Here is a 55,883-nt window from a genome sequence, read left to right as displayed (position 1 = left end):
TCCGCGCCCTGGACGCGTTCCGCATCTTCGACAACATCTTCATCATGACCCAGGGGCAGTACGGCACCGAGACGCTGTCGCTGCTCGCCTACCGCACGTCCATCGGCCGACTGGAGATCGGACTCGGCTCCGCGATCTCCGTGATCCTGTTCGTCTGCGTGCTGCTGATCGCCTTCCTCGCCATCAAGGTGTTCAAGGTCGACCTCGCCGGCGCCGGGAAGGGAAGGTAACCGCCCATGTCCACCAAGCAGAAGGTCGGATGGGCCGTCGTGTCGGTCCTGGTCCTGATCTACGCCCTGTTCCCCGTGCTGTCGATCCTCATGACGTCCTTCAAGACGCCGGCGGACCTGACATCCGGGAGGTTCCTGCCCACGCAGTGGGTCGGGGAGAACTACTCGTCGATCTTCGTCGGCTCCGCGAGGGACCTGTTCCTCCCGTCGTTGCGCAACTCGATCGGCATCTGCCTGATCGCCACGGCCATCGCCGTGATCCTCGCCACGCTCTGCGCCTACGCGATCGCCCGCCTGGACTTCCCCGGCAAGAAGATGATCCTGACGGTCGCACTGGCCGTGTCCATGTTCCCCGTCGTCTCGATCGTGACCCCGCTGTTCAACCTGTGGCGCCAGATCGGGCTGTACGACACCTGGCCCGGCCTGATCATCCCCTACCTCTCGCTGACGCTGCCGATCTCCATCTGGACGCTGACGGCGTTCTTCCAGCAGATCCCGTGGGACCTCGAGCGGGCGGCCCAGGTGGACGGCGCCACCACCTGGCAGGCGTTCACCAAGGTCATCGTTCCGCTGGCCCTGCCCGGAGTGTTCACGACGGCGATCATCGCGTTCTTCATCGCGTGGAACGACTTCGTCTACGGCATCGGCCTCACCTCCACCGAGGCGGCCCGGCCCGTCCCGGCGGCGCTCGCGTTCTTCACCGGTGCCTCGCAGTTCGAGGACCCGGCGGGCGCGATCTCCGCGGCGGCCATCATCGTCACCATCCCGGTGGTGCTGCTGGTGCTGCTCTTCCAGCGCCAGATCGTCTCCGGCCTGACCCAGGGCGCGGTCAAGGGCTGAGCCCGCACCGCCCCTCAGCATTCCCAGACACGACCGAAGGACTGAGTCCCAGATGGCATCCATCACCCTCAACCACCTCGTCAAGAAGTACGACGACGGGTTCCCCGCCGTCAACGACGTCTCGATCGACATCGCCGACGGCGAGTTCCTGATCCTCGTGGGCCCCTCGGGCTGCGGCAAGTCCACCCTGCTGCGCATGATCGTGGGCCTCGAGGACATCACGTCCGGGGACCTGCTCATCGACGGGCAGCGGGTCAACGAGAAGGAGCCCCGCGAGCGCAACCTGTCGATGGTGTTCCAGAACTACGCGCTCTACCCGCACCTGACCGTGTACGAGAACATCGCGTTCCCGCTGCGGCTGTCCAAGGGGAAGTTCTCCGACGAGGAGATCGACCGCAAGGTGCGGGTCGCGTCGGACACCCTCGACCTCAACGACCACCTGGAGCGCAAGCCGGCCAACCTCTCGGGCGGCCAGCGCCAGCGGGTGGCGATGGGCCGGGCCATCGTGCGGGACGCCGACGCGTTCCTGTTCGACGAGCCCCTGTCCAACCTGGATGCGAAGCTGCGCGGCCAGATGCGCACCGAGATCGCCCAGCTCCAGCGCCGCATGGGCATCACCTCGGTCTACGTGACCCACGACCAGACGGAGGCCATGACCCTCGGCGACCGCGTGGCCGTGCTCAAGAAGGGCATTCTGCAGCAGATCGCCTCGCCCCGGGAGCTCTACGAGCAGCCGGCGAACCTGTTCGTGGCGGGGTTCATCGGCTCCCCGTCGATGAACTTCCTCCCGGCGCACGTGCAGGGGAACACGTTCGAGACCCCGCTGGGGCAGATCCCGGTGCCCGACCAGGCCACCGGCAAGCTGCCCGCGGACGGGTCGATCGTGCTCCTGGGCCTGCGTCCGGAGCACTTCGAGGACGCCAAGTTCGTGGACGAGGCGAAGGTCTCCCGCGGGACCGTCTTCGACGCCGAGCTGACCCACACGGAGTGGATGGGCAACGAGCAGTACGGCTACATCAACTACGAGCCGGACGCCACGGTCAAGGCGAAGCTGGACGAGCTGGCGCAGGATCTCGACGGGGACGAGATGCACCCGCAGATCGTCGTGTCCCTGGACGCCACCTCCCGCATCCGCGGGGGGACCCAGGGCAAGATCTGGGTGGACACCCGCCGGATGCACGTCTTCGACCCCGAGACGGGCGACAACCTGACCCGGGACGCCGAGGCGGGGGCCGAGCTGACCCGCGAGGCCGTCGAGGAGCGCAAGGCCGAGATCGCGCGCGCCCGCGAGCAGCTGGCCACCACCGGCTGAGCACGGCCCGCTGCACCGGTGCCCGAGGAGCCCGGTGCCCGAGGAGCCCGGTGCCCGAGGAGCCCGCCGCCCGTTCCCGGGGCGGCGGGCTCCTCGCACGCGTGTCCCTCAGCCCGTCCCGGGCAGGCCGAGCGCGAGCCACACGAGCAGGGCGAGGACGGCGAGCAGCCCCGCGGAGGACGCGACGGAGCGCAGCCGCGGGTGCCGGAGCCCCCACGGCACGAGCCGGGGCCACCGGGCGGCGGCCTCCCGCGCCGTCGTGCGCTCGACGTGGACGCGGGGCGCACCCAGCGCCACGGCGACGTCCTCGAGCGTGCGGGCGTCCCAGACCGGGCCCTCGAGCGCGAGGACGCGCCGGCCCGAGCGTCCCGCGGCCCACAGGTGCGGCCGTCCGGCCGTGCGCCGGGACCCGGGCGTGCGGCGCAGGTCCCCGACCGTCACCACGTGCTCCAGCTCCGCGAGCGGCGTCGCGGCGAAGCCCACGGTGCGCGAGCGCAGGACGTGGCTGTCCGTGCGGACCACCAGGGCGGGGCGCAGCCGGACCCAGCACGCCGCGGCGGCCAGGAGCACGAGCGCGAGCACCGCGAGCGCGACCCCGGGGGCCGGCCTCCGCGCCCAGAGGAACAGCAGGAGCACCGCGCCCACCAGCAGGGGGCCCAGGCACGAGAGCAGGCGCCGGCCGTAGGAGCCCAGCCGGGGCCGCAGGACGGCGCGGACGGGGCCGTACCGGGCGGGGACCTGCCGGACGGAGTCGGCCATGGGGAGTCAGCTCCAGACGGGGACGGGGACGGGGACGGCACGAGACGGGACGGGAGCGCGTGGAGAAGGGGTGCGGCACGTAGCGTACCCGTCCGGTGCGGCCCGTGCGTCCCGGACGTGCCCACCGGGCCCGGTGCACGCACCGGCCGGTGGACGATCGGCTAGCGTGAACGGATGGAGTCCAACGTCCGCGTGCTGAAGGCCCTCGGGGCCTGGCTGTTCCTCGTCCTGCTCGGGGTGGCGGCCGCCGCCGTGACCATCGCCCTGGTGAACAAGTACCTGTACGGCCCGGAGACGGACGTGCGGGCGTACTTCGAGGACGTGCGGGACGGCGACGGGGGCGAGGCCCTGGGGCTGCTCAACGCCCGCGTCCCGGACGTCAACGCGGCCATGCTCGACGGCGATCCGCTCGAGGCCGCGGCCGAGGACCTCGAGGGCCTCGAGGTGTTCACCGTCTCGGACGACGGCGAGCGGGCCGTGGTCCGCGCCGACTACACCCTCGGCGGCGAGCGGCGCAGCTCCGAGTTCAGCCTGCACCCCGTGGACACCCAGTGGGGCTTCTTCACCGTGTGGGCGTTCGACGAGACCCCGCTGCCCACGGTGACGGTCAGCCTGCCCGGGGCGACCTCGGTGGACGTGAACGGCATGTCGGTGGCCCTGCCGGAGTCCTCCGGGGAGTTCTCCGCGTTCTACCCGGGCGTCTACACGGCCTCCTACGCGTCCGAGCTCGTGGCGGCGGATCCGGTGAGCGCCGTGCTGACCGGCCCGGGCCAGCGGGCGGAGATCGTCCTGGAGGCCCGTCCGACCGAGGCCCTCGAGCAGGAGGTGGACCGGCAGCTGCGGGCCCACCTCGACGGCTGCGCCGAGCAGAGCACCCTCTTCCCGTCCGGCTGCCCGTTCTCGTTCGAGTTCGACGGGCGGGTCGCCGGGGACGTGGAGTGGACGATCGAGTCCTATCCGGAGCCGGAGGTCGTCATGGGCTCGCCGGACGGCGGAGGCTGGTCCCTGGAGCCCGCACGGGGCACGGCGCGGATCGCCTTCGACTCCCTCGACCTGTTCACCGGGGACGTCGAACGGCTCGAGCGGACCGTCCCGTTCGAGGTCGCGGCCGACCTCGCCGTCGACGGCTCGACGGTGCGGGTCGCCCCGCGCGGCTGAGCCCGCCGCGCGGGGCGCCTCCTCAGTTGACGCCGCGCAGGTCCAGGACCAGTTCGGCCTCCCCCTCGGCGTCCAGCACGAAGGGGATGCCCCAGTCCTGCTGGTACAGGTGGCAGGCCGCGTGGTCGGGGATCTCCCCGCCCGGTTCGCCGTCGCACGCCGCGGCGCGCGCGGTGATGTGCAGGACGCCCTCGGTGACGCCGTCGGCCAGCACGAGCTGCCGGCGCAGGCCCTGGGCCGTGCCCGCGCCCTCGACGAGCGCCTCCCCGGGCGAGGACGAGATCTTCAGCTGGGTCGGATCGCCCCACCGGTCGTCGAGCTTCTGCCCGGCCGGCGCCGCGAAGCGCACGTCGACCCCGAGCGCGCCCGGAGCCAGCCGCGTGCGCGCGCGCTGGGTCCGCGACGCCCCCTCGTCGACGCGCTGGGCGGCGGCCGGGATCGGCACGCGCACGAGGCGGTGGGCGTTGGCCTCGACGACGACGAGCAGCGGCTCCTCCCCCGAGACGTCCAGCAGCACGTCGGAGGGCTCGGCCAGACCGCGGGCCAGGGTGGCCACCTGACCGGTCCGGGGGTCGTAGTGGCGCACGGCGCCGTTGTAGGTGTCGGCCACGGCGACCGACCCGTCGGGCAGCTGCGCCACGCCCAGGCAGTGCTGCAGCCGCGCCCGGCCGGCGTCGCCGTCGCGGAAGCCGAAGTCGAACAGCCCCTCGCCCACGGCGGTCTCGACGGAGACGGCCCCGTCGTCGTCGAACCGGAGCACGCGCAGGGCGGAGGTCTCCGAGTCGGCGACCCACACGTTGCCCGCGGCGTCCTCCGCGAGCCCCGAGGACTGCGCGAACCACGCCTCGGCGGCGGGCCCGTCCAGGAGCCCCTCGTCCCCCGTGCCCGCGAGCACGGCGAGCCGTCCGGTCCGCGGGTCGAAGGAGAACAGCTGGTGGGTGCCCGCCATGGCCACCACGAGCCGGTCGGCCCGGGCGGACCAGACGACGTCCCACGGGGAGGAGAGGGCCACGTCCAGCGGGTCGGCGTCCGGGTCGATGTGGTTCGGCGCCACGCCGCGGGCGCGCTCCTCGTCGAGCAGCCGCTGCACGCCGCTGCCGGCCACCGTGCGCACCTCCCCGGTGGCGAGGTCCACGCCGCGGAGCCGGTGGTTGACGGAGTCGGCCACGACCACGTCGTAGCCCACTGCCGCGCGCACCTCCTCCGGCAGCAGCGTGAGCCCCTGCGGCTCGGTGAAGCGCGCGGTCCCCGCGTCCCCGTCCGTGTGGCCCTTGCCCGCACCGATCGTGCGCCGGACGGTCTCGAGGTCGTTGCCGAGCTGGACGAGGCGGTGGTGGCCCGTGTCCGAGACGAGGAACGAGCCGTCCGGCAGCGGGAGCACCTTGCCCGGGAACCGGAGGTCCCCCTCGGTCGCGGGCCGCGGCACGTACGGTCCGTCGCCGCGGTGCAGGGTGCCCCGGCTCTCGTGCTCGGCCACGATCTCCTCCACGAGGGGGACGAGACCCTGGACGTGGCCCTCCCCGGAGAGGTGCGCCACGATGTAGCCCTCCGGGTCCACGACCACCAGCGTGGGCCACGCGCGGGCCGTGTACGCGTCCCACGTGGTCAGCTCGGGGTCGTCGAGCACCGGGTGGTGGACCTCGTAGCGGTCCACGGCGGCGGCGAGCGCGTCCGGGTCGGCCTCGTGCTCGAACTTCGGGGAGTGCACGCCCACCGTGACGAGGACGTCCGAGAAGCGCTCCTCGAGGGGGCGCAGCTCGTCGAGCACGTGCAGGCAGTTGATGCAGCAGAACGACCAGAAGTCGAGGACCACGACCTTGCCGCGCAGGGCGGCGAGGTCGATGTCCTTGCCGCCGGTGTTGAGCCAGGCGCGGCCCTGCAGCTCGGAGGCGCGGACGCGGGAGGTGAGGCGCATGGGTGGGGGTCCTTCCGGGACGGTGCGTGGGGTGGTGGGGCGGGGCTCAGCGCCGGGCGGCGCGGTCGTCGCGCTCCGCGAGCCCGGCCATCATGTCGTTGTAGGCCTTGAGCTCGGCGTCGTCCGTGCGCTCGGCCCGGCGGTCCGAGCGGCGGTTCTCCCGGGTGCCCTCGATCGCCCACATGATCGCGACGACCACGGCGACGACGACGGTGGGGAACTCGCCGATCCCCCACATCAGGGCCCCGCCGAGCTGCTGGTCCTCGATCGCGCTGGGGCCCCAGTCGCGGCCCGTGTTGCCGAACCACGAGGCCTGCAGCAGCGTGTCGGAGCCCATGAGGGCCACGCCCACGAAGGCGTGGTAGACCATCGTGGCGAGCAGCAGGACGAGCCGCATCATGTGGCCGGGCCGGTACGGGATCGGGTCGGTGCCGATCAGCACGAGCATGAACAGGTACCCGGTGATCAGGAAGTGCACGACCATGAGCACGTGGCCCACGTGGTAGTGCAGCGTGAAGTGGAACAGCGGGGTGAAGTAGAAGACCACGATGGAGCCGGCGAAGTTCACGGCGGCGAAGATCGGGTGGGTCACGACCTTGCTGAACCCGGAGTGCACGAGGCGCAGGATCCACTCCCGGGGCCCGCGGGTGCCGTCCGGGCGGGACTCCAGGGCCTTGAGCAGCAGCGTGACCGGCGCGCCCAGGACCAGGAAGATGGGCACCACCATGGTCAGCACCATGTGCTCGACCATGTGCGCCGAGAACAGCACGCGGCCGTAGACGGCGAACCCGCCCGAGGTGATGTAGAACAGCACCCCGAGCCCGGTGAGCCACGACAGGGTGCGCAGCACGGACCAGGAGTCCCGGCGGCCGCGGACGCGCGCGAACGCCCACAGGTAGACGACGGCGAGGAACACGCAGACCGCGAGCCAGAGCCAGTCGATGCGCCACGTGGTGAACCAGGAGGTCGCCGTGGGCTCGGGCGGCAGCTCGTACCAGGTGAGGATCAGCGCCGGGGAGGCGTCCGGCGCCAGTTCCTCGGGCACCGGCGGGGCCGTCCGGGACAGGGCCACGGCGACGCCCATGACGGCGCCCATCACCAGGAGCTCGCCCAGGACCAGCTGCCACACCGCCCGGCGGGCCGTGAGCCGGCCGGCCTCGAGCGCGGGGACCAGCCATCCGCGGTGGGCCAGGCCCGCGAGGCCGAAGCCCAGCGTCAGACCGGCCTTGACCAGCACGAGCCACCCGTAGCCGCTGAACAGCTGGTCCCAGGAGCCGATGCGCACGGCGGCGTTGACCGTGCCGGAGAGGAGGACGAGGAGGAAGGCCCCGAGAGCGACCGCGGAGAACCGGCGCAGGACCACGGCCGCGAGCGGCACCCGCTGCCGCTCCCCGGACGACGGACGGCCCCGGGCGGCGCCCTCGGGCAGCGTGCCGGTGCCGGCGCCCGGGGCGCTCAGCAGGGGCGAGAGCCAGGCGAGCACCACGAGCCCGCCCGTCCACAGCCCCGCGCCGAGCAGGTGCAGGCCCAGCGAGTTCACGGCGCCCATGTGGTCGTCGCCGCCGGCGGAGTGCCCGTTGAGCGCCATGGCGACGAGGGCCGTGCAGGCCAGCGCCAGGGTCAGCAGCAGGCCGAGCAGCGCCCGCACCCCGAAGACGAGGGTCGTCACGACGGCGGCCACGACGACGATCGCCGTCTGCGCCTGTCCCGTGGGGATGTCCGTGGCGTAGTGCAGCAGCTGCTGGGTGTAGGTCCCGTCACCGCCCACCGGCACGCCGGCGACGTCGGAGTAGGACAGGACGAGCACGGCCACGGCCGCCACGGTCCACACCACGGCCGCGGCCTCGGCGAGGCGCAGCGTCGCGGTGAAGAGCGGGTGCTCCGGGAGCGGGGCACGGTCCCGGGGGCCCCGGCGGTGCCCGCCACGGGCGTTCGGGACGATCCCCACCGCGAACAGCAGGGCGCCCATCACCGCCACCAGCGCCCCGTTGTGCACGAGCTCGGCCGCGGGCAGTCCCCAGCGGACCAGGGCCCCGGGGTCGGCCGCGAGCCGGGCCGCACCGGACCCGGTCCACAGCATGGCCAGGACGAGCGCGCTGAGGGCCACCACGGGCACGGCCGCGAGCAGCCAGGGATCGATCCCCCGGCCGTCCTGCCGCGCGGCGGTCCCGCGGTCGGCGCGCTCTGCCGTCCTCGAACTCATGGTCTCGTCTCCTTACTCCCGCCCGTTGACGACGGTGCGGCCTTCCTCCATTGTCCCCCGCCGCGCGCACCCGTCCGTGCGCGTGTGCCGGATCCCACAGGGACTCCCCGTCCTCGGGGCGCACGCCCCTGCGCACCGGCTGTCGCCGCAGCGCCCCGGTGGGTCCGCCGCGGCAGGACCCGTGCGCGGGGGCGGTTCAGTCCCTGCGGCGCAGCCGCGGCACGAGGGCCACCAGTCCGAGCACGGCGAGGGCGACGGCTCCCCCGGCGACCGCGACGACCCAGAGCGGGACGTTCCCGGTCTCCGCGCGGTCCGCGGCGTCCTGGGCCTGCTCGGCGGGCTCCTCCGCCGGAGCGCTCGCGCCCGGGGTGGGCTCGGCGCCGGAGCCGACGTCGTACGTGAAGGTCCCCTCGATGGGGTGCCCGTCGCTGGAGACGACCCGCCAGACCACGCGGTAGGTCTCGTCCTCCGTCCCGGCCTCGGTCAGGGGCTGGACGATCCGGTTCCCCTCGGGCTCGAGCGGGCCGTCCGTCACGGAGCGGCCCTCCGAGTCGGTGACGCGCACCTGGTGCCCGATGTCCATGACCTCGCCGGAGAACGACAGCTCCACCTCCTCCGGCGCGGTGGTCAGGTCGGAGTCGGGCTCGGGCGACACGGCGGTGAGCTCGTCGTGGGCGGAGGCGGGCAGGGCGGGCCCGAAGGCCAGGGCGCCGGCCACCAGCAGGGCGGCGGTGCGGCGAGTGGTTCGTGGGGGCATGGGGGTCTCCTCGGGAGCCGATCAGGGCGGGGTGGGCCGGGGCCGCCGGACCGGGCCGGTCGGGCGGCGAGCGGGGGCCGTCGGGCGTCCTGCCGCGTCCGGTGTCCCGGAGGGCGCACCGCGACCGGCCGGCTCAGCCGGCCGGCGCCGCGGCGGGTCCCGGGGAGAGGGCCGGGAGCAGGAGGCGACGGACGGCTCGCGGCGGACCGCGGTGGGAGCGCACGGGCCGCAACAGCGACTGGTCGGTGAGCACGTGCGGGCGGCCGGCCCGCACCGCGCACGGCCGTCCCACGACGACGGGCGCCGACAGGACCTGCCAGAGGCGGCGCACCCGCAACCGCAGAGCCTCCAGGAGGACCACGGCCGCGACCTCGCCGTGGCGCATCAGCACGTAGCCGGCCACGGCGGCCAGGAGGTGGGAGACGACCATGGCCGCGCCACCGTGCCCGGCGTGGGGCTGGACCTGCAGCACCAGCGCGGGGCCGGTCCCGGCCGGGACGCCGGACACGCCGTGGTGGGCGGCGTGGACCACGGTGCTGACACCGCCCGAGGCCGCGAACATGCCGTGCAGGACGGCCTGGCTGAGCAGCACGCCCGCCAGCAACGACGCCCGGGAGAGCACCCTCCCGGCCAGGGCCGTGCACAGCGGTCCGGACAGTGCCAGGGACAGGAGCACGAGGAGCAGGGGCGGGAGAGGTCCGCCGGCAACCGCGTGGGAGACCACGGCGGCGGCGGTGGCGGCGGCGGCTCCGGCCCAGCCGCGGGCGAGGCGCCGTGCACGTGGGCTCACGCCTCCACCTCCCGTCGGATCACCGGCCGCTCGGCTCGGCAGTCCCATTATGCGCGGCGCCTCCGACGCCGAGCCACTCCACCGAGCCCATCGCACGGCGCCCATCGCACCGCGCCGCTCCCCCGCTCCCGACCGCGCCGCGCCGGTCCCGCGGTGCGACGTCGTACGGAGCGGCCACGGCGGAGGCAGCCGGCCGGTCGCCGCGCCGAGGTGTGCCGGAGACATCGAAGGGGCGGCCCCGGCGAGGGGGCCGCCCCTTCGGACGAAACCATGGGACGGGGTCCGGTTGCCGGACCCGCGGGTGTCCTTACTTCTTGGACACGGCCGCCTTGAGCTTGGAACCAGCGGTCAGCTTGACGCCGTGGCCGGCCGGGATCTCGATGGTCTCGCCGGTCTGGGGGTTGCGACCCGTGCGAGCGGCACGGTCGGTGCGCTCGACGGCCAGCCAGCCCGGGATGGTGATCTTCTCACCGGCGGAGACGGACTCCTCGAAGACCTGGAACATCGCGTCCAGGACACCGTTGACGGCGGCGTTGGTGGTACCGGCCTTCTCGGCGACCTCTGCGACGAGTTCACTGCGGTTCTTAGCCATGTTCATGTCCTCCTGGACTTGGGGTCGTGGGAAAGCGCGGCACCGGGGACCGATCGCGCTCCTGCGTCAGAAATTACCAGCTGGACTTGGTGATGCCGGGCAGTTCGCCGCGGTGGGCCATGTCGCGGAACCGGACGCGGGAGATGCCGAACTTCTGGAGGGTGCCGCGGGGGCGGCCGTCGATCTGGTCGCGGTTGCGCAGACGGACCGGGGAGGCGTCGCGGGGCAGCTTCTGCAGCCCCAGGCGGGCCTCCTCGCGGGCCTCGTCGGTGGCGTTCTCGTCGACGAGGGTCTTCTTGAGCTCGGCACGCTTCGCGGCGTAGCGCTCGACGACGACCTTGCGCTGCTCGTTCTTGGCGATCTTGGACTTCTTGGCCATGGATTCAGCGCTCCTCGCGGAAATCGACGTGCTTGCGGACGACCGGGTCGTACTTCTTGAGCACCATGCGGTCCGGGTCGTTGCGGCGGTTCTTGCGGGTCACGTAGGTGAAACCGGTGCCGGCGGTGGACTTCAGCTTGATGATGGGACGAACGTCCTTGTCCTTGGCCATGCTAGATCTTCTCCCCACGTGCGAGAATGCCGGTCACGACGGCGTCGATGCCGCGGGCGTCGATGACCTTGATGCCCTTGGCGCTGACGTTGAGCGTCACGCTGCGGCGCAGCGACGGCACCCAGTACCGCTTCTTCTGGATGTTCGGGTCGAACCGGCGCTTGGTACGGCGGTGCGAGTGCGAAATGCTGTGCCCAAAGCCCGGCTGAGCTCCGGTCACCTGGCAGTGCGCTGCCATAGTGTTCTCCTCCAATGTTGACGAAATGACGGCACGCAGTGGGTGCCGCAGATGATCACTCAGCTGCGGCAACGGGCGTCCCGCCACCTTCAGAATTGCCACCGTTCGCCAACCGGGCCCTCTCGTGAGGCCCGCGACCGGAACCGGCCAAGGCCTCGCCACGATGAAGACGGTGAAGATCAAGGTGCCGGAAGGTGGACTCCACCACACGACAGCCTTGAAGTCTAGGCCCGCACGGGCTTCCCCGCAACCTGACGTCAGGCGTGACCAGCTTGGGGTCAGTCTACCGGCTCCCCGGGACCCCGCAAACCCGGCGGGGCGCGGGTCCGGCGGGGACGACCGGGCGCGGGAGCAGCGTGGTGTACCCGGGGTGGCGTGCGGTGACGGTGTCGCCGGAGGAGGTCCCGCGCAGCCGCCGTCCGATCCACGGCAGCAGGTACTCCCGCGCCCAGTACAGGTCCTCCTTGAGCACCCCCGGGCTCCCGGTGACGGGCAGCCGGTCCGTGGACGGCAGCTCCAGGTCGTGCTCCACCCCCAGCAGCTCGAGCATCCGGGCGGCCACGTAGGTGTGCCCGGCGGTGGACATGTGCAGCCGGTCCACCGCCCAGTAGCGCCAGTCCTGCAGGTCGCGCATCCGCCAGTAGTCCAGGACCAGGCACCCGTGCCGGTCGGCGATCTCCCGGACGTGCTCGTTGTAGAGCGCCTGCCGGGGGCGGGTCCAGGACGTGGGGGCGTCCCGGCCGGGGTCGAAGGCCGTGAGGAGCACCACCTGGGCGCCGGAGGATCGCAGCCGGGCCACGGCCTGTTCGTGCACGCCCATGAGGGTGTCCACGTCCACCCGGGGGCGCAGCATGTCGTTGCCGCCCGCGTAGAGGCTCACCAGGGTCGGCTCCAGGGCCAGGCACGCGTCCAGCTGGCCCTCGACGATCCCGCGGAGCAGCCGTCCGCGGACCGCGAGGTTCGCGTAGCGGGTGTCCGGGTGGGCGGCGGTCAGCTGCTCGGCCACGAGGTCGGCCCAGCCGCGGACGCCGTTGGGTCGGGCGGGGTCGGGGTCGCCCACCCCCTCGGTCATGGAGTCGCCGAGCGCGACGTAGCGGATGGGCGGTGCGGGCGGCACGGGGCCGGGGCGGGGCGTCGTCGGCTCCGTCATGCGGTGTCCTCTCGGATCGGGGGGCGGGCGGAAGCGCCCGGGGCGGCTCAGGCCCCGGGGAGGATCAGGGCCGCGAGCGGGTCAGGTCGCCGTGGGGTCGGTCTGCTGGGGCTGCTCCGGCTCCCCCACCGGTCGGAGGCGGGTCCGGTTGCCGAGCGCCTCGTTGACGGCACGCACCAGGGAGTTCGCCCGGGCGTTGTCGGGCAGGTGCTCGAGCAGCACCGGGTTGCCGGCGTCGTCGGCCAGGGGGACGCGCCAGTTGGGGTACTCGTCGCCGGTGCCCGGCTGGTTCTGCAGCCGGCGCTCGCCGACCGCGTCCACCAGGTTGACGTTGTAGAGCAGCGCCGGGGCCTGGGCCAGGTAGCGGTGCAGCGCCTCGATCCGTCCCTGCTCGTCCGTGGACTCCCCCTCGGGGAGGAAACCGTCCGCGGCGACGGCCGCGAAGAAGGTGTCGAGCTGCCGGCGGGCCTCGGCCCGTTCCTCCTCCACGGGGCGGGCCAGCAGGCCGAGCTCCTGGCGCACGTCCACCTGCACGCCCTGCAGGAAGCCCGCGGTGGGCGGGAAGTCGTGCGTGCTGACGGAGGCCATGCTCAGCTCCCGGTACTGCGCCGGCGGGAGGGGCTGGTCCTCGTCCACCTCGAACCACAGGATCGACGTCCCGAGCACGCCGCGCTCGGCGAGGTACTCCCGCACCCACGGCTCGAGGGTGCCGAGGTCCTCCCCGACCACGACCGCGCCGGCGAGCTCCGCCTCGAGGGCCAGGATGCCGACCATCGCCTCGTGGTCGTAGTAGACGTACGCGCCGTCCGAGGCCTCGAGGCCGTCCGGGATCCACCAGAGGCGGAACAGCCCCAGCACGTGGTCCACCCGGATGCCGCCGGCGTGCCGGAAGATCGTGCGCAGCATGTCCCGCCAGGGCAGGTACCCGGCCTCGGCCAGGCGCTCGGGGTGCCACGGGGGCTGGGACCAGTTCTGCCCCTTCTGGTTGTACATGTCCGCGGGGGCGCCCACGCTCACCCCCGAGGCCAGCACGTCCTGCAGGGTCCACGCGTCGGCGCCCTGCTTGTGCACGCCGACGGCGAGGTCGTGGACCACGCCGATGTCCATCCCGGCCAGGTGCGCGGCGCGCTGGGCGGACTCGAGCTGTTCGTCCAGCAGCCACTGCATCCACACGTAGAAGTCGACCCGCCGCGACAGCCGGGTCCGTGCCTCCGCGGCGTACGGGGCGTCGGGGCCCGCCGCGACGTCGTCCCACTCGGGGGCGTCCTCGCCGAGCTCCTCCCGCAGGGCGCACCACAGGCCGAAGTCCTGCAGGCCCTGCCCGCCCTCGGCCACGAACCGTCGCAGCTGCTGCTGGCGGTGCGGGGAGCGGCGGACGGTGAACAGCAGCTCGAGGCTCTTCAGCTTGGCCGCGTACGCCTTGTCCCGGTCGATGGTGCTGGTGTCGAGGTTGTCCTTGCGCTGGATCGCGGCCAGCGTGTTGACGACCTCGAGGTCGGCCGGGCGCAGGTAGGCGTACTCGGGGACCTGGGCGATGCGCAGGTAGAGGGGGTTGAAGAACCGGCGGCTGGTGGGCAGGTACGGCGAGGGCTCCACCGGCGGGGTGGGCTCCGCCGCGTGCAGCGGGTTGATCAGCAGGTAGTCCGCCCCCTGCTCCCCCGAGATCGCGGCGAGGCTCGCCAGGTCCGAGATGTCGCCCACGCCCCACGACCGGCCCGAGGTCACCGAGTAGATCTGCGCCATGTAGCCCCAGCGGTGCCGGCCGTGCAGCCGGTCCGTGGTGGCCAGCTGCCGCGGGGTCACCGCGAGCGGTGCGGTGGCGGACCGTCCGCCGTCGGCCTCGGAGGACTCGGCACGGAGCTCGTACCACCCCACGGCGAGGCTCTCGGGCACCTCGAAGGTGGCCTGCCCGGTGAGGACGCCGTCCACGTCGCGCGGCGAACGCCAGTTGTCGACCTGGGGTGCCGTGGTGCGCGAGCCGTCCTCCGCCACGACGGTCACGCGCACCGGGGCGCCGTGCGGGACGTGCACCGCGAAGCGGGTCCGTCCCCCCTGGACGGCCACGACCACGGGGGGCAGCACCCGCCGCCAGGGCGCCAGCTCCCGCTGGGCGAGGCACGCCTCGACCGCGGCGTCGTCGCGGGCGTCCGCGCCCAGCGCGTCGAGCACGGCGCGCAGCGTCGCCTCCGGGACCTCCCGGTCCCGTCCGTCGAATCCGGAGTAGGTCGTGGAGACCCGGTAGGCCTCGGCGAGCCGGCGCAGCGCGCCGTCGGTGCTGGTGGTGTCGGACATGGACCCCACTCTATCCATCGGCGCGTCCCGGGCCGAAGGGTGCTGACGGTCCGCGGCTACCGCAGGGTGCGCGCGACGTCGATCACGAAGCGGTACCGCACGTCCGAGGCGACCACCCGGTCGTAGGCGGCGTCGACGTCGTCGGCGCCGATCAGCTCGATCTCCGCCTCCACGCCGTGCTCCGCGCAGAAGTCGAGCATCTCCTGGGTCTGCGGGATCCCTCCGACCATCGAGCCCGTGAGCACTCGCTGGCGTGCGGCGAGCGCCATGGCCCGCACGCTGTACGGCTCGGTGGGCAGCCCCACGGAGCACAGCACGCCGTCGACGCGCAGCAGGGAGAGGTACTCCTCGATGGGCAGGTCGGCGGAGACGGTGTTCAGGATCAGGTCGAAGCGGCCCTTGTTGCGCTCGAAGGTCTCGGGGTCCTTCGTGGCGAAGTAGTCGACGGCCCCGAACGCCAGCCCGTCCTCCTGCTTGGACAGGCTCTGGCTCAGGACGGTGACCTCGGCGCCCATGGCGGCGGCGATCTTCACGGCGACGTGCCCGAGCCCGCCCATGCCCAGGACGGCGACCCGCCGGCCGGGCCCCGCGCCCCAGCGCCGGAACGGGGCGTAGGTCGTGATCCCGGCGCACAGCAGCGGCGCGGCCCGCGCCGGGTCCAGGGCCTCGGGGACGCGCAGCACGAAGCGCTCGTCGACGACGACGGAGCCGCTGTAGCCGCCCCTGGTGGGGGTCCCGTCGGCCTGGGGGGTGTTGTAGGTGGCCGTCACCCCCTCGGTGCAGAACTGCTCCTGGCCGTCGGTGCAGTACTCGCACTGCCCGCAGGAGTCGACGAAGCAGCCGACGCCCACCGTGTCGCCGGGGGCGACGCCGGTCACGGCGTCCCCGACGGCGCTGACGCGGCCCACGATCTCGTGCCCCGGGGTGACGGGGAAGTGGGTGCCGCCCCACTCGTCGCGCGCGACGTGGATGTCGGAGTGGCAGATGCCGGCGTAGTCGATCTCGATGGCGACGTCCTGGGGACCGACCGGGCGGCGCTCGATCGTGGTGCGGCGGAAGCCGGAGTCGGAGGAGACGGCCTCGAGGGCGGGGGCGGTGGTCATGCGGTGCTCCTGTCGTGCGGTGGGCGTGGTGCAACGGGTGTCGTGCGGTCGATGGCGGGCGGTGCGAGGGCTCGGGGCATGCCGCGCGGCGGGTGCCGGGCGGTGGCAACGTGGTGAGGGGAACGGCGCCGGGCGTGCGGATGGGGCGGTGCGGGGGCGCTCACCAGGCCCGAGCCACGAGCTCCAGGGAGCGGGCCCGGACCTCCGGGTCGTGAGCATAGCTGTTGAGCATCAGCTCGTCGGCGCGGGTGAGCTCCACGATCTGCTCGAGCTCGGCGACCACCCGCCCGGGCGTGCCGATCGCCGAGACGGCCAGGTGCTCCTGCACCATGCCGGCCTCCGCCGCGGTCAGCTCGACGCGCTCGGCCGGCGGCTGGAGCGGCCGGCGGTCGTTGCGGGCGATCCCGCGCACCAGCAGCTGGTGGGTGGTGAACTGGCGCCGCGCCTCGTCGTCGGTGTCCGCGGCGAGGACGTTCGCGGCGACCAGCACGTGCGGGCGCTCGACCGTGGCGGTCGGGGCGTCGGCGTCGAAGCGCTGCCGGTACAGGGCGAGGGCGTCCATGATCCTGGCGGGGGCGAAGTGGGAGGCGAACGCGTAGGGCAGGCCGAGCCGCGCGGCGACCTCCGCCCCGCCCGTGGAGGAGCCGAGGATCCACAGCGGGACGTGGGTGTCCCGGGCCACGGACGCCCGCACGACCTCCTGCTCCTGGCCGCCGAACAGCCGGACCAACCGGCGCACGTCGGCCTCGAAGGTGTCGTGGCCGGCGTGGCCCCGCCGCAGCTCGAGGGCGGTGCGCATGTCGGTGCCGGGGGCACGGCCCAGGCCCAGCTCCACGCGGCCGGGGTAGAGGTTGGCGAGCGTGCCGAAGGCCTCGGCCACGGTCAGCGGCACGTGGTTCGGCAGCATGATCCCGCCCGAGCCCACGCGGATCCGCTCCGTCGCCGCGAGCGCCTGACCGATGAGCACGGCCGTGGCGGAGGACGCGAACGCCTCGGTGTTGTGGTGCTCGGCGTACCACAGGCGCCGGTAGCCGGAGGCGTCGAGCCGGCGGGCGAGCTCCACCGCCTCCCGGAGGGCGTCCGCGGTGGTCCGGCCCTCCGACAGGGGCACGAGGTCGAGGGCGGACAGCGGGACACGGGACGTGGCGGGCACGGGCAGGCTCTTCTTCCGTCGGGATGGCACGAGCTGGGGTGGCACGGGTCGGGATGTCGCGGGTCGTGATGTCGCGAAGGGGTTCGGTGGCGGCAACACCCCGGGCGGGGGCACTTATTCCGGGCGTTGTCCTGCTCACACCCCTGCGACGGCCCGGCCCGGGTGAGGCACGATGGGACCATGACGTCCTCCCCGACCCCCGCGCCGTCCAGCACCACACCCGTCCACGAGCTGCCCGCGCCCGCGCGCGGCTGGGTCCCGTCCTGCGTGGTGTTCGACTGCGACGGCATCCTCATGGACACGGAGGCCACCTGGGCGCAGGTCCAGCGGCTCGTCTCGGAGCGGCACGGCCTGGAGTACACCGCGGCACAGGAGCGGCGGATGATGGGCTGGTCCGCGGCGGACGTCGCCACGGCGATCGCGGAGGCCGCGCAGGCCGACCGCGCCGCGGTCTACGCCGACGTGCTGCGCACCGAGGAGCGGGCCCTGTGCGGGCAGATCGTGGCCCTGCCGGGGGCGCTGGAGACCGTGCGCACGTTCGCGGAGCGGCTCCCCGTGGCCGTGGCCAGCAACTCCACGAGCACCGTCCTGGGCCTGAAGCTCGAGCAGGCGGGCTTCGCCCCCCACCTCAGCACGTGGGTCTCGTCCGAGGACGTGCCCCGCGCCAAGCCGGCCCCGGACATCTACACCGAGGCCGTGCGGCGGCTGGGCTTCGCCCCGTCCGAGGCGCTGGCCGTGGAGGACTCCGTGGTGGGCGCGACCTCGGCCGTGGCGGCGGGGCTCGTGGTCGTGGCCGTGCCGTCGGTCCCGGACGGGGACCCCGTGCCCGCGCACCACCGCGCCACGGCGCTGACGGCCCCCGCCTTCCGGGAGCTCATGGCCGGCTGGCTGGGCTGAGCCGGCCGGCCCGGTCGTTCAGCGGTTCCAGAGACCGTAGGTCTGGGCCAGGTCCGAGACCTTGCGGGCCCGGGCCAGCCGGGGCAGATAGCTGCCGTCGCCCACGACGTGCCCGGAGTCGTGCTGCGTGATGAGCTCGCGGGCCCAGGTGATCTCCTGCTCGCTCGGGGCGAGGTTGCGGTTGATCCCGTCCGTCTGCTGCGGATCCAGGCACAGCTTGCCCGTCATGCCCATGGACTGCGTCACGGCGCACGCGTCGGCGAGCTCCTCGTCCGCGGCCCCCACGGACGGCCCGTCGATCGGGCCCGGCAGCTCGCCCACGCGGGAGGCCACCACGAGGCTCGAGCGCGCGAACGCCAGCGCCATGGGGTCGGCGCTGACGCCGGTGTCCCGCCGGAAGTCCCCGACCCCGAAGGCGAGCCGGAACACCCCCGGGGCACGGGCGATGTCGTTGGCGTTCATGATCCCCACCGCCGACTCGATGAGCGCCACGACCGGGGTGCCGGCGGGCGCCATCATGGCCGTCTTGGTGATGTGGTCGGGGTGCTCCGTCTTGGCGAGCATGATCCCGCGCAGGTGGCCCACGCGGCTCAGGGCGGCGAGGTCCTGCTCCCAGTAGGGGGTGGTGATGTCGTTGATCCGCACCCACGCGCTGGCGCCGGCCTCGAAGGCCTCGACGACGTTGCGCCGCGCCTGTTCCTTGCCCTCGGCGGGGATCGCGTCCTCGATGTCGAACACGACGGAGTCGGCCTCGGACGCGAGCGCCGGCGGGAAGACGGAGGGGTCGGCGGCCGAGGTGAGCAGCCACGAGCGGGACAGCCGTGCGGGCAGCGCGGCGGCGCGCTGGTTGCGGTAGGGGGCCACGGGAGGGGTCCTTTCCGGGAGAGACGGATGGAGTCGGAGGGCCCCGGAGGTGCACGCGCTCGCGGGCGGGCCTGGGCCGCAGGAGCTGTCCAGTCTAGGCCCGGCGCCGTCCCGCGGGAACGCTCAGACGGTCAGGGGCGTGTGACGTCGGTCAACCCGCTCCTCGGGGCGGACCGGCCCCGGGGCGCTCCCCCGGCCGAACGGGGAGCCGCCGAGGGCCTCCCGGCCGTGCGCGGAGACCCAGTTGCGCAGGTCGGGGCCCACCGGCACGATCCCGGACGGGTTGATGTCCTCGTGGACCACGAAGTAGTGCAGCTTGATCTGCTCGAAGTCCACGGTGTCGCCGAAGCCGGGCGTCTGGAAGAGGTCCCGGACGTAGCCCCACAGGTGCGGCATCTCGGTGAGCTTGTTGCGCGAGCACTTGAAGTGGGAGTGGTAGACCGGGTCGAAGCGCACCAGGGTGGTGAACAGTCGCACGTCCGCCTCGGTGATGTGCTCGCCCATGAGGTAGCGGCGGGTCGAGAGCCGGTCCTCGAGCCAGTCCATGGCGACCCACAGCCGCTCGTAGGCCTCCTCGTAGGCCTGCTGGGAGCCGGCGAAGCCGCACCGGTAGACCCCGTTGTTGACCTCCGTGTAGACGCGCTGCATGACCTCCCGCATCTCGTCCTCGAGCTCCGCCGGCCACAGGTCGGGGGCGCCCTCGCGGTGGTGCGCGGTCCACTCCTTGGCGAGGTCCTCCGTGATCTGCGGGAAGTCGTTCGTCACCACCTTGCCGCTCGCGACCTCCACGACCGCGGGAACGGTGATGCCCCGCGGGTAGTCCGGGTAGCGGGCGAAGTACGCCTCCTGGAGCCGCTCGATGCCCAGCACCGGGTCCCTGCCGTCCGGGTCGAGGTCGAAGGTCCACGACCGGGCGTCGTGCACGGGACCCGGCAGACCCACCGGCAGCGCGTCCTCGAGCCCCAGGAGCCGCCGCACGATGAGCGTGCGGTTGGCCCAGGGACAGGCCCGCGCGGCGACGAGCCGGTAGCGACCGGTCTCGACGGGCCAGGCCTGCGCCCCCTCGGGCACGGCGGCGCGGGCCGGATCGCGGACGATCCGGTCCTCGATGTAGGAGGTGTCCCGGGTGAACTCCTCACCGGCGTGCACGTAGGCACCGGCGGTGCTGTGCTCGGACTGCTGGGCGCTGCGCTGCGACATGTGGCTCCTCGGGAGTGCTGCTGGACGGCGCGCCGCCGGGCGGGACGACGGTCGGCGGCGGGACGGCTGCACCTCCCGCCGGTCTGCTTTGATGATATGTCAATCTCAGCCGGGGCACCAGGGGAGGTTCCGTCGGGGGCGAGGTCTACAGTAGAGGCGTCCAGCACCCTTCCACCACGGAACGCCGCTCATGAGCACCCACGGCAACGACCCCGAGTACGGACAGCGCCTGCCCCTGCCGCACGTCCCGCCCCGAGCCGCGCCGGCACCCCCGGTCTCCCCGCGGGCCGCCCGGCGGATGGCACGCGGACTCTCCTTCACGCTCGTCCTGCTGGGGCTGCTGCTGGGCGGCGGACTGGCCGCCCTGGGCCGACCGTGGGGCTGGGCCCTGGGGGCGGCGCTCGCCCTGCCGGGCCTCGTGGGGTTCGTCGGCGTCCAGGCCCAGCTGCACCCCGCCCTGCGCGACGCCTCGGTGCCTCCGCTGCGGAGCCGCTCGAGACTGTGGCTCATCCCCACGGGCCTGTTGCTGCTCGGCACGATCCCCCTCGCCGGGGTGTTCGCGGTCCAGCCCCTGCTGGCGGGCACTGCACGCGCCGACCTGATCGGGGAGTACGTCAGCGTCCTGGTCGTCTCGGGCATGACCCTGGTGGTCGCCTCGGGGCTGGGGTTCGGCCTCGTGGCGATGACGTCCTTCACCCCGCTGGACGACGACGACTCCCCCCTGCGCCCCACCGGCTACGCGGAACGGCTCCGGACAGCCAGGGGCGGCTCCGGCGACCACTACGACTCCGAGTGGATCCACCGCCGTCCGCCGACGCGCTACGGCACCGGCACCGAGGACCCCGGGCCCCGGGGATCGCCGGCGGGTGACGTGCCGCAGGATTGACATTTGTTGACATGTCAAGACAAACTGGGGCACCTACCGCACCACGAGAGGACCGCCGCATGAGCCATCCGGAGACCGACGAGGTCAACTGGCTGTCGGACGAGGAGCAGCGCGTCTGGCGCAGCTTCCTGGCCCTGAGCCGCGGCATGCAGACCGCCATGGACCGGCAGCTGTCCCGGGACAGCGCGCTGTCCGGCTCCGAGTACGAGGTCCTCGTCCAGCTGTCGGAGAGCAGCACCGGCGTGGTCCGCTCCCGGGATCTCCTCCACCAGCTCGGCTGGGAGCGCAGCCGACTGTCCCACCTGCTCTCCCGCATGGCCAGGCGCGGCCTGCTCGAGCGGCTGCCGTGCGACAGCGACGCGCGCGGTCTCGACGTGCGGATCACCCCGGAAGGTCGCCGTGCCATCGAGGCGGCCGCCCCCGGCCACCTCCAGGTGGTGCGGGCGGCCCTCATCGACCACCTGACACGGGAGGAGATGGACGCGATGCTCTCCGTCTCCGGCAAGGTCGTCCCGCGGCTCGAGGCCATGGGGCTGGACTGACGGCCGACCGCTGATCCGCCCCCGCCGGAGCGGTGGCGGCACCCGGACATGCGACAGACCCTGCCGCATGGGGGGATCGGCAGGGCCTGTCAGGCGTCCCGATCGGGGGAATGGGACACCAGCCGTCGGCAGGAACCATCCGGAGGCAGATGGGGGGATCGCATCCGGGCCATCGCCGACGACAAATTCACTTTAGACCCAGTGATCTGCATGAGCAAGCCGCCGTGCGCTTTTTGTCACCGAAGCTCCGGGCGGGACTGCGGGGCCTCCTCCGCGGCGGGCTCGCCGCACGTCCGGACGACCGCGCGGCGGCGGCCGGGTCGTCGTCGGCCGCCGTCCCGCGAGAGCGGGGGCGCGCAGCCTTCCCGTCCTACTTCACGTCCGAGGGGTGCTTGGCGAGCGGCACCACGGTGATGTCCATGTAGGGGAACAGCGGCAGGTTCTGCAGGATGTCGTGCAGCTCGTCGTGGGACTCGACGTCGAAGAGCGAGTAGTTGGCGTACTCTCCCACGACGCGCCAGATCTCCGGCCACTTCCCGGAGCGCTGCAGCTCCTGGGAGTAGGCCTTCTCGGTGGCCTTGATCTCCGCGGCCTCCGCGGCGGGCATGTCGACGGGCAGGTCGACGTCCATGTGGACCAGGTACTTCACGGTGCGTCCTTCTGTTGCAGTGGATGGTGCTCGGGGCAGGGGTCAGCGGTCGCTGCGGCACCTCCGCAGCTTCTGCTCGCCCACGGCGGTGCCCGTGCCGGACGCCTCCGGAGCACGGACCCGTCCGCCGAGGCGACGTGCGGGGGGCGGACGCAGGGGACCGACCAGCGGACGGTCTGGGTCTCCGCGGTTCTCATGAGCGGGTGGGGCCTCTCGTGGGCGGTACGGCGGGACGACCCTGCTACCGGACGGCCCCGGGCCCGGCCTGGGCGTCGACGACGAGGTCGACGAAGTTGTGCAGCAGCGCGGACCGGTCGTCGCGCCGCCAGGCGACGGCGAGCTCGATCTGCGGGGAGTGCTCGACGTCGCGGTAGACGACGCCCTCGAGCTGGAAGGCGCGGACACCGGCCGGCACCACGGCCACCCCGCCGCCGGCGGCCACGAAGGACAGCAGGGTGGCCGTGGTGCCGGCGATCCGGGCGACGCGGGGCTGGAAGCCGGCCTGGCGGCAGAGGTCCGCGGCGGTCCGGAAGAGCACGGACTCGGGCGGGTAGGTGACGAACTCCTGGTCCTGCAGCTCGTGCACGGCCACGGGCAGGTCCACCGCGAGAGGACTGCAGGACGGCAGCGCCACCACCAGGGGCTCCCGCGCGACGACCCGGTGGTCGATGTCCGGGGAGGCCACGGGCGGGCGCAGCAGAGCGGCGTCGAGGGCGTGGCCCCGGAGCCCCTTCTCCATGGCGGGGGTCAGCATCTCGCCGTGCAGCTCCAGGGACAGCCCCGGCATGGTCTCCTTCGCCCGCCGGACCACGCCCGGCATCACCCCGTAGGTGGCCGAGCCGGAGAACCCGACCCGCAGCACGCCCGTGCTGCCCTGGCCCACCTGGTAGACGGCGGCCTCGAGGTCCTCGATCTCGTCGATGATGCGCCGACCGCGGTCCAGGAGCACCTGGCCCGCCGCGGTGAGGTCCACCCGCCGCGTGGTCCGGTCCAGCAGGCGCACCCCGAGCTGCTCCTCGAACTGGCGGATCTGCTGGGACAGCGGCGGCTGGGCCATGTGCAGGCGCTTGGCGGCGCGGCCGAAGTGGCGCTCCTCGGCCACGGCGATGAAGTAGTTGAGCTGCCGGATCTCCATCGTGGACGGCCGTCCTTCCGCTCGCTCCCCGGGTCGTCGTCGACCACCGGTCGATCAATTGATCCACAGAGTACCGTGGGAAATACCTATTAGGACATGTGACCGACGTAATACGGTGGCGTGACGACAGGGCAGCGAGCCGCCGGGCCCGGGGCGGCGGTGCCGTGGCGCGGTGCTGGGGACGCGTGCCCGCAGGCAGGTGCCGCGAAGTGGTGCAATGGGGCCATGCGCACCGACATCCCCGCCGACCGGCACGGCTCCTTCGCCCGGGCGGTCAAGTCCCTGGTGGTCCCCCGCCCGATCGCGTGGGTCAGCTCCCGCTCGGCCGCGGGGATCGACAACCTGGCCCCGCACTCGTTCTTCACGGTGGCCTCGAGCACTCCGACCATCGTCCAGTTCGTCTCGGTCGGGGAGAAGGACAGTCTCCGCAACATCCGGCAGACCCGGGAGTTCGTGGTCAACTTCGCGCCCGCGGGACTGTTCGAGCAGATCAACGCGACCGGCACCGACTACCCTGCCGAGATCAGCGAGTTCGACGCCGTCGGTCTGACGCGCGAGCCCTCGCTCACCGTGTCCGTCCCCCGGGTGGCCGAGTCCCCGGCCGCCCTCGAGTGCCGGCTGCACGGGGATCCCCTGGCCATCGGGGACAGCTTCCTGGTGTTCGGCGCCGTCACCCACGTGGTGGTGGACGAGCAGGCCGTGGACGAGCGGGGACCCGTGGTCCGGGCCCTGCGCCCGATCGCGCGGCTCGGGCGCGACGAGTGGGGCGAGCTGGGGCGGATCCGCTCGATCCGGAGGGCCCCCTACCGGGACGTCGAACCGGAGGCGGACCTGCCCTGATCGCCCGCGCACAGATCCGCACCCCGTCCGCCGCGAAGCGTCCTCGACCCCGGTGGCGCCGGAGGTCGTCGCCCCAGAGAGGTCCGGGAGCGGTCCGCGCGCCGTGACGGGCGGCCGACCGCTCGAGCACGGGCACGAGGGCGGCCTCCGGCCGGTCCGGGCCCGTGGGGACCCCGGGGTTGCGGCCGGCGGTCCGGGGCAGGGCGCGCAGGAGGCCGCGCACGGGCCCTGCAGGCACGGCCCCGACACCACCCGCCGGTCGGGACCACCCACCGGGCCCGGCCCGGGGACCGGCCGTAGACTCCGATGCCATGACACCCTCCTCGACACCCGGCTCGCCCTCCCCCGACGACCCGCTGCCCTGGTCGGACACCGGTCCGCACGACGACCCGGACGCCACCCGTCCGATCCCGCCCGTCGGCCGGTTCGCCGGCCCGGCCGACGGCGCCGGTCCGCGCCGTGCGTCCGGCGCGGAGGGCGGTGCCGGGGACCGCGGCGCCGCCGGCGACCCGGCCGGGAGCAGCGCGGTCGGCAGCGGCGGCGCCGAGGACTGGTCCTGGTACGACGACGAGGACGACCAGCACACCAGGCCGCTGCCGTCGGTGACCGCCCAGCGCCCGGTGCACGAGCCGACGGAACCGCGCACCGAGCCGACCCCCGCGGTCGTCGCCGCCGGCCCGGCCGCCGACGCCGGCCGCGGTCCCGGCACCGCCGATCGGGGCGGCCCCGGCGACGGATACGGTCCTGGCCCCGGCGCCGGATACGGTCCCGGCCCCGGAGGGGAGTACGTTGCCGGGCCCGGGTCGCAGGCCGACCCCGCGGCCCGTCTGGCCCGCCAGCGCGAGGAGTTCGGGGGCCTGCAGCTGGTGCCCGGATTCTTCGGCTGGCTCAGCGCCATGGCCCTGACCTGGCTGCTGCTGGCCCTGGCGGGTCTCGTCGCGGCGGCACTGGGGCTCCGGCTCGTCGACGGGGTCGGCGGCGTCGTCGACGATCTGGGCTCCGGCTCCGCGACGGCCTGGACGGCGGCCGCGGCGCTCGGTCTGATCGAGTTCCTCTCCTTCCTGGGCGGCGGCTACGCCGCCGGTCGGATGGCCCGCTTCTCCGGTGCCCGGCAGGGCGTGTCCGTGTGGCTGTGGTCGCTGTTCGGCCGTTCCGTGGCCACCGTCGCCGGCCTGCTGTGGGCGGACACCGTCGGCCTGGCGCCCGTGGGCGTCTCGGTCCAGGCGCTGATCGGGGACCTGCTGGTGCCGGGCCTGCTCGCGGTCGCGGCGGTCCTCGTCGTCGACCTGCTCGGGGCGGTGCTCGGCGGGCTCTGGGGCGTGCGCTACCACCGCAGGGTCGATCGCTGGGGGGACAGCTGGGGCGACGCGACGCGGTAACGTTGCGCCGCGGCGCCGTGTCGAATTCGCATCCCACCACAAGAAGGGGGACAATCGGAGCACCTCGGTGAGATCCGTCACCCCCACGCGGAAATCTGCGGACCGGCCCACCGAGCAGCATCCGGAGGAAACACCCATGCCGTCCACCCTTGTCGCCGTCGTCGATGACCACGAGGTCGTCCGGGAGGGCGTCCGCCTCGTCTCCATGACCTCGCAGGCGGACGTGAAGCTCGTCGGAGCCGCCTCCAGCGTCCCCGCCCTCCTCGACCAGCTGGGCCGGGACCCCGAGAACCCCGCCCTCACGGCCCAGGGCGCCAAGCGGATCGAGTGCGAGGTCGTGCTCCTGGACCTGTCCCTCGACGACATGTCCCGTCCCGCGCCCAACGTGGAGCTGCTGCGCGCCGCGGGCATGAAGGTGCTCATCTTCAGCATCGGCGAGAACGCCGCCCTGATCCGCGAGGCGCTGCGCGCCGGGGCGCTGGGCCTCGTGCGCAAGTCGGATCCGCTCGAGACCGCGATCGAGGAGGCCCGCAACATCGCCGAGGGCAAGCCGGTGATCACCAAGGAGCTCGCGGCCGCGATCGACGGCGACGTCGAGTTCTCCCGGGCCAGTCTCTCCCCGCGCGAGCAGGAGACCCTGCGGCTCTACGCCTCCGGCTTCGCGCAGGTCCAGGTGGCACGCCGCATGGGCATCAAGCAGAGCGCGGTCAAGACCAACATCGACCGGATCCGCGAGAAGTACGCCCGCGTCGGACGCCCGGCGCCCACCAAGATCGACCTGCGCATCCGGGCGATCGAGGACGGTCTCGTGGAGCCCACTGCGGACATCACCACGGCGGAGAAGCATCTGTGATCCGCCCCTCGCCCCGGTGACGGCCAGCCCTCCGTGAGCCACGACGCGCCCCGGTCCCCGCTGGCCTACCGGAAGGTCCCCGCCCGGCGGCGGCGCAGCAGTCTCCTGGTGCCCACCTCGCCGCAGGAACTGGGGATGAACTCCTACCGGATCCACCTGCTCGCGAACATCTGCCACGGGCTGGTCGCCGTCGCACTGTTCCTCGAGGCCCTGACCGTCCTCGAGGACCAGCTGTCCGCCTTCGAGCGCTGGCACCTCGTGTTCCTGGTGGCGCTGCTGCTCAACGGCTGCATGCTGCTCTTCCAGGGCGTCGGGCGGAAGGTGCGGATGTGGCCGGTGGTCGCGGCCCCGGTGCTCGTGGCGCTCGCCGTCCTGACGCTCCCGCTGGCCTGGACGGGATCCTCCCCGCCGCAGGACCCGTGGATCGAGCCCTTCATCCTGCTCGCGACCGCCGCGACCGTGGTCGTGTGGAGCATCGAGCTCGCCGTGGCCTACCTGGCGTCCGTCACCGTCTTCTACGTCCTAGTCATGGTGCGCACCGCGGCGGCGCCGGACGTGATGGACGTGCTGTTCGACGCCACGAGCCGGATCGCCTTCGGCGTGGTCCTGGTGGTGCTGATCAGTCTCGTCTACCGGGGCGGGCAGAACGCCGACCGGGTCTACGCGGCCGCGATCGCGCAGGAGCTGCAGCTGAACCGCTCGCGCTCCCAGGCGGAGGAGCAGGAGCGGCTGGACCGCCTGATCCACGACAACGTCATGGCCGCCCTCCTCGACGCGGGACGGGCCCCGGGCCCGGTCCAGCGGCGCACCCGGGAACTGGCGCAGCGCGCCCTCGACGTCCTCGCCGTCGAGGAGCGCCGGGCCGAGGGCAAGGGCACCACGATGGTGCACACCCTGCTGGACGACCTGCTCGAGTCGCTGTCCCCGTGGCGCAGCCGCGTGCGCTTCAACAGCATCACGCCCTACATCAGGCCCCCCGGCGAGCCGCGTCCCCTGCTGCCCGCGGAGACCGCGCAGGCGCTGGTGCAGGCGGTCACCGAGGCGGTCTCCAACAGCGCGCGGCACGCGGACACCGGGATCACGTTCGTGACCATGGACGGCGGCGTGTGCCCGCCCACCCGCATCAACCCGGAGGGCTTCTTCCTGCGCTTCGAGGTGGTGGACCGGGGCCGCGGCTTCCAGGTCCGGAACATCGACTCCCGGCGGCTCGGGGTGCGCGTGTCCATCCTGGGCAACGTGCGCCACGTGGGCGGGGCCGTGGACGTCGACAGTGCACCGGGGCGCGGCACCCGCGTCACGATCCTGTGGCCCCGGGACGCCCAGCCGTGATCTCCCGCGCGTTCTTCCACCCGCTGAGCCTGGTGGCCGGGGCGGTCTTCTTCCTGATCCCCGTGGTGCTCGGCATCCTGCAGACGCGCAGCATGGACAAGCCGGACCTGATGCAGGCCGCGCTCGTGACCTACGTGGTGGCCGTGGCCCTGGTCGTCTACCCGTACGGGCAGCGCCGGCTGCCCGATCTGCCGGCCGCCCTGGGCGTGCTCCTGATGCTGGTGTCCATCCAGCGCTCCTACGACGCGCTGGACCCCCAGGCGGACCTGTTCGGCGGCCAGTGGTTCACCCTGGGCTTCGACGGCTTCATCGTGGCCCTGGGCATCCGGCGCCGGGCCGGCTGGGGATGGGCCACGCTGGTCATCGCGGTGGCCGTCTCCATGACGTGGGGCGCCCGCTCCGCCCTGGGGCTGTGGGACGCGGCGCTGACCAACGCCGCGGCGGCGGCCCTGCTGCTGGCGAGCCAGCTCATCGCCCGCGAGTACGACCGGGCCTCCGCGGCGTTCGCCGAGGCCCGGGACATGGTGATCTCCGCGCGCTCCCACGACGAGGCCGAGCAGGACACCGTCAACGCCTCCGTCCAGCGCGTGCACGAGGTGCGCCGTCTCGCGGGCGGGCTGCTCGAGCGGATCGCGCACGACCACTCCCCGGTCTCCGACTACGAGATCGAGCAGTTCCGGCTCACCGAGGCGCAGCTGCGGGACTCCATCCGGGGCCGCTCGGTCGCCACCCCGTACCTGCTCGAGGTCACGCGCGCGGCACGCGCGCGCGGTGTGCTCGTGGACATCCTGGACGAGCGGGGCAAGCCGCTGCCCACGGCCGTGCTGCGCGCCGCCACCCGCCAGTCCATGGAGGTGCTCAACGCCGCGACCTCGGGCTCGGTCACGATCCGCGCCTTCCCGGAGGGCGACCCCACCGCCGTGTTCATCGTCCACGACGGCAACGAGGGGGACGACGAGCCCGTGGCCATCGAGATCGCCGACGGCACCGGTGAGGTCTCCCGCTTCTGACCGGCCGCACCGGGGGCGCACCGGGCGCCCGCAGCGCGTGCCGCCGCCCGGTGCCGTGCGCGGGCACCCGTCCTGCACCCCGGTGCCGGCGGTCCCGCTCCTGCGCGGGATCGTCCACAGGCGCTCGCGCGCGCCCCGGTCCGCTCCCCCGCCGCCCCTACCGTGGCCCCATGGACGCCACCGCAGCCGGGCCCGGCCCGCACCCCGCCGACGACCACCGCCCCGGCGACGCCTTCCGCGCCGTGCTCTGCGGGGACGGCCTGCGCCGCTGCCCCTGGGCGCCCACGGGCCCGGCGACCCTCGAGGAGCACGACCGGCGCTGGGGCTCGCCGCCCGAGGACGCCGCGGGCTGGTTCGAGGCCCTGAGCCTCGAGGTCTTCCAGGCGGGACTGGCGCGGTGGAGCATCGCCCAGCGCCGGGAGGGCCTGCGCCGGGCGTTCCGGGAGTTCCTCCCCGCGGAGATCGCCCGGATGACGGCGGACGACGTCGACGAGCTACTCCTGGATCCCGCGGTGATCCGCAACCGCGTCAAGATCGAGGCCGTGGTGCGCAACGCCCGTGCGAGCCGCGGGCTCGGAGCCGGTGACTGGGCGGAGCTCGTCGGCGACCTCCGGCCGGCCCGGGCCCGGCCGCCGCTGACCGTGCTGGAGCAGTCCGGCCACTCCCCCGGAGGGGACCTCCTGGCCGCCCGGCTCCGGGAGCGGGGACTCGTGTTCGTGGGGCGCACCACGGCGCACCGGTTCCTGCTCCGGACCGGGGTGCTCCCCGGGCACCTGGCGGAGTGCTTCAGGACCGGGACTGGAACCGCAGGATCCGGGTGACGGCCTCCTCGACCCGCTCGGGCCCCGCGGCGAAGGACAGCCGGACCGTGCGGTGGCCGCGCGCGGCGTCGAAGTCCAGGCCCGGCACGACCGCGACCGCCTCCGCCTCGAGCAGCCGCCGGCACCACTCCAGGGAGCTGCCGTGCCGCTCGAGCTGCTCCCCGAGGTCCGCGTAGAGGTAGAACGCCCCGTCGGCCGGGGCGGCCTCCCCCCACCGCAGCGCGGGGAGCGCGTCCAGGAGCAGGCTCCGGGAGCGCGCGAACTCCTCGACCGCCCGGTCCGCCTCGGCGTAGGCGTCCGGCGTGAACGCCTCCACGGCGGCGTGCTGGGCGGCGGCGGGCGGGCAGAGGCTGAGGTTGCCGGCCAGCGCGTCGACCGCGGCCGCGAGGTCCCGGGGCAGCAGGGCCCAGCCCAGCCGCCACCCGGTCATCCCCCAGTACTTGGAGAAGGAGGAGATCACCACGGCGTCGCGGTCGTGCTCCCACGCGCTGGCGCCCCGGTACCGGCCGCCGCCGCGGCGGTCGAGCTGCGGGACCGTGTGCACGATCCCGTGGTAGATCTCGTCGCTGATCAGGCGCGTCCCGTGCTCGGTGCACCACCCGGCCAGCGCCGCCAGCTCCGCGGGCTCCAGCACGGTGCCGGTCGGGTTCGCGGGGCCCGCCACCACCAGGCCCCGCAGCGGGCCGTGCGCGGCGACCGCGGCGTCGAGCATCCGGGGCGTGGGCCGGAAGCGGGTCGCCGCCCCGCAGTCGAGCTCCACCACGTCGGCGCCCAGCGCGGCCAGGGTGTTGCGGTAGGCCGGGTAGCCCGGCCGGCACACGGCCACCCGGTCCCCCGCGTCGAACGCCGCCAGGAAGGTCAGCACGAGCGCCCCGGAGGCCCCCGTGGTGATCGCGACGTCCTCGGGCCCGACGTCGAGGCCGTACCACCGGGCGTAGTGCCCCGCCACGGCCCGGCGCAGCGGCTCGATCCCGAGGGCGGGGGTGTAGCCCAGTCCCTCGTTGCGCTCGTGCACCCGGGCGGCCGCCCGGGCCACGACGCCCGGGGCCCCGCCGGAGGGCTCCCCCGCGCAGAGGGAGACGACGTCCCGGCCGGCGGCCCGCAGGCGCTCGACGTCGGCGAGGATCTCCATCACCCGGAACGGCGGGACCGCCGAACGGGCGGAGGGGCGGGGCGGCAGGTGCGGAGGCATGCGCCCAGCCTACGACCGCCGTCGCGGAGGTGACCGAGGTCACGTGCCGTCATGCCCACTTCGGGGGACAGACTTTTGTCCAGGCACCCGCAATACTGGTCCCAGTCCTGGACGTCAGGAGGCCGCACTGAGGCGGCGCTCCGGACGTGGGGGGACAGGTCCCCGGCGGCGACGCCGGAGACCGACGGGCAGGTTGCCACCGCGGCCGGCGTCGCACGAGTGATCCATCGTGAATGAGATGTGTGATTGTGTCTGGGGGGATTTCAATCACGGGTCCACAGGAGATGGGACGCCGGGCGCGGGAAGCCACCGCCCTGTTCCACGACGGCGCGGCGCCGGGCTCCGGCCCGGCGGGGAGAGCCGCAGGACGTGGTGGCACGCGCGTCGACGACGCAGCAGACGGCCCCGCACCGATCGGTGCGGGGCCGTTGCCGTGCCGCCCGGACCCGGAGTCCCGGGGCACGCCGCGCGCTCGCGGCCGCGGGAGCCCGGCCGGGGTCAGTCCAGCAGCAGCGCCGGTTCCTCGAGGATCCGGGCGACGTCCGCGGTGAAGCGGGCCGCGAGGTCGCCGTCCACCACGCGGTGGTCGAAGGACCCGCCCAGCGTGGTCACCCAGCGGGGCACCACCGCGCCGTCGACGACCCACGGCTTCTGCTTGATGCTGCCGAACGCGACGATCGCGACCTCTCCGGGATTGATGATCGGCGTGCCGGTGTCGAGGCCGAGGGCACCGATGTTGGTGATGGTCAGGGTGCCCCCCTGCATGTCCGCCGGCTGGGTTCGTCCCGCCCGGGCGGTGCGCGAGAGGTCGTCGAGGGCCACGGCCAGCTCCCGCAGCGAGAGGTCCTGGGCGTCCTTGACGTTCGGGACCATGAGCCCGCGCGGCGTGGCGGCCGCGATGCCCAGGTTGACGAAGTGCTTGACGAGGATCTCCTCGTCCGTCCACGTCGCGTTGACCTGCGGACTGCGGGCGGCGGCCCACAGGACGGCCTTCGCGAGCACCAGCAGGGGCGTGACCTTGACGCCCTCGTAGTCCGGTGCGGCCTTGAGCCGCTGGACGAACTCCATGGTGCGCGTGGCGTCGAGCTCCACGAAGACCGAGGCGTGCGGGGCGCTGAACGCGCTGCGCACCATGTTCTGCGCCGTGGCCTTCCGCACCCCCTTGACGGGGATCCGCTCGATCCGCTCCTCCGGGGCCGCGGGGCGGCGCCGGTCCCCGGACTCGCCCAGCCGCGCCACGTGGGCCAGCAGGTCCTGCTTGGTGATCTGGCCTGCCGCGCCCGTCGCGGGGACGTCGGCGAGGTCGACGCCGAGGTCCCGTGCGGCCTTCCGGACGGGCGGCTTCGCCAGCGCGGGGCGGCGCGGGACGCTCTCGGCCGCCGTGGTCACCGGTCCGTCGCCGCGGACGGGCCGGCGCCAGACGCCGGTGTCCCCGGCGAGACGGGCTGCGCGCCCGGCGATGCCCTGGGCGGCCGTGCCGATCCCACCGCCGAGCCCGGGCCCCAGGGGGCCCCGGGACAGCTTCTCCGCCCACGCCGCGGGACGGGCCGGCTCGGGCTCGGGGACCTGCGGCCGGACGGCGCGGCGGCGGCGGCGCACGGGGTCGGCCTTGGGACCGGACCCGACGAGGGGACGGTCCTCCCCGGTGGAGGGCCGCCCGCCCTCCCCCAGCACTCCGGGGACGGCGTCGGTGACGTCCGCGGGGGCGGCCTCCCCGGGGCCGGGTGCCGCGGCCGGCGACTCGTCCGGAGACCCGACGGCGATGATGGGCGTGCCGACCTCGACCGTGCGGCCCTCGGCGACCAGCAGGTCCAGGACGGTCCCGGCGTACGGGGACGGGAGCTCGACCACGGACTTGGCGGTCTCGATCTCGACGAGCACCTGGTTGACCGTCACGGTCTCCCCCGGCGCGACCTTCCACGCGAGGATCTCCGCCTCGGTCAGGCCTTCGCCGACGTCGGGCAGGTTGAAGATCTGGGGCATGTCAGTACTTCCTCTCTCGCACGGCACCCGGGCCGGGTCGGCGGTCCCGCCGGCCCGGGTCCGGCGGCCGGGTCGGCGGGTCAGTAGGCGAAGGACCGGTCCAGGGCCTCGAGGATCCGGTCGAGGTCCGGCACGTACTGGTCCTCGACGGCCGCCACGGGGTAGGGCAGGTGGAAGGCGCCCACCCGCAGCACCGGCGCCTCGAGGGAGTAGAACGCCCGTTCGCCGATGCGCGCGGCGATCTCCCCGCCGAGGCCGCCGAAGGTCGGTGCCTCGTGGGCGACGACGAGGCGGCCGGTCCGGCGCACGGAGTCCTCGACGGTGTCGAAGTCGATCGGCGACAGCGAGCGCAGGTCGATCACCTCGACGCTGCGCCCGTCCTCCTCCGCGGCCTGCGCCGCGGCGAGGGCGACCGGCACGAGAGGACCCCAGGCGACCACGGTGGCGTCCTCCCCCGGGCGCAGGACCTGGGCGGAGAACGGGTCGGCCGTCGGGCGCTCGACGTCGACCGCGCCCTTGAGCCAGTAGCGCCGCTTGGGCTCGAAGACGATGACGGGGTCCTCGCACGCGATCGCCTGCTGGGTCATCCAGTAGGCGTCCTGCGCGTTGGAGGGCGTCACGATGCGCAGCCCCGCCGTGTGGGCGAACAGGGCCTCGGGGGACTCCGAGTGGTGCTCGACGGACCCGATCACCCCGCCGTAGGGGATGCGGATGGTCACGGGGACGGTGACGTCCCCGCTGGTGCGGTTGCGCATCTTCGCCAGCTGCGTGGTGATCTGGTTGAAGGCCGGGAAGGAGAAGCCGTCGAACTGGATCTCGCACACGGGCCGGTAGCCGCGCAGCGCGAGCCCGATGGCGGTGCCCACGATCCCGGCCTCCCCCAGCGGGGTGTCCATGACGCGGTGGGCGCCGAAGTCCGCCTTGAGCCCCTCGGTGACGCGGTACACGCCGCCCAGGGAGCCGATGTCCTCGCCCATGAGCAGCACCCGGGGGTTCTCCTCCATGGCGCGGCGCAGGCCCGCGTTGACCGCCTTCGCGATCGTCAGGTCGGGAGCGGTGCTCATGCGAGGTCCTCCTCGGTGCCGGCGGTCCGGGCGTCGGGCACCCCGTCCGCGGCGTCCGCGGCCACGGTGAGCCCGGAGGCCTGCGTGCCCGGGTCCTGCCCGGCCGGCCCGTCGTCGTGCCGCGACCCGTCGTGGTCGCCGTCGTGGTCGCCGTCGTCGAACCCGGCCCGGTAGGCCGCGTACCAGGCGCGCTCCTCCTCCACGAGGGCGTGCCGCTCGGCGTAGGGCCGGTCGAAGAACTCCTCGAACACGGGCGGGTCCATGGCCAGGACGAGGGCGCGGGCCTGCTCCGCGAACGCCTGCCCGTCGGCGGCGACGTCGGCAAAGAAGTCGTCCGGCGTGCCGTGCGCCTCGCGCAGGTGCGCCTCGAGCCGGATCAGGGGGTCGAGCTCGGTCCAGCGGCGCTCGTCCTCCCGCAGGCGGTACTTGGTCGGGTCGTCCGCGGTGGTGTGGGCCCCGAGCCGGTAGGTCTCGGCCTCCACGAGCACGGGGCCGCGGCCGGCGCGGGCCTCCTCGAGGGCGTACCGGGAGGCCGCCAGGACCGCCAGCACGTCGTTGCCGTCCACGCGGATCCCCTCGAAGCCGTACCCGGCGGCGCGCTCGGCGAGGGGCACGCGGGACTGGGTGCTGAACGGCACGGAGATGGCCCACTGGTTGTTCTGCACGAAGAAGACCACCGGGGCGTCGTAGGACGCGGCGAAGACCATGCCCTCGTGGACCTCGCCCTGGGTCGAGGTGCCGTCCCCGAAGTAGACGACCGCGGCCGCCGGCTCCACCTCCCGCCCCTCCGCCTCGGCGGCGCGGCGGTCCAGGTCGATGCCCATGGCGTAGCCCACCGCGTGCGGGACCTGGCAGCCGAGCACGATCGAGTAGACGTTCATGTGGTGCTCGCTCGGCTTCCAGCCCCCGGAGCTGTGCCCGCGGAAGACGGTGAGCAGCTCGGCGGGCTCGACGCCCCGCTCGATGGCCACGGCGTGCTCGCGGTAGGTCGGGAACACGTGGTCGGCCGGGCGCAGCGCGCGGGCGGAGCCCACCTGGGCGGCCTCCTGCCCGCGCATCGGCGCCCACAGCACCAGCTGACCCTGCCGCTGGAGGTTGGTCGCCTCCTCGTCGAACCGGCGGGCGAGCGCCATCGAGCGGTAGAGCTCGCGCAGCTGCTCGGCACCGACGTCGCGCACGTACGGGGACAGGACGGGGTCCTCGTTCCGGCGGCCGTCCCGGTCGAGGAGCCGCACCAGGCGTGTGCGCACCTCCGGCGTCGGCGCGGTGCGGGCCGGCACGCGGGCGGCCGGGGTCGAGGGAGCGGCATCCATGGGCAGGACGTCCTTTCGGGTTGCTCGGAGGAGGAGCCGGGCGGGCGCGAGCCCGGGTCAGAGCACGGGCGGGTGGGGGAAGTGCGCGCACACCTCGAGGAACCGGGAGTTGGCCTCCGGCTCGCCGATCGTCACGCGCACGCCCTCGGCGCCGAAACGGCGCACGGCCAGCGCGCGGGAGTCGCACAGCTCGGCGAACTGCCCGCTGTGCTCCCCGAGGTCCAGCCACACGAAGTTGGCCTGCGTCTCCGGGTACGGCCAGCCGAGCGCGTCGAGCCCGGCCAGGACCCGCTCCCGCTCGTCGACGACCTTCTGGACGCGCTCGGCCACCTGGTCGTAGTGGCGCACGGACGCGATCGCCGCGCGCTGGGCGAGGTCGGTCACGGAGAACGCCGGGGACGCCTGCCGCAGGTACGGGGTGATCCCCTGGCCCGCCACGGAGTAGCCGATCCGGAGACCGGCCAGCCCGTGGGCCTTGGAGAACGTCCGGAGCACGACGACGTTGGGGTGCTGCCGGTATAGGTCGATGCCGTTGACCAGGTCGTCCCGGCGCTGGAACTCCTGGTACGCCTCGTCGATCACCACGACGACGTCCCGGGGCACGGCGGCGAGGAACTCCTCGACCTGGACGGTGGTGAGGCTGGGGCCCGTGGGGTTGTTCGGCGTGCACAGCAGCACGACCCTGGTCCGGTCGGTGACGGCGGCGGCCATGGCCTCGAGGTCGTGGGAGCCGTCCCGGCGGTTCGGGACCGGCACGCCCAGCCCGCCCGAGAGCCCGATGCTGATCGGGTAGGCCTCGAAGGAGCGCCAGGCGTGCACCACCTCGTCCGGCGTGCCGTCCTCGCCGGTGCCCACGAAGGCCCCGAGCAGCTGGTTGAGCGCGCCGAGGCTGCCGGCGCCGGTGACGACGTCCTCGGCCGGCACGCCGAGGAACTCCCCGAGGACCTCCCGCAGCTCCGCGGAGGTGGTCTCGGGATAGCGGTGCACCGCGTCCCAGCCGGCCAGGACCTCCCTGACGGCGGGCACGGGCCCGAACGGGTTCTCGTTGGAGGACAGCTTGTAGGAGGCGAGCCCGTCCACCACGACCGGAGGCTTGCCGGCCACGTAGCGGGGCAGTCGGGACAGGGCGGGGCGCGGCCGGACCGGCGGGGTGGTGGCGGTGGTCGTGCCCGGGGCCGGGGCGGTGCCGGCCAGGGTGCGGGTAGCGTCGCTGGTACTCATGGAGGTCATGCTATCCCCGCTCCCGGGGGGTTCCCCCGGCGCATGACGCGCGTCCGTCCGGAGTGGTCCGTCCGTGCCCGGGATTGCGACGACCCGGCCGGCGTCTTCCCGGCGCCGGACGACAGGACGGCCACCGGAGGGGTCCGTCCTGTCGTGGAAGAATGTGCCCATGCCCAACACCGATCGCATCCTGTCCTCGGGGCGCGCGGCGCTCGCCGCCGCCGTCCCGCCCGTCGCACTGGGCCCGCTCGACGGCCGCTACCAGCCGGTGGTCGCCCCTCTGGTCGACCACCTGTCCGAGGCCGCCCTCAACCGCAACCGGGTGCACGTCGAGGTCGAGTGGTTCATCCACCTCGCCGAGCGCTCGGTGCTGCCGGGCCTGGCGCCGCTGAGCGGGGAGCAGATCGCCGGGCTGCGCCGCGTGGTCACGGACTTCGACACGGACGCGGTCGCGGAGCTCGCGGAGATCGAGGCCGTGACGGTCCACGACGTCAAGGCGGTGGAGTACTACATCGGCCGCCGGCTGCCCGGCCTGGGGCTCGGGCACCTGGTGCCCCTCGTGCACTTCGGCTGCACCTCCGAGGACATCAACAACCTGGCGTGGGCCCTGGGCGTCAAGGACGCCACGACCGACGTGTGGCTGCCCGCGGCCCGGGCCCTCGTGGCCGACGTCGCGGCGCTGGCCGGGTCCGCGGCGGCCGTCCCGATGCTCTCCCGGACCCACGGCCAGCCCGCCACGCCCACCACCCTGGGCAAGGAGATGGCGGTCGTCGCCCACCGCCTGGGCCGCCAGCTGTCCCGGATCGAGCGCACGGAGTACCTGGGGAAGATCAACGGCGCCACGGGCACCTACGCGGCCCACTACGCCTCCGTCCCCGAGACGGACTGGACCGAGGTCTCGCGCGGCTTCGTCGAGGGCCTGGGTCTCGACTGGAACCCGCTGACCACGCAGATCGAGTCCCACGACTGGCAGGCCGAGCTCTACGCCGACCTCGCCCGGTTCAACCGGGTCCTGCACAACTTCTGCACCGACGTGTGGTCCTACATCTCGATCGGCTACTTCCAGCAGATCCCGGTGGAGGGCGCCACGGGCTCCTCCACCATGCCGCACAAGGTCAACCCCATCCGCTTCGAGAACGCCGAGGCGAACCTCGAGCTCTCCAATGCCCTGCTGGACTCCCTGGGCGCCACGCTCGTGACGTCCCGGTGGCAGCGGGACCTCACGGACTCCTCGTCCCAGCGCAACATCGGGGTCGCCTTCGGGCACTCCCTGCTGGCCGTCTCCAACGCGCGCAAGGGCCTGGCCCGCCTGGACGTGGCGGAGTCGGTCCTGGCCGCCGATCTCGACGAGAACTGGGAGGTCCTCGCCGAGGCGATCCAGATGGTCATGCGGGCCGAGGCGATCGCCGGTGTCGAGGGCATGGACAACCCCTACGAACGGCTCAAGGAGCTGACCCGCGGCCGCCGGGTGGACGCGGCCCGGCTCCAGGAGTTCGTGGCGGGACTGGGGCTGTCCCCCGCCGCGGAGCGTCGCCTCTCCGGACTGACGCCGGCCACCTACACGGGCATCGCGGCGGAGCTCGTGCGCTACCTGTGAGCCCGCGCCGCACCCCGTGGTCGGGACGCCACGGTCCGGACGGCAGGGCCTCCACGGCGCCGTCGAGGCCACACGGCCTGCACGTCACCGTCGGCGTCCCACGGCCCGGGCGACGCCGCTCACACGGACGGCAGGTCGTGCAGGTTGTTGCACACGGTGTCCTCCGGGGCGGCCCAGAGCCGCTTCTCGCACCCGGCGGACACCACGCGGACCCGCATCCGTCCCGACGAGCCCGGAACGTAGTAGTGGTGGACCTCGCTCTCGATGTCCCGGATGATCCGGGTGGTCGACCGAGGGGACCACACCTCGGTGGGGTTGCACAGGGCGACGATGTTGCCGAGGGGGTCCGTGCGGACTCCCGTGACGGTTCGCTGGTCGGTCATCGGTAGAACTCCTGAACTCGTGCCCCGGGCGCACCGGGGATCGGCCTTGTACCACTGTCCGCGCCGGCGCACCACCCCCGGGAGGGGTCGCGCGCCCGCTGCCTTGCACTTCGTTTGCATTTGACGGCACCGGGGCGTTCGCTTTTGACTCACGGCGCCTGAGCCGGGATGATCGGTGCCTGAACCCTCTCTCGTGGCGGACCTGGATCCTGGTCCGCGGGACCGGAGAGGACCACGCTCGGACCGACGCCTTCGGGGGAAGGTCGGCACCGGGCGCACCGGGGAACAGAGATCATGACAGTGGGGGATCATGACAATGGATGGGGAACACTCGATCCGGCTGCGGCTGCTCGGCAACGTCGAGGTGGAGCTCGACGGCTCCGTGCTGGCCCTGGGCCACCGGCAGCAGCGCCTGCTGGCCGCGCTCGCCGTCCTGGGCCCGAAGCCGCGCCGCTTCCTCGGCGAGCTGCTGTGGCCCGACCGGACCGCAGAGCGCGCCATGGGCAGCCTCCGCACCACCGTCTTCAACATCTCGCGCCAGGTGCCCGGGGCGGTGGGGACCCGCGGCAACAACATCGCCCTGGCGGCGTCGGTCACCGTGGACCTGCACGAGCTGCGCGACTCCCTGCACCGTGCGGCCGACGCCACGGCGCCCGTGACGGAGGACCCCTGGTTCCTGTCCCCCGACGGCGCCCAGCTGCTGCCCGGCTGGTACGACGGCTGGGTCATGGCCGAGCAGGACCGGCTGCGCACCCTCTACGTCAACGCCGTGGAGCACCTCGCCCGGCTCTCGCTGGAGCACCGCGACTTCTACCGGGCGCACGTGCTCGCCGACAACGTCCGCGCCCTGGACCCGCTGCGGGAGAGCGCGGTCCGCGTCTCGATCGAGGCGGACCTGGGTCTCGGCAACAACGCCCCGGCGCTGCAGACCTTCCGCAGCTTCTGCAGCACGATGGCCGACGAGCTGGGGGCGCCGCCCTCCGCGCAGATCACGGAGCTGATGGGCTACATGCGCAGCGCCTGACGCTCCTGCGCCCGACGCCCTCCCGCCGACGACCCTCCCGCCGAGAGCCTTCCCGCCGAGAGCCTTCCCGCCGGAGGAGGGACCGTGTCCCCGCGACCCGTCACCGGGCCGCGGGGACACCTTCTTGCCGTTCATGGCCGGGTCATCGTCCCGACGTCACCGCGGGCGCCGCGGACCGCACCGGGATGCCGCGCCAGGTGGTGTGGGGCAGCAGCTGCTCGCCCTTCATCACCAGCGACAGCGCGTCCACCGAGGTGCCGGCGCCGACGGTCGTGTCGTAGAGCACGATCGAGCGCGCTCCGACGCTGGCGCCGGGCAGGATCTCCACGTGGGACATCTTCATCACCCGGTCCTCGAAGAGGTGGGTCTGCAGGGACACGTCCGTGGAGACGCTGGCGTCGTCGCCGATGTGGACGAGGTCGAACTCCGTGAGGTAGGTCGTCCCGATGTAGGTCCGCCGCCCGATCTGGGCGCCGAACAGGCGCAGCACCGGACCGATCAGGGGCGTGCCCACGAGGCCGCCGATGAGGGCGGGGACCGCCGCGGACTCGTACACGCCGGTGACGAACTCGCTGCGCCGGACGAAGTTGTCCCACAGCGGCTCGACGCGCTGGCGGTAGCGGCCCACGATCGCCCACTTCAGGACGACGACGGACAGCACCACCAGGAGGCCGGTGGCCAGCGCGATGAGCGGCAGCACGGCCACGAAGCCGAGCAGCGTCAGCTCGGGCACGAGGGCCACCGAGGCGAGCAGGCCCAGGTAGCCGATCATCCCGATCAGCGCCGGGGGGACCGTGATGCGCAGGGCCTCGATGACGAGGCGGGCCGCCACCTTGCCCCGCGAGGGCCGGAAGGTGAGGCTCTCGTCGAAGTTGCCGCTGTCCTGCCGGCGGGGCAGGAACATGGCGGGCGAGCCCAGCCAGGACGTGCCGTCCGGCACGTCGGCCGGGGGCACCGAGGCCACGCCCACCAGGGAGCCCTCGCCCATCCGGGTGCCCGAGGGCACGAACGCGGCGTTGCCCACGAACGAGCGGTCGCCCACCACGGTGCGCTCCATGTGCAGGTGGCCGTGGTGGTAGACCGCGCTGCCGACGCTGGCCATGTCCGCGACGAAGCTGCCCTCGCCGAGGGTGAGCAGGTCGGGGTCGATGTGGCCCACCGTGGACACCTCGGAGCGCGGGCCGACCTTGGCGCCGAGAGCGCGCAGCCAGGGCACGGTGTACATCGTGGCGTAGAGGGCGTTCGTGTTCTCCAGGCTGGTGGAGAGGAGCTGGTCGGCCATCCACTTGCGCACGCCCAGCCCGCTGCGGACGGGGTGGATGCCGGTGGGCGTCCGGCGCAGGACGAGCTTGCGGCCGGCCGCGACCACGGCGCAGACCGTGAGCACGTAGACGATGCCGACGGCCGGGGTGAGGGCGAGCCCCGCCGGCAGGCCGAACTCCAGGGCCACGATCCAGATCATCAGGAAGGACGGGAGCACCAGGACGAAGGGCAGCACCTCGAGGGCCATCCAGCCCAGGAGCAGACCGGCCGCGAGCGGTGCGGGCCAGCGGCCGCCGGGCAGCGGGCGCCGCTCCATCCGCTCGAGCAGCTCGTCGTCGCCGTCGCCGGGACGGGCGGGGGAACCCAGCCAGTGCTCGCCGGCGGGGATCGTCTGGTTGCGGGAGGCCAGGGACTGCTCGGCCAGGCGGGCGCCGTCCTCGACCCGGGCACCGGGCTGCAGCAGGGCGTTGGCCCCCACGAACGCGTCGTCGCCGATGTGCACCGGCGCGATGGTGACCCAGCCGTCCTCGACCTGGGCGGTCTGCACGGAGGAGTTGTAGCCGACGCTGGAGCGGGAGCCGATGGTGACGAGCGAGGGCAGACCGACGGCGGCGGTGCCCACGTGGGCGTCCGCACCGATCTTGGCGCCCAGCAGGCGCAGGTAGACCGCGGCCATCGGGGTGCCGGTCAGCAGGCTGAGCGGCGAGAGCCGGGTCAGGCCGTCGATGCACCAGAGCAGGAAGTACTGTCTCCCCCAGAGGGCGTGGTGCCCGGGTCGCACGAGGCGACCGAGGACCCGGGACCCGAGGAACGGCAGGAAGAAGCGCGCGAGCACGGAGACCACGACGCCCACGAGCAGCATGTCCCACATCAGGGCGTAGCTGAACTGCCCGCCGTAGGAGTACAGGACCGCGGCGAGCGGGGAGCCGACGAGCACGGCCGCCAGGACCATCGTGGTCACCTGGGCCAGACCGCAGAGGGCCACCCGCCCACTGGTGTGGTGCAGCGGCGCGGGCCGGTCGTCCGGCGCGGCCACGGCGGGGACGGCCGCCGGCGCGGAGTCCAGGTGCCGGGCCAGGTCGCGGACGGTCGGATAGGTGTAGATGTCGGCGATGGAGATGTCCTGCTCGGGGTGCGCCCGGCGCAGCTCCGACGTGGCGGTCGCGGCGAGCAGCGAGTGCCCGCCGAGCTCCATGAAGAAGTCGGCCTCCACGGAGAGCTGCTCCTCGGGGATGCGGAAGACCTTGGACCAGACCTCCGTGATCCCCCACTCCGTGGCGGTCTCGGGCGCGACCAGGCCCATCGTCGTCACGAAGCGCGGCGTGCTGGGGTCGGGGAGGTTCTTCCGGTCCACCTTGCCGCTGACCATCATCGGCATCGCGGGCAGGATCTCGTAGAAGGACGGCACCATGTACGGCGGCAGCGCCGCGACCACGGAGTCGTGGAGCAGCTCGAAGAGAGCGCGCTCGTCGCGCACCGGGGCGCGCAGGGTGAGGAACGCCGCGACGTCGTCGCCGCCGGAGACGAGCTTCACGGCGGCGTCCGAGACCGCGTCCTCCCGGCGCAGCACGTTCTCGATCTCCTGCAGGTCCGCGCGGTGACCGCGGATCTTCACCTCGCTGTCGGCGCGGCCCAGGTACTCGATCTCGCCGTCCGGCATGAACCGGCCCAGGTCGCCGGTGCGGTAGATCCGCCCGGCCCGGGGCCCGTCCGGGTGCGGACGGAAGCGCTCCTCCGTGACGTGCGGCAGGTTGACGTAGCCGCGGGCCACGCCCGGGCCGGCGATGCAGATCTCGCCGGGATCGCCGTCGGCGACCTCGTTCATCTCCTCGTCGAGGATCCGCACCTCGTAGGTGGGCAGGGGCTTGCCGATGGTCACGGGCCGGCCGGGGGACAGCTCGCCCCACGTGGCCGTCACGGTGCCCTCGGTGGGGCCGTAGGTGTTGAGCATCCGGCGCTCGGGGGTGGACCACCGCTCCACGAGATCCGCCGGGCACGCCTCACCGCCCACCAGGATGCTGCGGATGCGGGGGAGGTCGTGCTCCAGCGTGGCCAGGACGGTGGGCACGCAGTAGAGCACGGTGATCTCCATGCGCTGCAGGAACTGCACGAGGCCCCGGCCCAGACGGGAGTCGTCCGTGGGGCCGGCCACGAGGGCGGCGCCGACGGCCCAGGTGGGCCAGATCTCCTCGATGGAGAAGTCGAACGCGATGGTCATGCCCTGGTAGACGCGGTCCTCGGGGCGCACGTCGTAGACCTCGGGCACGATCTCGATGAAGTTGCAGATGCTCGAGTGCGCGACCTCGACGCCCTTGGGGCGGCCGGTCGAGCCCGAGGTGTAGATGATGTAGCACGTGGGGTCGCCCTCGTGGCGGACCGCCGGGCGGTGCGCGGGGGCGTCCTCGAGGCGCCGGCCAATCCGGCCCACGTCGACCACGTCGGCGGGTGCGTCCTCGACCACGGCCACGAACTCCGCGGAGGTCAGCAGGAGGGCCAGGTCGGAGTCCTCGGCGATGAACTGCACGCGATCGGCGGGCAGGTTCGGGTCGATCGGGACGAAGGTGGCGCCCGTCTTGAGGATGGCCAGCAGGGACGCGTAGAGCATCGTCGAGCGCTCGAGCAGGATCCCGACGCGGTCCCCCACGCCCAGGCCGTAGCCGGCGATGAGGTGGGCCATGCGGTTGGCGAGCTCGTCGAGCTCGGCGTACGTGTAGTCCCGGCCGTCGGCGTGCAGCGCCCGGGCCTCGGGCGTGCGGTCGCAGCTGCGCTCGAAGAAGTGGTGCAGCCGGCTGGGCTTCGTCTCCGTGCTCCGGACCTCTCGGGTCGAGGGCTCCGCCCACGGACGTGCCCCGGCGGAGTTCCCCTGCACCGCAGCCTCGTCCCACAGCACTCGCTCTGCCGACGCACCTCCGTCGCGGCGGTGAGAGCGATGTGGCACTGAGGTCATGTCCAACTCCTTTCGATGCACGTAACGCCGGTGTTACCGGCACGTCTGTTCTACGGATCGGGGTGTTATGGCCCCCTCACGGTTCCGTCACGCCGGCGTTATCGCTGCGTTATCGATGCGTTCGATCCCGGAGTTGGCGGGGCGACGCCGACCGCACGGTCGGTTTTCAGTGGCAAAGATCACAGTTCGGCATCTCGCTCAACGAGACGTTCTCGACTGCAATCGCGGCGATCTTGCGTCCGCGTCCGGCACTGCCGGCCGCACGCGCGGCGCCCGCGGGCCGACGGGGAGCCACCACCGGACGACGGGCGGCCGGGCAGCACCGGTGCCGCAGAAAGTTCCCGTGTTACCTTTCGTGAACCTCCGGGGGGAGCGCTCCGGCACCCGCGAGGCCCGGCGCCGTTCAGGCGGGCGTGCGACCCGCCCGCACCGGCCAGCCCGGCGTCCTGAGCCGCCGCCGGAGGGTGCTGCCGGGCCGGGTGCCCGCGAACTCGCCGTCGGCCCCGCACGCCGCGACCCACCCGGGGGCCTCCCGGCCCAGCACGTGCGCCGCACGGGCGTAGGCCTGCGCCTCCACCGCACTCCGTGCGGCGACGACCACCCGGTCCCACGGGCTTACGACGGCGGCGCCGGTCACGGGGTTGACCAGGTCTCTTGCGGGCCCCTCCAGCACGGCCAAACCGCGGTGTCCGCGACCGACGAGGCCCACCAGGACCCCGGCGTCCGTGCCGGGGCCCGCCCCCCACGACGGTCCCGGCACCGGTCCCGGCGGCGCCGACCCGACGAGGGCGGCGGCCGCGGCGGCCGGGCCGCCCACGGCGAACGCCCCGCCCACCTCGGCGACCAGCGCCTGCCCGGGGAACGACTCCGCGAAGACCTGGACCGTCCGGTCCGCGGCCCAGGCGTCGGCGACCGGGGCGAGGTCCAGCACGGTGCCACGTCCCATGCGCAGGCGGCGGGTGCACGGGTCCAGCGCGATCCGGCCGATCCCGGGGGCCGGGAGCGGGGTGAGGCCGTCCTGGGCCCGCCAGGCCGACGCACCGGTGGTGGGGTCGGCGAGACCGCTGGTGAGGCGGGCGGCGAGCAGTGCCGCGGCGACGATCCCGGCGAGGACGGGGCCGACGACCACGTCGACGTCGTCGTGCTCCGCGAACCGGTTCAGCAGGGACAGCTCCGAGTCGATGCGCTCGGGCGAGACGGCCCCCGAGACCTCGCGGCGCACGCGCTCGGCGATCCGTCCGGCCTCGGCCTGCAGGTCCGGGGCGGGGGCGCGGACGGCGTCGGCGCGCGGTGCACCGGGCGGGATCGGGGTGGGCATGACCGCCTCCTGGCGGTGGGGGAGGGCGCGGGACGGTGCCGTCGGGGAACGACGGACAGGTGCTGACGAGCATACGCGCGCCCGAGGCCGCCGGGCGGAGGCGTGACCCCTCGTTACCGGACCGTCGCCGCGGCGGACCGGGACCGGCACGGACCGGACCCCCGCGCACGCACCGGGACCCCGGCCGCCGCCCCGGGCGAACCGGCCCAGCGCAGCACGTCGGCCGGCCGGTTCGTGGTGAGCTGCTGGACGCCGAGCGCGCGGCACAGGTCCACGTCCCGCGCGGTGTCGACCGTCCAGACCCGCAGCACGCGCCCCTCGGCCCGCCACTGCCGCACCAGCTCCGGGCGGGCCCGGACGAAGTCCAGGCCCGGGCCCACCAGCTCCACGAGACCGGCCGAGATCACGGGCAGCGCCGGTGGCACCACGAAGCGCATGCCCGCGTGGAGCACGGCCGCGGTGGCGGGGCGCACGCGCAGGCTGTCCCGGACCGTGCGACGGGTCGTGGTCTCCACCAGCTGGCACACGTGCCGGGCGGGCACGGTCTCCAGGACGTGCCGGACGGCGTCGGGGTGGAAGCTCATCAGCGAGACCGTGACGTCGTCCAGCCGCCCGGTCTCGGGGTCCCAGCCCTCCCGCATCAGCAGACCCAGCACCTCCTCCTCGAGCCGGTGGCCGAACGGACTGGGGTGCTTCGTCTCCACGGCCAGGCCCACGGGCCGGCCCGCGTCCCGGAGCAGGTCCAGCAGCTCGGGCAGGGTCAGCAGCTGACGGTCGGGCGCCCCGTGGTGCGCCGGGATGCGCACCCCCTTCCAGGAGGTCCAGTCGAGGCGCCGCAGCTCGGCCAGCGTGCGGGAGGAGACGGGCCCCCGGCCGTCGCTCGTGCGCCCCAGCTGGGCGTCGTGGTGCAGGACGAGGTGGCCGTCGCGGCTGAGGTGCACGTCGCACTCCACGCCGTCGGCGCCGTCCAGCAGCGCCTGCACGTAGGCGGCCCGGGTGTGCTCCGGGAAAGCCGCGCTGGCCCCCCGGTGGGCGTAGACGATCGGCCGCACGGCGCTCTCCCGGCTGTCGGTCGGGGCCCTGCGGGCCCCGCTCGCCACCAGGCTAGGGAGACGCGGTGAACGGGGGGCCACGCCCCGGCGGACCGGCCGTGAACGACGACGACGCCCCGCGGGGTGCGGGGCGTCGTCGTGCGGCGGGCGTCACGAGGACGCGGCGCGGGGCTACTTCTCGCCGGTGATCTCGCCGTGGGCGGTGGAGGCCCGGTCGGCCGTCCGGTCCCGCTCGCCGCCCCGGTCCGCCTCGTCGAACCGCGGGGCCCGCTCCTGGAGGTCGAGTTCCGCGGGGAACGTCGTGGGCAGCGGCCCGAACGCCTCGTGGGTCGCGGAGACCACCTGCTTGGACATGGCCAGGTTCGCGCCCCCGCCGACGATCGCGCCCACGCCGAACGGCAGGGCACGGCCGAACACGGCTCCGGTCTGCTTGAGCAGGAAGCGCTTGACGAACATGTTGCGGACGACGCGGCCGACGTCGAAGGCCTTGGAGTCGTCCTTGCCCATCATCAGCCCCCAGGACGAGACCATGCCCTTGCCCCGGGTGCCGCTGGCGAGGATCTGGTTCATGACCTGCCGGCCGTCCTCCCCGAGCATGAGGGCCATCACCATGGTGCGCGTCCTGTCGGGGTCCTCGGTGTGCACCCCGTGCAGCTCGGCGACCGCCTGGGCGTAGAGCGCGGTGGCCTCGAGGTAGCCGACCACCGCGACGGAGGAGAGCCCGAGGGAGGCGACGGTGCCGATGCCGGGGACGACCGCCGTGGCGCCGACGGCCCCGCCGCTCAGCGTCACCGACCGGACGTAGATCTTCTCGAGCCGCTCGGCGATCTGCTCGGGCGTCTCGTCCGGGTGCTCCTCGCGCACCTTCTTGACGAAGCCCAGGACCGCCGGACGCTGCACGCGCAGCACGGTGTCGAGGAGCTTGTTCGTGGCGGGCTTGGGCTTGCCCTCGTCGTCGAACGCGTTGTTGAGGGGGTTCAGGTCCATGGCGTGCTCTCCTTGTGGGGTGCCGGGCCGGTTTCTGGGGCCACTATATGCACAGCAGGCTGATCAGGGTCCGGGATTCGCCGACGGCGGAGGATGCGCCGGGTCAGTTCCCGGGCAGCCGGGACACGGTGGGGTCGACCCGCTGGAAGGAGTCCGGGAACTCGGCGCGCAGCCGGACCAGCTCGCGGGCGAACGCGTCCAGGTCCCGGTCCTCCTGGCTGACCGGCTGCCACTGCCGGGCCGGCAGGGCGTGCCCCTGGTCGTCGAGGGCGACCATGACCATGAGGCAGTTCGTCGTCAGCGCGAGCTCACCGGTGGCAGGATCCCCGGACCAGCAGTTGACGGACACGTGCAGGCCGCGGGCCGCCGTGTGGATGAGCCGCGCGCGCACCTCGACGAGGTGACCGATGTGCATGGGCCGGTAAAACCGGACGCCGCCGGCGTAGACGGCGATCACCGGGCGGCCCGCCCAGCGGGCCCCGCACACGTACGCGGCCTCGTCGATCCAGCGCATGGCCGTCCCGCCGTGCACCTTCCCGCCCCAGTTGATGTCCGTGGGGGCGGCGAGGAAGCGCAGCGCGGTCTCCTCGGCCGTGCCCTCGTCGGTGTACGTCTGGCGGGCCATCAGCTCCTCGATGCTGTTGCGCAGCTCGATCCGCCGCTGCGTGGCCGCCGACTGCTGCCGCTCGTACTCGGTCTCGGGCGCCCACCGCGGGACGGGGGTGGGACGCCCGTCCCCGTCCACGGCCACCATGATGATCAGGCACGAGTCCTTGAGCGTCACCCCGTGCTCGCGGGGATCGGCGGAGGCCACCTCCACCCGGATGTGCATCGACGACCGGCCGGTGTGCACGATGCTCGCGGAGACCTCCACCATGTCCCCCACGCTCACCGGGCGGTCGAAGTGGATGTTGCCCACGTAGGCCGTCACGCAGTAGGCCCGGGACCAGCCCACGGCGCAGGCGTACGCGGCCTTGTCGATCCACTCGAGGACCCGCCCGCCGTCCACGGTGCCGGTGCGCCCGGCGTCGGTGGGGGCGGCGAGGAAGCGGAGGACTGCGGTGTCGCGGGCGGCCATGCTCCTAGTGTGGCACGGGCGGTTCTCCGTGCGGCGCCCACGCGTTGAGCCGGCGGAGCATGTCCGACTTCTTGCGGGCGTGGCCCTCCATCCGCACGAGGATGTCGTCGAGGGCCTCGATCGCGTCCACCACGAACGGGCCCTTGTTGAGCATCACGCACTCGGCGCGCTGGCCCATCGCGGCGTCCGTGACCTCGGCGCGGGAGGGCAGGCCCTTCTTGGCGAGGGACTCGAGGACCTGGGTGGCCCAGACGACCGGGACGTGCCCCGCCTCGCACAGCCACAGGATCTCCTCCTGCACCTCGGCCAGCCGCTCGAACCCGGTCTCGACCGCGAGGTCCCCGCGGGCGATCATCACGCCCACGTCCTGCCACCGCATGGCTTCCAGGAGCATGTCGGGCAGCGCCTCGAACCCGCCCGCGGTCTCGATCTTGAGGGTGATGTCGAGGGCGGTGTTCCCGATCCGCTCGAGCTCCCGCAGCAGGTCCGCCACGTCCTGCCGGGATCGCACGAAGGACATGTCCACGACGTCCGCGTGCTCGGCGACGAACGGCAGGTGCGAGCGGTCCTCGTCCGTGAGCGCGGAGACGCGCAGGTCCGTCTCGGGCAGGTTGATGCCCTTCCCGGCCTTGAGCCTGGTGCCGTCGGCACCGGCCTGGAGCACCTCCAGCCGGATCTCGTCGGGCTCCACCGAGGCGATCCGGCAGCGGATCTTCCCGTCGTCGAACCACGCCGCCTGTCCCGCGCGCGCGTCGGTGAACACCTCGGGCAGCGAGCAGCCGATCCGGTGGGGGCCCTCGGCGCGGACCGGGGCGGGCGTCAGGTCACGGGTCAGCACGACCGTGTCCCCCGTGCGCACGCGCAGGGACTGCTCGACGGCGGGCAGCTCGCCGAGGACGCCCTCCGTGCCGTCCTCGGCCCGGACGGCCAGGCCGGTCGCGAAGTACACGGTCTTGGAGCACTCGACCAGCACCCCGGGCCCGGTGGCCTCGAGCACCCGCAGCGTCCGCCCGGAGCCGCGGGCGTCCTTGAGCCGCAGCCTCTCCCCCGGCATGCGGGCCGCGGTCCAGGCGGGACCGGTCACGGGGACGGCCGGTGCGTCGTCGTCCACCGCGGGATCCGCCTCGCCCAGCCACAGGCGGGCGGGGGCGGTGACCCGGCCGCTGCTGTCCCGGACGGGCTTGATCTTCTCGACCTGCGGGCCCGGCTCGATGGGCCCGGTGCGCAGCTTCGGTCCCGCGAGGTCCATGGCCACGCGGACCTCCCGGCCCAGCGACCGCTCGGCCGCGCGGACGTGCCCGATCATGGCCTCCCACTGCTCGGGGCCGTCGTGCGCGCAGTTGACCCGGGCCACGTCCATCCCGGCGCGGACCATGTCCTCGACGAGCCGGGGGTCGTCGGCGGCCTCCGAGGGGAAGGTGACCATGATCCGGGTGCTGCGGGACTCCCCGCCGGGGCCGAGCAGCGCGGCGGTGTTGCGGCGCAGGACCTCCGCGCCGGGAAGGTCGGGCCCGTCCGGCTCGACGCCGGGAAGGTCCGCGCCGGGGAGGTCCGCGCCGGGGAGCTCGACGTCCTCGGCCGGCCGCCCGGCGAGCACCCGCAGGGTCTCCAGGACGGCGGCCAGGTGGCTCATCACTCCCGCCTCCATCCGGCCGAGCGAGGAGACGCCCAGGGCGCTCAGGTCGCGCTGCAGGTCCCGGACGTCCTCGCTGCGCACCGCCACGTAGTCCACGAGGTTCAGCGCGGACGGGCGGTGGCGCGGGTTCACCCGCTCGAGCTGGGGCACGGCCGCCCGACGGGCCCGGACGACCCCGTCGACCAGGGCCTGGACCCGGTCGAGCAGCTCCGCGGCGCGCTCCTGCCGGCCGGTGGTCGCCGTCATGCCGTGCTCCTTCCCGTTCCCGCCGCCGGGGTGCACCCGGTCGCGGCGGTCGTCGGCCTGCTGGCCTCCCATGATCCTCCTCGTCCGTCCCGCTGTCAGTGCCGAGCGTGGCCGACGCGGACGAACAGCCGGTGAACGCGGGGCGGCGGGGGGCCCGGGCGGCTAGGCTCGTGCGCACGCGTCCGCCGCGCCTCCCGCGGGGCGGACAGGACGTCCCGCCACCGGAAGGAAACGCCGTTGATCAGCTCGGAGAACATCAGGGCCTACGTGGAGCGCATGGCCTCGGACGAGCCCGCCCCCGGCGGCGGGGCCGCGGGCGCCCTCCAGGCCGCGCTCGGCGCGGCCCTGCTGGCGATGTCCGCCCGCTACTCCACGGGCGCCGAGCACGCGGCGGAGGCGGGTCGCGCGGCGGACCGCGCCGAGGAGCTGATCCCGCGCGCGCTGGGTCTGGCCGACGCCGACGCCGAGGCCTTCGGCGCGCTCTCCGCCGCCTACGCCCTGCCGAAGGACTCGGACCAGGAGAAGGCCGAGCGCTCGCAGGCGGTCCAGGAGGCCACCGTGGGCGCGGCGCAGCCCCCGCGCGAGCTGATCCGGGTGGGCACCGAGGTCGTCGGGCTCGCGCGCGAGCTGACCGGGTGGTGCAACCCCAACGTCCTCAGCGACGTGGCCGCGGCGTCCGAGGCGGCCCGTGCCGCCGTCGCCACGGGCATGGTCACGCTCGAGATCAACGTCCGCTCCCTGAAGGACGCCGCGGTCCGGGAGGAGCTGCGCACGGAGCTGGCCCGCGGTGAGCAGGCCGTCGAGGACGCGGCGGAGCTCACCGGGCGGATCCGCGAGCGCGTGCAGCGCTGACGGCCGGCCCGGCGGACCGTCCGGCCCCGGGCGGCGTCAGCCGGCGGGAACCGTGCTGGTGGCCGGCTCCGGGGCGGCGGCGGGGCGCCGCACGCCGAAGGAGCCGGCGACGGCCAGCAGCGAGATGATGCCGCCGCACAGGAAGGCGCTGCGCACCCCCGCCTCGGTGGCCTGGAAATCCGAGGCCCCGGAGGCCGCGGCGCCGGCGGCCCCGAGGGTCAGCACGGTGACGAACAGGGCCGTCCCCGCGGCCCCCGCCACCTGCTGCAGGGTGCCCACCACGGCGGAGCCGTGCGAGTACAGCCGCGTCGGCAGGGAGCCCAGGCCCGCGGTGAACAGCGGGGTGAACATCAGGGCCAGTCCCGTGCTGAGCACCACGTGGGCGAGCAGCACCATCGGGACGGGGGTGGCCCCCGAGGTGGAGGCGAGGTACCACAGGGACGCGCTCAGCAGGACCGAGCCCGGCACGAGCAGCACGGTGGGACCCGAACGGTCGTAGACCCGCCCCACGAAGGGGGCGAGCAGTCCCATCACGAGACCGCCGGGCAGCAGCAGCAGGCCCGTGCCCAGGGGGTCGAGGCCGTGCACGGTCTGCAGGTAGATGGGCAGGACGATCAGCGTGCCGAAGAGCGCCATCATGCTGACGGCGAGCACGGCCGTGGACATCGTGAACACCCGGGAGCGGAAGGTCCGCAGGTCCAGCAGGGCGCGGTCCGCGCGCTGCAGCCGTGTCTGGCGACGCACGAACACGACCAGCGCGGCCACGCCCAGCGCGAGGGGCACCCACGCGGGGACCGCGGCCTCCCCGCCCTCGCCGAACGTGCTCAGGCCGTAGACGAGGCCGCCGAAGCCCAGGGCCGAGAGCGCCACCGAGACCACGTCCAGCGGCGCCGGGCGGGGCTCGGTGACGTTCTGCATCCGCCACGCACCCAGCAGCAGGGAGCCCACCGCGATCGGCAGCACCAGGATGAACATCCACCGCCACTCGAGCACGCTGAGGATGACGCCCGAGATGGTGGGCCCCACGGCGGGAGCGACCGAGATGACGATGGAGATGTTGCCCATGACCCGCCCGCGCCCGGCCGGCGGCACGAGGGTCAGCACCGTGGTCATCAGCAGCGGCATCATGATGGCGGTGCCGCAGGCCTGCACCACCCGCCCCGCGAGCAGCGTCCCGAACCCGGGGGCGGCCGCACAGACCAGGGTGCCGAGGCTGAACAGGGTCATGGCGGTCAGGAACACGGGCCGGGTGTGCAGGCGCTGGAGCAGGAACCCCGTCACCGGGATGACCACGGCCATGGTGAGCATGTAGGCGGTGGTCAGCCACTGTCCGGCGACCGCCGTGACGGAGAGGTCGGTCATGAGGCGGGGCAGCGCCACGCCCATGATCGTCTCGTTGAGGATCACCACGAACGTGGAGACCAGCAGCAGCCCGATGACCAGGCGGTTGCGGGCGGAGTGGTCGGGGTCCGTGCCGGCGGCGGGGCCGCCGGTGCCGGGGACCCCGGCGGAGGGTGCGGGAGCGGGGACCGGAGTGGTCTCGGACACGGGGACGTCGGGCGTCATGGGCAGGGGCATCCTTCGGGAAGCAGCAGTGATCTCCCGGTAGAGCCGTCCCGCACCCCGCTTCATTCCCGTCCGGGAAGTGACAATGGGCTCATGCGCAGATATCTCAAGGACGCCGGCGTGCACGCCGAGATCACCCCGGACGGGTTCACCGAGGGCGGGTACGTGCTGTCCATCGGCGGGGCGGAGCAGTCGCACGTGGACCTCGCCCGCCCCGGGGAGATCTTCTACGAGTACCTGCGGCGGATCGGCGGCGTCGTCGACGTCGTGGCGGAGCCGGGCGCGCCGGTCACCGCGGTCCACCTGGGCGCCGGGGCCCTGACGCTCGCCCGGTACGTGGCCGCGACCCGCCCCGGCTCCGTGCAGGTCGCCGTGGAGCTCGAGCGGGAGCTGCCGGCGTTCGTGCTCGAGGCGCTGCCCCTGCCCGCGGGCGCGGACGTGCGGGTCGTGGTCGGCGACGCCCGGGCGGCCCTGCCGGACGTCGTCGCCCCCGGCACCGCGGACCTCGTGGTCCTCGACGTCTTCTCGGGCCGGGACGCCCCGGCCCACCTCACGGAGTCCTCCTTCTACGCCGAGGCCGCCGAGCTGCTGGCGCCCGGCGGGGTGCTGGTGGTCAACGTGGGCGACGACCCCGGGCTGGCGTTCTTCGCCGCCCAGGCGCGGGGGATGCGGGCGGCGCTCGCCGACGTGTGGTGCCTGGCCGAGGAGCGGCTGCTGACGGGCCGCTATCCGGGCAACCTGGTCCTCGTGGGCGGGCGCCGCGCCCTGCCCCGGGAGTGGGCGGACGCCTTCGCCGCGGCCGGACCGCACCCGGCGGGCGTGCTGGACGGTCTCGGCCTGGAGGAACTGCTGGCCCGCCTGTAGCGTGGATCACACCGCCGAGCCGAGGAGCGCGCCGTGAGCACCGCCGAGAACACGACAGACAGCAGCACCGGGAGCACCACCACCCTGGAGTCCGCCCCCGCCGTCGAGGGCGAGACGTTCTCCCGCGTGGCCCTGACGCCGGCCGCCGTGGCGCTGCTCGGGACCCTGCGGGAGCGGCACGGGCGGCTGATGTTCCACCAGTCCGGCGGGTGCTGCGACGGCTCCGCCCCGATGTGCTACCCGGCCGGGGACTTCCTCACCGGTCCCGCGGACGTGCTCCTGGGCGTCTTCGCCCTGCCCGGGGACCCGTCCACGGCCGAGCTCGAGTTCTGGATGTCCCGGGAGCAGTTCGAGTACTGGAGGCACACCCTGCTCACGGTGGACGTGGTGGAGGGCCGCGGGTCCGGGTTCTCGGTGGAGGCGCCGGAGGGCAGGCGCTTCCTCATCCGCTCGGCCCTCCTGCGGGACCCGGCGGGTTCCTGAGCCGGCCCTGCTCGTCGAAGGACGGGCCCCGGTCGTGGACCGGGAACGTGGTGAAGGCCGGGACCTCGTAGGGGTGGGCCCCGGCCATCGCCCGCAGCACGCGCTCGCGCTCGGCCGCGGGGTAGAGCGTCTCGATGCGGACCTCGTCGACCTCCGCCGGCATCCCGACCTCCCCGATCGCGGGCTGCGCCCCGGGCAGCGGCGTGAAGCGGCCGGTGCCGCGGCTCACGAACGCGGTGTGGGAGTAGTGGCCGGCGCGTCCGGCCCCGGCGTCGCCCAGGGCCTGCAGGACCTGCTCGGCGTGGGTGACGGGGACGAACACGACCAGGCAGTGGGTCCCGGTGTCCGCGGGATCAGGTGTCATGGGGCGTGCACACCCCCGGCTCGACGTGGTCGGCGGGCTCCAGCTGGATCGTGGAGTGCTGGACGGACACCGGGAAGTGCTCGGCCACGCACCGTTGGATCCGGCCCAGCGCCTCGGCCGAGCCGCCGGAGTAGAAGTACTCCTCCTCGAGCACCACGTGGGCGGTCAGCACGGGCAGGTCCGAGGAGATCCGGGTCGCGTGCAGGTCGTGGACCTCCACGACGTGCGGCAGCCCGAGGATGTGCCCGCGGATCTCGTCGACGTCGAGTCCCGGGGGCACGCTCTCCATGAGCACGGACAGGGACTCCAGGAGCAGCCGGACGGTGCGGGGCACGATGAGCGCCCCGATGAGCAGGGCGACGACGGCGTCCGCCTGCACCCAGCCGGTGAGGGTGATGACCACGGCGGCGGCGATCACCGCGACCGATCCCAGGGCGTCGTTGAGCACCTCGAGCATCGCCGCGCGCAGGTTCAGGCTGGAGCGGCGGCCGCCGAAGAGCACGGCCATCGCCACGAGGTTGCCCGCGAGTCCCAGCACGCCGAAGACGAGCATCTCGGCCGAGGCCACCGGGTGCGGTTCGACGAACCGGCGGACGCCCTCGACGAGGACGAACAGTCCCACGGCCAGCAGCACCCCGGCCTGCAGGGCCGCGGCCACGATCTCCGCGCGCCGCCAGCCCCACGTGCGCCGGGCGCTCGGCGGGCGCAGGCTCAGGTGCGCGGCGACCAGCGCGAGCAGCAGCCCGCCCGCGTCGGTGAGCACGTGGGCGGTGTCGACGAGCAGGGCCAGGGACCCGGTCCACAGGGCGCCGACCAGTTGGACGACGAACAGCGCCGCGGTGATCCCGAAGGCGGTGGCGATCCGCCACCGGTCGGTCCCGGGACCGGCGTGCGCGTGGTCGTGGCCGTGCCCCGCGCGCCCGCGGTTCCCGGCGTGGTCGTCAGCCATGCCTCCATCGTAGGACGCGGACCCGGCACGGGCCCGCGGTCACGGGCGCGCGGTCACGGAGGCGCGGATCAACCGGTGCCGAAGCCGCTGAACTCCCCGGTGGCGGGGCCGTAGTGGGAGTCCACCTTCATGACGGCCCCGGGGGTGCCGCCGCCGTTGAGGGCCTTGAGCAGGTCCCGCACGGCGTGCCGGGGTCCCTCGGCGACCACCCCCACGGTGCCGTCCGCGTTGTTGACCGCCGAGCCGCGCAGGCCCAGCTGCTCGGCCCGGTGGGCGGTCCACCAGCGGAACCCGACGCCCTGCACGGAGCCGTGCACCACCGCGGTCAGGCGCAGCGTCTCGTCGAGGTCCAGCCGCTCGGCGTCCCGGCCCTCGGACGCCCCCTCGTGGATCGGCGGCAGGCTCACAGGTCCACCACCCTGGACTCGCCGAGGTCGACCTGTTCACCGGTCGCCTGCGCCTTCGCCCAGCGCAGCGCGGTGGCGACCGTCCCGGGGCCGCGCCAGTGCTCGGCGGTCTCCGTCCGCACGCGCAGCACCACCAGGCCGGGCGTGGCGGGCCCGTCCGGGTAGTAGGCCTTCAGCGCGTCCGACCACAGCCCCTCGATCACCTGGGGGTCATCGACCACCTCGGCGGCGCCGGAGATCGAGACCCACTCGTGGTCCCCCACGAAGGCGACGTTGACGGCGTCGTTGACCGCCACGTCCCGGACCGAGGAGGTGTCCCGGCTGGTGAAGAAGTTGAGGTCCTCCCCCGGGGCGACGTCGACCACGGTCATGGGGCGGCTGACGAGCTTGCCGGTGGCCTCCCGGGTGCCGAGCATGCCGACCCGGGTGCGGTTCACGAACTCGACGATGTGCTGGATGTCATCCTGGTGCGTGCTCATGTGGTCAGACTAGGGAACGACCGTCCCCCGTGGCACGGCCGGGGCCCGGGAATTCGTCGTGGGCGCAACCGTTGCTGCATGTCCGGGGCCGGGACGGCACCCGGGCGGACCGGCGGACGGGGTGCACGAGGCCGGACGCCGCCGGACCGGCCGGGACCGACGAGGGG

Annotated in this window: 52 protein-coding genes (1 of these 52 running past the window's edge); 18 read left to right on the top strand and 34 right to left on the bottom strand. The window is 73.8% G+C overall.

Translation table 11 applies throughout. From position 1 onward, the window contains the following. The 3 genes in view from ACH9D3_RS07700 to ACH9D3_RS07690 are tightly spaced (at most 52 nt apart) and all read left to right on the top strand, a layout consistent with a single transcriptional unit that may run on beyond the window. A protein-coding gene (locus ACH9D3_RS07700; protein ID WP_396410477.1) for an ABC transporter permease subunit crosses the window boundary here: on the top strand, positions 1–230 show its end. The gene continues 763 nt to the left of window position 1, outside the view; the window shows 230 of its 993 coding nt (coding positions 764–993); the start codon falls outside the window, past its left edge; its stop codon occupies positions 228–230. 6 nt (positions 231–236) lie between these two features. Continuing rightward, the gene (locus ACH9D3_RS07695) at positions 237–1,070 is read left to right on the top strand and encodes an ABC transporter permease subunit (protein ID WP_396410476.1); all 834 of its coding nucleotides are present in this window, start codon (positions 237–239) and stop codon (positions 1,068–1,070) included. Between the two features lie 52 nt (positions 1,071–1,122). Continuing rightward, a complete protein-coding gene (locus tag ACH9D3_RS07690) occupies positions 1,123–2,382 on the top strand; it encodes an ABC transporter ATP-binding protein (protein ID WP_396398545.1) in 1,260 nt (419 codons plus the stop codon). A gap of 108 nt (positions 2,383–2,490) precedes the next feature. On the opposite strand, the gene ACH9D3_RS07685 is transcribed toward ACH9D3_RS07690, so the two are convergent. Further along, a complete protein-coding gene (locus ACH9D3_RS07685; protein ID WP_396410475.1) occupies positions 2,491–3,141 on the bottom strand; it encodes a hypothetical protein in 651 nt (216 codons plus the stop codon). 174 nt (positions 3,142–3,315) lie between these two features. Between ACH9D3_RS07685 and ACH9D3_RS07680 the strand changes: the two genes are divergently transcribed. Then, positions 3,316–4,299 (top strand): hypothetical protein, encoded by a 984-nt coding sequence (locus ACH9D3_RS07680; RefSeq protein WP_396410474.1) that lies wholly within the window; start codon positions 3,316–3,318, stop codon positions 4,297–4,299. A 22-nt stretch (positions 4,300–4,321) separates the two neighbouring features. On the opposite strand, the gene ACH9D3_RS07675 is transcribed toward ACH9D3_RS07680, so the two are convergent. The 12 genes from ACH9D3_RS07675 to ACH9D3_RS07620 form a co-directional block, all read right to left on the bottom strand. Beyond that, the gene (locus ACH9D3_RS07675) at positions 4,322–6,214 is read right to left on the bottom strand and encodes an NHL domain-containing thioredoxin family protein (protein ID WP_396398548.1); all 1,893 of its coding nucleotides are present in this window, start codon (positions 6,212–6,214) and stop codon (positions 4,322–4,324) included. 46 nt (positions 6,215–6,260) lie between these two features. Then, the gene (locus ACH9D3_RS07670) at positions 6,261–8,417 is read right to left on the bottom strand and encodes a cytochrome c oxidase assembly protein (protein ID WP_396410473.1); all 2,157 of its coding nucleotides are present in this window, start codon (positions 8,415–8,417) and stop codon (positions 6,261–6,263) included. A 196-nt stretch (positions 8,418–8,613) separates the two neighbouring features. Beyond that, complete coding sequence (locus ACH9D3_RS07665) at positions 8,614–9,174, bottom strand: copper resistance protein CopC (protein ID WP_396410472.1); 561 nt, start codon at positions 9,172–9,174, stop codon at positions 8,614–8,616. A gap of 133 nt (positions 9,175–9,307) precedes the next feature. After that, on the bottom strand, positions 9,308–9,964 hold the full coding sequence (locus ACH9D3_RS07660) for a hypothetical protein (RefSeq protein WP_396410471.1): 657 nt from the start codon (positions 9,962–9,964) through the stop codon (positions 9,308–9,310). A 307-nt stretch (positions 9,965–10,271) separates the two neighbouring features. Then, positions 10,272–10,556, bottom strand: coding sequence for an HU family DNA-binding protein (locus ACH9D3_RS07655; RefSeq protein WP_031282576.1), 285 nt, complete (start codon positions 10,554–10,556; stop codon positions 10,272–10,274). A 73-nt stretch (positions 10,557–10,629) separates the two neighbouring features. Next, positions 10,630–10,935 carry a 30S ribosomal protein S14 gene (gene rpsN, locus ACH9D3_RS07650; RefSeq protein WP_017832641.1) on the bottom strand — a complete coding sequence of 102 codons (306 nt, stop codon included), beginning with the start codon at positions 10,933–10,935 and terminating at the stop codon, positions 10,630–10,632. A gap of 4 nt (positions 10,936–10,939) precedes the next feature. Beyond that, the gene (rpmG, locus tag ACH9D3_RS07645) at positions 10,940–11,107 is read right to left on the bottom strand and encodes a 50S ribosomal protein L33 (RefSeq protein ID WP_017832642.1); all 168 of its coding nucleotides are present in this window, start codon (positions 11,105–11,107) and stop codon (positions 10,940–10,942) included. Position 11,108: 1 nt separating this feature from the next. Next, positions 11,109–11,345 carry a 50S ribosomal protein L28 gene (gene rpmB / locus ACH9D3_RS07640; RefSeq protein ID WP_396398552.1) on the bottom strand — a complete coding sequence of 79 codons (237 nt, stop codon included), beginning with the start codon at positions 11,343–11,345 and terminating at the stop codon, positions 11,109–11,111. Between the two features lie 283 nt (positions 11,346–11,628). Next, complete coding sequence (locus ACH9D3_RS07635) at positions 11,629–12,495, bottom strand: GDSL-type esterase/lipase family protein (protein ID WP_396410470.1); 867 nt, start codon at positions 12,493–12,495, stop codon at positions 11,629–11,631. An 81-nt stretch (positions 12,496–12,576) separates the two neighbouring features. Next, the gene (gene malQ, locus ACH9D3_RS07630; RefSeq protein ID WP_396398554.1) at positions 12,577–14,787 is read right to left on the bottom strand and encodes a 4-alpha-glucanotransferase; all 2,211 of its coding nucleotides are present in this window, start codon (positions 14,785–14,787) and stop codon (positions 12,577–12,579) included. Between the two features lie 56 nt (positions 14,788–14,843). After that, entirely contained in the window at positions 14,844–15,890 is a 1,047-nt protein-coding gene (locus ACH9D3_RS07625; protein WP_396410469.1) for an alcohol dehydrogenase catalytic domain-containing protein, read from the bottom strand. Positions 15,891–16,050: 160 nt separating this feature from the next. Continuing rightward, a complete protein-coding gene (locus tag ACH9D3_RS07620; protein ID WP_396398556.1) occupies positions 16,051–17,043 on the bottom strand; it encodes an LLM class flavin-dependent oxidoreductase in 993 nt (330 codons plus the stop codon). A gap of 180 nt (positions 17,044–17,223) precedes the next feature. Between ACH9D3_RS07620 and ACH9D3_RS07615 the strand changes: the two genes are divergently transcribed. Continuing rightward, positions 17,224–17,940, top strand: coding sequence for an HAD-IA family hydrolase (locus ACH9D3_RS07615; RefSeq protein ID WP_396410468.1), 717 nt, complete (start codon positions 17,224–17,226; stop codon positions 17,938–17,940). Positions 17,941–17,958: 18 nt separating this feature from the next. On the opposite strand, the gene ACH9D3_RS07610 is transcribed toward ACH9D3_RS07615, so the two are convergent. Further along, positions 17,959–18,804: an HpcH/HpaI aldolase/citrate lyase family protein gene (locus tag ACH9D3_RS07610; protein WP_396398558.1), complete on the bottom strand. Its 846-nt coding sequence runs from the start codon at positions 18,802–18,804 to the stop codon at positions 17,959–17,961. Positions 18,805–18,927: 123 nt separating this feature from the next. Further along, the gene (locus tag ACH9D3_RS07605) at positions 18,928–20,004 is read right to left on the bottom strand and encodes a glutathione S-transferase family protein (RefSeq protein WP_396398559.1); all 1,077 of its coding nucleotides are present in this window, start codon (positions 20,002–20,004) and stop codon (positions 18,928–18,930) included. Positions 20,005–20,194: 190 nt separating this feature from the next. Here ACH9D3_RS07605 and ACH9D3_RS07600 point away from each other — a divergent pair, with 190 nt between their 5' ends. Both ACH9D3_RS07600 and ACH9D3_RS07595 read left to right on the top strand, forming a co-directional pair. After that, complete coding sequence (locus ACH9D3_RS07600; protein ID WP_396410467.1) at positions 20,195–20,890, top strand: hypothetical protein; 696 nt, start codon at positions 20,195–20,197, stop codon at positions 20,888–20,890. A gap of 59 nt (positions 20,891–20,949) precedes the next feature. Beyond that, on the top strand, positions 20,950–21,432 hold the full coding sequence (locus ACH9D3_RS07595) for a MarR family transcriptional regulator (RefSeq protein ID WP_396410466.1): 483 nt from the start codon (positions 20,950–20,952) through the stop codon (positions 21,430–21,432). 370 nt (positions 21,433–21,802) lie between these two features. Here the strand turns inward: ACH9D3_RS07595 and catC are convergent, their stop codons facing one another. Together catC and ACH9D3_RS07585 are read right to left on the bottom strand one after the other, a co-directional pair. Beyond that, the gene (gene catC, locus ACH9D3_RS07590; RefSeq protein WP_396398562.1) at positions 21,803–22,081 is read right to left on the bottom strand and encodes a muconolactone Delta-isomerase; all 279 of its coding nucleotides are present in this window, start codon (positions 22,079–22,081) and stop codon (positions 21,803–21,805) included. A 241-nt stretch (positions 22,082–22,322) separates the two neighbouring features. After that, the gene (locus ACH9D3_RS07585) at positions 22,323–23,216 is read right to left on the bottom strand and encodes a LysR substrate-binding domain-containing protein (RefSeq protein WP_396410465.1); all 894 of its coding nucleotides are present in this window, start codon (positions 23,214–23,216) and stop codon (positions 22,323–22,325) included. 225 nt (positions 23,217–23,441) lie between these two features. On the opposite strand from ACH9D3_RS07585, the gene ACH9D3_RS07580 reads away from it, so the two are divergent. The 6 genes from ACH9D3_RS07580 to ACH9D3_RS07555 all read left to right on the top strand — a co-directional run bounded on the left by ACH9D3_RS07580 (position 23,442) and on the right by ACH9D3_RS07555 (position 29,448). Then, positions 23,442–24,056, top strand: coding sequence for a flavin reductase (locus ACH9D3_RS07580; RefSeq protein WP_396410464.1), 615 nt, complete (start codon positions 23,442–23,444; stop codon positions 24,054–24,056). 311 nt (positions 24,057–24,367) lie between these two features. Beyond that, positions 24,368–25,435, top strand: a complete 1,068-nt coding sequence (locus ACH9D3_RS07575) for a hypothetical protein (protein ID WP_396410463.1) — start codon at positions 24,368–24,370, stop codon at positions 25,433–25,435. A 136-nt stretch (positions 25,436–25,571) separates the two neighbouring features. Continuing rightward, entirely contained in the window at positions 25,572–26,288 is a 717-nt protein-coding gene (locus ACH9D3_RS07570; protein WP_396398566.1) for a LuxR C-terminal-related transcriptional regulator, read from the top strand. 33 nt (positions 26,289–26,321) lie between these two features. Further along, a complete protein-coding gene (locus ACH9D3_RS07565; RefSeq protein ID WP_396398567.1) occupies positions 26,322–27,617 on the top strand; it encodes a sensor histidine kinase in 1,296 nt (431 codons plus the stop codon). Next, positions 27,614–28,627, top strand: coding sequence for a hypothetical protein (locus ACH9D3_RS07560; RefSeq protein ID WP_396398568.1), 1,014 nt, complete (start codon positions 27,614–27,616; stop codon positions 28,625–28,627). Before ACH9D3_RS07565 ends, ACH9D3_RS07560 begins: the two co-directional genes overlap by 4 nt. A 170-nt stretch (positions 28,628–28,797) precedes the next feature. Continuing rightward, a complete protein-coding gene (locus ACH9D3_RS07555) occupies positions 28,798–29,448 on the top strand; it encodes a DNA-3-methyladenine glycosylase I (RefSeq protein ID WP_396410462.1) in 651 nt (216 codons plus the stop codon). Here the strand turns inward: ACH9D3_RS07555 and ACH9D3_RS07550 are convergent. The 5 genes from ACH9D3_RS07550 to ACH9D3_RS07530 form a co-directional block, all read right to left on the bottom strand. Then, positions 29,414–30,640: an aminotransferase class I/II-fold pyridoxal phosphate-dependent enzyme gene (locus tag ACH9D3_RS07550; protein WP_396398570.1), complete on the bottom strand. Its 1,227-nt coding sequence runs from the start codon at positions 30,638–30,640 to the stop codon at positions 29,414–29,416. The genes ACH9D3_RS07555 and ACH9D3_RS07550 overlap by 35 nt on opposite strands. Positions 30,641–31,138: 498 nt before the next feature. Beyond that, positions 31,139–32,623 carry a 2-oxo acid dehydrogenase subunit E2 gene (locus ACH9D3_RS07545; protein ID WP_396410461.1) on the bottom strand — a complete coding sequence of 495 codons (1,485 nt, stop codon included), beginning with the start codon at positions 32,621–32,623 and terminating at the stop codon, positions 31,139–31,141. Between the two features lie 80 nt (positions 32,624–32,703). Next, positions 32,704–33,687 carry an alpha-ketoacid dehydrogenase subunit beta gene (locus ACH9D3_RS07540; protein WP_396398572.1) on the bottom strand — a complete coding sequence of 328 codons (984 nt, stop codon included), beginning with the start codon at positions 33,685–33,687 and terminating at the stop codon, positions 32,704–32,706. Next, entirely contained in the window at positions 33,684–35,000 is a 1,317-nt protein-coding gene (locus ACH9D3_RS07535) for a thiamine pyrophosphate-dependent enzyme (RefSeq protein ID WP_396410460.1), read from the bottom strand. Before ACH9D3_RS07535 ends, ACH9D3_RS07540 begins: the two co-directional genes overlap by 4 nt. 57 nt (positions 35,001–35,057) lie before the next feature. Further along, positions 35,058–36,221: a histidinol-phosphate transaminase gene (locus ACH9D3_RS07530; RefSeq protein ID WP_396398574.1), complete on the bottom strand. Its 1,164-nt coding sequence runs from the start codon at positions 36,219–36,221 to the stop codon at positions 35,058–35,060. A 169-nt stretch (positions 36,222–36,390) separates the two neighbouring features. Here ACH9D3_RS07530 and purB point away from each other — a divergent pair, with 169 nt between their 5' ends. Next, the gene (gene purB, locus ACH9D3_RS07525; protein WP_396410459.1) at positions 36,391–37,818 is read left to right on the top strand and encodes an adenylosuccinate lyase; all 1,428 of its coding nucleotides are present in this window, start codon (positions 36,391–36,393) and stop codon (positions 37,816–37,818) included. A 119-nt stretch (positions 37,819–37,937) separates the two neighbouring features. On the opposite strand, the gene ACH9D3_RS07520 is transcribed toward purB, so the two are convergent. After that, positions 37,938–38,201: a hypothetical protein gene (locus ACH9D3_RS07520; RefSeq protein WP_396410458.1), complete on the bottom strand. Its 264-nt coding sequence runs from the start codon at positions 38,199–38,201 to the stop codon at positions 37,938–37,940. A gap of 310 nt (positions 38,202–38,511) precedes the next feature. Between ACH9D3_RS07520 and ACH9D3_RS07515 the strand changes: the two genes are divergently transcribed. Continuing rightward, entirely contained in the window at positions 38,512–39,225 is a 714-nt protein-coding gene (locus ACH9D3_RS07515; RefSeq protein WP_396410457.1) for an AfsR/SARP family transcriptional regulator, read from the top strand. Between the two features lie 142 nt (positions 39,226–39,367). On the opposite strand, the gene ACH9D3_RS07510 is transcribed toward ACH9D3_RS07515, so the two are convergent. The 6 genes from ACH9D3_RS07510 to ACH9D3_RS07485 form a co-directional block, all read right to left on the bottom strand. Then, positions 39,368–43,357 (bottom strand): Pls/PosA family non-ribosomal peptide synthetase, encoded by a 3,990-nt coding sequence (locus tag ACH9D3_RS07510; protein ID WP_396410456.1) that lies wholly within the window; start codon positions 43,355–43,357, stop codon positions 39,368–39,370. A 481-nt stretch (positions 43,358–43,838) separates the two neighbouring features. Then, positions 43,839–44,753: an FAD:protein FMN transferase gene (locus ACH9D3_RS07505; RefSeq protein WP_396410455.1), complete on the bottom strand. Its 915-nt coding sequence runs from the start codon at positions 44,751–44,753 to the stop codon at positions 43,839–43,841. A gap of 113 nt (positions 44,754–44,866) precedes the next feature. Continuing rightward, entirely contained in the window at positions 44,867–45,805 is a 939-nt protein-coding gene (locus ACH9D3_RS07500; protein ID WP_396410454.1) for a glycerophosphodiester phosphodiesterase family protein, read from the bottom strand. A 171-nt stretch (positions 45,806–45,976) separates the two neighbouring features. Then, on the bottom strand, positions 45,977–46,792 hold the full coding sequence (locus tag ACH9D3_RS07495) for a di- and tripeptidase (RefSeq protein ID WP_396398582.1): 816 nt from the start codon (positions 46,790–46,792) through the stop codon (positions 45,977–45,979). Between the two features lie 103 nt (positions 46,793–46,895). Continuing rightward, positions 46,896–47,870 carry an acyl-CoA thioesterase gene (locus tag ACH9D3_RS07490; protein WP_396398583.1) on the bottom strand — a complete coding sequence of 325 codons (975 nt, stop codon included), beginning with the start codon at positions 47,868–47,870 and terminating at the stop codon, positions 46,896–46,898. Positions 47,871–47,874: 4 nt separating this feature from the next. After that, positions 47,875–49,824 carry a pyruvate kinase gene (locus tag ACH9D3_RS07485; protein ID WP_396410453.1) on the bottom strand — a complete coding sequence of 650 codons (1,950 nt, stop codon included), beginning with the start codon at positions 49,822–49,824 and terminating at the stop codon, positions 47,875–47,877. A gap of 165 nt (positions 49,825–49,989) precedes the next feature. On the opposite strand from ACH9D3_RS07485, the gene ACH9D3_RS07480 reads away from it, so the two are divergent. Then, complete coding sequence (locus tag ACH9D3_RS07480) at positions 49,990–50,604, top strand: cyclodeaminase/cyclohydrolase family protein (protein WP_396410452.1); 615 nt, start codon at positions 49,990–49,992, stop codon at positions 50,602–50,604. A gap of 36 nt (positions 50,605–50,640) precedes the next feature. On the opposite strand, the gene ACH9D3_RS07475 is transcribed toward ACH9D3_RS07480, so the two are convergent. Beyond that, positions 50,641–52,170 carry a DHA2 family efflux MFS transporter permease subunit gene (locus ACH9D3_RS07475; protein WP_396410451.1) on the bottom strand — a complete coding sequence of 510 codons (1,530 nt, stop codon included), beginning with the start codon at positions 52,168–52,170 and terminating at the stop codon, positions 50,641–50,643. Between the two features lie 93 nt (positions 52,171–52,263). Here ACH9D3_RS07475 and ACH9D3_RS07470 point away from each other — a divergent pair, with 93 nt between their 5' ends. Both ACH9D3_RS07470 and ACH9D3_RS07465 read left to right on the top strand, forming a co-directional pair. Further along, positions 52,264–53,034: a fused MFS/spermidine synthase gene (locus ACH9D3_RS07470; protein ID WP_396410450.1), complete on the top strand. Its 771-nt coding sequence runs from the start codon at positions 52,264–52,266 to the stop codon at positions 53,032–53,034. 33 nt (positions 53,035–53,067) lie between these two features. Beyond that, positions 53,068–53,517, top strand: coding sequence for a DUF779 domain-containing protein (locus ACH9D3_RS07465; RefSeq protein ID WP_396410449.1), 450 nt, complete (start codon positions 53,068–53,070; stop codon positions 53,515–53,517). Here ACH9D3_RS07465 and ACH9D3_RS07460 read toward each other — a convergent pair. From ACH9D3_RS07460 to ACH9D3_RS07445, 4 genes are all read right to left on the bottom strand, one after another. Continuing rightward, positions 53,477–53,881, bottom strand: coding sequence for a hypothetical protein (locus tag ACH9D3_RS07460; RefSeq protein ID WP_396410448.1), 405 nt, complete (start codon positions 53,879–53,881; stop codon positions 53,477–53,479). The genes ACH9D3_RS07465 and ACH9D3_RS07460 overlap by 41 nt on opposite strands. Next, positions 53,871–54,830 (bottom strand): cation diffusion facilitator family transporter, encoded by a 960-nt coding sequence (locus tag ACH9D3_RS07455; protein WP_396410447.1) that lies wholly within the window; start codon positions 54,828–54,830, stop codon positions 53,871–53,873. The genes ACH9D3_RS07460 and ACH9D3_RS07455 overlap by 11 nt, the downstream gene beginning before the upstream one ends. Positions 54,831–54,898: 68 nt before the next feature. Beyond that, on the bottom strand, positions 54,899–55,237 hold the full coding sequence (locus tag ACH9D3_RS07450) for an acylphosphatase (RefSeq protein WP_396410446.1): 339 nt from the start codon (positions 55,235–55,237) through the stop codon (positions 54,899–54,901). Continuing rightward, a complete protein-coding gene (locus ACH9D3_RS07445) occupies positions 55,234–55,716 on the bottom strand; it encodes a pyridoxamine 5'-phosphate oxidase family protein (protein WP_396410445.1) in 483 nt (160 codons plus the stop codon). Before ACH9D3_RS07445 ends, ACH9D3_RS07450 begins: the two co-directional genes overlap by 4 nt. Positions 55,717–55,883 lie beyond the last annotated feature (167 nt).

Source organism: Kocuria kalidii, from assembly GCF_044462225.1.
In the GTDB taxonomy this organism is placed as follows: domain Bacteria; phylum Actinomycetota; class Actinomycetes; order Actinomycetales; family Micrococcaceae; genus Kocuria; species Kocuria kalidii.
Note: the sequence above shows the minus strand (reverse complement) of the source record. Positions and strands in the feature narration are given on the sequence as shown.

Coding starts and splice junctions, on each gene's coding strand:
- ACH9D3_RS07605 (WP_396398559.1), bottom strand. CDS start 20,004: ATGTCGCAGCGCAGCGCCCAGCAGTCCGAGCACAGCACCGCCGGTGCC.
- ACH9D3_RS07680 (WP_396410474.1), top strand. CDS start 3,316: ATGGAGTCCAACGTCCGCGTGCTGAAGGCCCTCGGGGCCTGGCTGTTC.
- rpmG (WP_017832642.1), bottom strand. CDS start 11,107: ATGGCCAAGGACAAGGACGTTCGTCCCATCATCAAGCTGAAGTCCACC.
- rpsN (WP_017832641.1), bottom strand. CDS start 10,935: ATGGCCAAGAAGTCCAAGATCGCCAAGAACGAGCAGCGCAAGGTCGTC.
- purB (WP_396410459.1), top strand. CDS start 36,391: ATGCCCAACACCGATCGCATCCTGTCCTCGGGGCGCGCGGCGCTCGCC.
- ACH9D3_RS07580 (WP_396410464.1), top strand. CDS start 23,442: ATGCGCACCGACATCCCCGCCGACCGGCACGGCTCCTTCGCCCGGGCG.
- ACH9D3_RS07460 (WP_396410448.1), bottom strand. CDS start 53,881: ATGACACCTGATCCCGCGGACACCGGGACCCACTGCCTGGTCGTGTTC.
- ACH9D3_RS07505 (WP_396410455.1), bottom strand. CDS start 44,753: ATGCCCACCCCGATCCCGCCCGGTGCACCGCGCGCCGACGCCGTCCGC.
- ACH9D3_RS07515 (WP_396410457.1), top strand. CDS start 38,512: ATGACAATGGATGGGGAACACTCGATCCGGCTGCGGCTGCTCGGCAAC.
- ACH9D3_RS07445 (WP_396410445.1), bottom strand. CDS start 55,716: ATGAGCACGCACCAGGATGACATCCAGCACATCGTCGAGTTCGTGAAC.
- ACH9D3_RS07575 (WP_396410463.1), top strand. CDS start 24,368: ATGACACCCTCCTCGACACCCGGCTCGCCCTCCCCCGACGACCCGCTG.
- ACH9D3_RS07555 (WP_396410462.1), top strand. CDS start 28,798: ATGGACGCCACCGCAGCCGGGCCCGGCCCGCACCCCGCCGACGACCAC.
- ACH9D3_RS07485 (WP_396410453.1), bottom strand. CDS start 49,824: ATGGGAGGCCAGCAGGCCGACGACCGCCGCGACCGGGTGCACCCCGGC.
- ACH9D3_RS07675 (WP_396398548.1), bottom strand. CDS start 6,214: ATGCGCCTCACCTCCCGCGTCCGCGCCTCCGAGCTGCAGGGCCGCGCC.
- ACH9D3_RS07585 (WP_396410465.1), bottom strand. CDS start 23,216: ATGGAGATCCGGCAGCTCAACTACTTCATCGCCGTGGCCGAGGAGCGC.
- ACH9D3_RS07695 (WP_396410476.1), top strand. CDS start 237: ATGTCCACCAAGCAGAAGGTCGGATGGGCCGTCGTGTCGGTCCTGGTC.
- ACH9D3_RS07540 (WP_396398572.1), bottom strand. CDS start 33,687: ATGAGCACCGCTCCCGACCTGACGATCGCGAAGGCGGTCAACGCGGGC.
- malQ (WP_396398554.1), bottom strand. CDS start 14,787: ATGTCCGACACCACCAGCACCGACGGCGCGCTGCGCCGGCTCGCCGAG.
- ACH9D3_RS07495 (WP_396398582.1), bottom strand. CDS start 46,792: ATGGACCTGAACCCCCTCAACAACGCGTTCGACGACGAGGGCAAGCCC.
- ACH9D3_RS07490 (WP_396398583.1), bottom strand. CDS start 47,870: ATGGCCGCCCGCGACACCGCAGTCCTCCGCTTCCTCGCCGCCCCCACC.
- ACH9D3_RS07535 (WP_396410460.1), bottom strand. CDS start 35,000: ATGGATGCCGCTCCCTCGACCCCGGCCGCCCGCGTGCCGGCCCGCACC.
- ACH9D3_RS07690 (WP_396398545.1), top strand. CDS start 1,123: ATGGCATCCATCACCCTCAACCACCTCGTCAAGAAGTACGACGACGGG.
- ACH9D3_RS07470 (WP_396410450.1), top strand. CDS start 52,264: ATGCGCAGATATCTCAAGGACGCCGGCGTGCACGCCGAGATCACCCCG.
- rpmB (WP_396398552.1), bottom strand. CDS start 11,345: ATGGCAGCGCACTGCCAGGTGACCGGAGCTCAGCCGGGCTTTGGGCAC.
- ACH9D3_RS07615 (WP_396410468.1), top strand. CDS start 17,224: ATGACGTCCTCCCCGACCCCCGCGCCGTCCAGCACCACACCCGTCCAC.
- ACH9D3_RS07550 (WP_396398570.1), bottom strand. CDS start 30,640: ATGCCTCCGCACCTGCCGCCCCGCCCCTCCGCCCGTTCGGCGGTCCCG.
- ACH9D3_RS07600 (WP_396410467.1), top strand. CDS start 20,195: ATGAGCACCCACGGCAACGACCCCGAGTACGGACAGCGCCTGCCCCTG.
- ACH9D3_RS07520 (WP_396410458.1), bottom strand. CDS start 38,201: ATGACCGACCAGCGAACCGTCACGGGAGTCCGCACGGACCCCCTCGGC.
- ACH9D3_RS07665 (WP_396410472.1), bottom strand. CDS start 9,174: ATGCCCCCACGAACCACTCGCCGCACCGCCGCCCTGCTGGTGGCCGGC.
- ACH9D3_RS07475 (WP_396410451.1), bottom strand. CDS start 52,170: ATGACGCCCGACGTCCCCGTGTCCGAGACCACTCCGGTCCCCGCTCCC.
- ACH9D3_RS07685 (WP_396410475.1), bottom strand. CDS start 3,141: ATGGCCGACTCCGTCCGGCAGGTCCCCGCCCGGTACGGCCCCGTCCGC.
- ACH9D3_RS07625 (WP_396410469.1), bottom strand. CDS start 15,890: ATGACCACCGCCCCCGCCCTCGAGGCCGTCTCCTCCGACTCCGGCTTC.
- ACH9D3_RS07570 (WP_396398566.1), top strand. CDS start 25,572: ATGCCGTCCACCCTTGTCGCCGTCGTCGATGACCACGAGGTCGTCCGG.
- ACH9D3_RS07595 (WP_396410466.1), top strand. CDS start 20,950: ATGAGCCATCCGGAGACCGACGAGGTCAACTGGCTGTCGGACGAGGAG.
- ACH9D3_RS07655 (WP_031282576.1), bottom strand. CDS start 10,556: ATGGCTAAGAACCGCAGTGAACTCGTCGCAGAGGTCGCCGAGAAGGCC.
- ACH9D3_RS07670 (WP_396410473.1), bottom strand. CDS start 8,417: ATGAGTTCGAGGACGGCAGAGCGCGCCGACCGCGGGACCGCCGCGCGG.
- ACH9D3_RS07545 (WP_396410461.1), bottom strand. CDS start 32,623: ATGCCCCAGATCTTCAACCTGCCCGACGTCGGCGAAGGCCTGACCGAG.
- ACH9D3_RS07530 (WP_396398574.1), bottom strand. CDS start 36,221: ATGAGTACCAGCGACGCTACCCGCACCCTGGCCGGCACCGCCCCGGCC.
- ACH9D3_RS07635 (WP_396410470.1), bottom strand. CDS start 12,495: ATGACGGAGCCGACGACGCCCCGCCCCGGCCCCGTGCCGCCCGCACCG.
- ACH9D3_RS07455 (WP_396410447.1), bottom strand. CDS start 54,830: ATGGCTGACGACCACGCCGGGAACCGCGGGCGCGCGGGGCACGGCCAC.